The 57,169-nt window shown below is 36.5% G+C and carries 60 protein-coding genes (2 of these 60 cut by a window edge); 34 read left to right on the forward strand and 26 right to left on the reverse strand.

Annotated elements, in window-relative coordinates:
* From RA0C_RS07935 to RA0C_RS07945, 3 genes are all read left to right on the forward strand, one after another.
* Positions 1-360 carry the end of a glycine--tRNA ligase gene (locus tag RA0C_RS07935; RefSeq protein ID WP_013447069.1) on the forward strand. Its footprint begins 1,182 nt before the window's first position, so 360 of the gene's 1,542 nt are visible here — the last part of the coding sequence; its start codon lies off the left edge, out of view; its stop codon occupies positions 358-360.
* Positions 361-468: 108 nt separating this feature from the next.
* Positions 469-1,689 carry an aminotransferase class V-fold PLP-dependent enzyme gene (locus tag RA0C_RS07940; RefSeq protein ID WP_004916415.1) on the forward strand — a complete coding sequence of 407 codons (1,221 nt, stop codon included), beginning with the start codon at positions 469-471 and terminating at the stop codon, positions 1,687-1,689.
* A 27-nt stretch (positions 1,690-1,716) separates the two neighbouring features.
* Positions 1,717-2,673 carry a hypothetical protein gene (locus tag RA0C_RS07945; protein ID WP_004916416.1) on the forward strand — a complete coding sequence of 319 codons (957 nt, stop codon included), beginning with the start codon at positions 1,717-1,719 and terminating at the stop codon, positions 2,671-2,673.
* 84 nt (positions 2,674-2,757) lie between these two features.
* Here RA0C_RS07945 and RA0C_RS07950 read toward each other — a convergent pair whose 3' ends face one another.
* Both RA0C_RS07950 and katG read right to left on the reverse strand, forming a co-directional pair.
* A complete protein-coding gene (locus RA0C_RS07950; RefSeq protein WP_004916419.1) occupies positions 2,758-3,243 on the reverse strand; it encodes a YkgJ family cysteine cluster protein in 486 nt (161 codons plus the stop codon).
* A gap of 324 nt (positions 3,244-3,567) precedes the next feature.
* The gene (katG, locus tag RA0C_RS07955) at positions 3,568-5,790 is read right to left on the reverse strand and encodes a catalase/peroxidase HPI (protein ID WP_004916421.1); all 2,223 of its coding nucleotides are present in this window, start codon (positions 5,788-5,790) and stop codon (positions 3,568-3,570) included.
* 196 nt (positions 5,791-5,986) lie between these two features.
* Between katG and RA0C_RS07960 the strand changes: the two genes are divergently transcribed.
* Positions 5,987-6,505 carry a GNAT family N-acetyltransferase gene (locus RA0C_RS07960; protein WP_004916422.1) on the forward strand — a complete coding sequence of 173 codons (519 nt, stop codon included), beginning with the start codon at positions 5,987-5,989 and terminating at the stop codon, positions 6,503-6,505.
* Between the two features lie 3 nt (positions 6,506-6,508).
* On the opposite strand, the gene RA0C_RS07965 is transcribed toward RA0C_RS07960, so the two are convergent.
* From RA0C_RS07965 to RA0C_RS07980, 4 genes are all read right to left on the reverse strand, one after another.
* The gene (locus RA0C_RS07965) at positions 6,509-7,282 is read right to left on the reverse strand and encodes a TrmH family RNA methyltransferase (protein ID WP_004916425.1); all 774 of its coding nucleotides are present in this window, start codon (positions 7,280-7,282) and stop codon (positions 6,509-6,511) included.
* A 6-nt stretch (positions 7,283-7,288) separates the two neighbouring features.
* Positions 7,289-8,776: a DNA recombination protein RmuC gene (rmuC, locus tag RA0C_RS07970; RefSeq protein WP_004916428.1), complete on the reverse strand. Its 1,488-nt coding sequence runs from the start codon at positions 8,774-8,776 to the stop codon at positions 7,289-7,291.
* Positions 8,777-8,829: 53 nt separating this feature from the next.
* On the reverse strand, positions 8,830-9,999 hold the full coding sequence (pncB, locus tag RA0C_RS07975) for a nicotinate phosphoribosyltransferase (protein WP_004916430.1): 1,170 nt from the start codon (positions 9,997-9,999) through the stop codon (positions 8,830-8,832).
* 111 nt (positions 10,000-10,110) lie between these two features.
* The gene (locus RA0C_RS07980; RefSeq protein WP_004916434.1) at positions 10,111-10,587 is read right to left on the reverse strand and encodes a Dps family protein; all 477 of its coding nucleotides are present in this window, start codon (positions 10,585-10,587) and stop codon (positions 10,111-10,113) included.
* 541 nt (positions 10,588-11,128) lie between these two features.
* Between RA0C_RS07980 and RA0C_RS07985 the strand changes: the two genes are divergently transcribed.
* From RA0C_RS07985 to RA0C_RS08060, 17 genes are all read left to right on the forward strand, one after another.
* A complete protein-coding gene (locus RA0C_RS07985; RefSeq protein ID WP_004916436.1) occupies positions 11,129-11,617 on the forward strand; it encodes a hypothetical protein in 489 nt (162 codons plus the stop codon).
* Positions 11,618-11,872: 255 nt separating this feature from the next.
* Positions 11,873-13,474, forward strand: a complete 1,602-nt coding sequence (locus tag RA0C_RS07990) for a hypothetical protein (RefSeq protein ID WP_013447070.1) — start codon at positions 11,873-11,875, stop codon at positions 13,472-13,474.
* A gap of 13 nt (positions 13,475-13,487) precedes the next feature.
* Positions 13,488-13,973, forward strand: coding sequence for a hypothetical protein (locus RA0C_RS07995; RefSeq protein WP_004916441.1), 486 nt, complete (start codon positions 13,488-13,490; stop codon positions 13,971-13,973).
* 9 nt (positions 13,974-13,982) lie between these two features.
* On the forward strand, positions 13,983-14,861 hold the full coding sequence (locus RA0C_RS08000) for a DUF6175 family protein (RefSeq protein WP_013447071.1): 879 nt from the start codon (positions 13,983-13,985) through the stop codon (positions 14,859-14,861).
* 5 nt (positions 14,862-14,866) lie between these two features.
* A complete protein-coding gene (locus RA0C_RS08005; RefSeq protein ID WP_004916447.1) occupies positions 14,867-15,796 on the forward strand; it encodes a hypothetical protein in 930 nt (309 codons plus the stop codon).
* A gap of 167 nt (positions 15,797-15,963) precedes the next feature.
* Positions 15,964-16,347 (forward strand): 30S ribosomal protein S12, encoded by a 384-nt coding sequence (gene rpsL / locus RA0C_RS08010; protein WP_004916448.1) that lies wholly within the window; start codon positions 15,964-15,966, stop codon positions 16,345-16,347.
* Between the two features lie 25 nt (positions 16,348-16,372).
* Entirely contained in the window at positions 16,373-16,849 is a 477-nt protein-coding gene (rpsG, locus tag RA0C_RS08015) for a 30S ribosomal protein S7 (protein ID WP_004916451.1), read from the forward strand.
* A gap of 6 nt (positions 16,850-16,855) precedes the next feature.
* Complete coding sequence (gene fusA, locus RA0C_RS08020; RefSeq protein ID WP_013447072.1) at positions 16,856-18,973, forward strand: elongation factor G; 2,118 nt, start codon at positions 16,856-16,858, stop codon at positions 18,971-18,973.
* 22 nt (positions 18,974-18,995) lie between these two features.
* Positions 18,996-19,301, forward strand: a complete 306-nt coding sequence (gene rpsJ, locus RA0C_RS08025; protein ID WP_013447073.1) for a 30S ribosomal protein S10 — start codon at positions 18,996-18,998, stop codon at positions 19,299-19,301.
* 127 nt (positions 19,302-19,428) lie between these two features.
* The gene (locus RA0C_RS10630) at positions 19,429-19,560 is read left to right on the forward strand and encodes a hypothetical protein (protein WP_004916457.1); all 132 of its coding nucleotides are present in this window, start codon (positions 19,429-19,431) and stop codon (positions 19,558-19,560) included.
* 16 nt (positions 19,561-19,576) lie between these two features.
* A complete protein-coding gene (locus RA0C_RS08030; protein ID WP_231919853.1) occupies positions 19,577-20,911 on the forward strand; it encodes a GLUG motif-containing protein in 1,335 nt (444 codons plus the stop codon).
* 362 nt (positions 20,912-21,273) lie between these two features.
* Entirely contained in the window at positions 21,274-21,588 is a 315-nt protein-coding gene (locus RA0C_RS08035; RefSeq protein ID WP_013447075.1) for a hypothetical protein, read from the forward strand.
* A gap of 163 nt (positions 21,589-21,751) precedes the next feature.
* Positions 21,752-22,057, forward strand: a complete 306-nt coding sequence (locus tag RA0C_RS08040) for a hypothetical protein (RefSeq protein WP_013447076.1) — start codon at positions 21,752-21,754, stop codon at positions 22,055-22,057.
* A gap of 28 nt (positions 22,058-22,085) precedes the next feature.
* Positions 22,086-22,892: a GLPGLI family protein gene (locus RA0C_RS08045; protein ID WP_017686171.1), complete on the forward strand. Its 807-nt coding sequence runs from the start codon at positions 22,086-22,088 to the stop codon at positions 22,890-22,892.
* Positions 22,893-23,062: 170 nt separating this feature from the next.
* Complete coding sequence (locus RA0C_RS08050) at positions 23,063-23,884, forward strand: GLPGLI family protein (protein ID WP_013447078.1); 822 nt, start codon at positions 23,063-23,065, stop codon at positions 23,882-23,884.
* A gap of 112 nt (positions 23,885-23,996) precedes the next feature.
* Positions 23,997-24,785: a GLPGLI family protein gene (locus tag RA0C_RS08055; RefSeq protein WP_013447079.1), complete on the forward strand. Its 789-nt coding sequence runs from the start codon at positions 23,997-23,999 to the stop codon at positions 24,783-24,785.
* Positions 24,786-24,905: 120 nt separating this feature from the next.
* Complete coding sequence (locus tag RA0C_RS08060) at positions 24,906-26,111, forward strand: type IX secretion system plug protein (RefSeq protein WP_446238766.1); 1,206 nt, start codon at positions 24,906-24,908, stop codon at positions 26,109-26,111.
* Between the two features lie 8 nt (positions 26,112-26,119).
* Here RA0C_RS08060 and RA0C_RS08065 read toward each other — a convergent pair whose 3' ends face one another.
* The 3 genes from RA0C_RS08065 to RA0C_RS08075 are packed head-to-tail and all read right to left on the reverse strand — an operon-like array spanning position 26,120 to position 28,866.
* The gene (locus tag RA0C_RS08065) at positions 26,120-26,881 is read right to left on the reverse strand and encodes a Rossmann-fold NAD(P)-binding domain-containing protein (protein ID WP_013447081.1); all 762 of its coding nucleotides are present in this window, start codon (positions 26,879-26,881) and stop codon (positions 26,120-26,122) included.
* Positions 26,882-26,933: 52 nt separating this feature from the next.
* A complete protein-coding gene (gene hemH / locus RA0C_RS08070) occupies positions 26,934-27,962 on the reverse strand; it encodes a ferrochelatase (protein ID WP_013447082.1) in 1,029 nt (342 codons plus the stop codon).
* Between the two features lie 25 nt (positions 27,963-27,987).
* A complete protein-coding gene (locus RA0C_RS08075) occupies positions 27,988-28,866 on the reverse strand; it encodes a NifU family protein (RefSeq protein WP_013447083.1) in 879 nt (292 codons plus the stop codon).
* A gap of 133 nt (positions 28,867-28,999) precedes the next feature.
* Between RA0C_RS08075 and RA0C_RS08080 the strand changes: the two genes are divergently transcribed.
* From RA0C_RS08080 to RA0C_RS08090, 3 genes are read left to right on the forward strand one after another with little or no spacing between them, the layout of a single operon-like run.
* The gene (locus RA0C_RS08080; protein WP_004916495.1) at positions 29,000-29,527 is read left to right on the forward strand and encodes a gamma carbonic anhydrase family protein; all 528 of its coding nucleotides are present in this window, start codon (positions 29,000-29,002) and stop codon (positions 29,525-29,527) included.
* A complete protein-coding gene (locus tag RA0C_RS08085; RefSeq protein WP_004916502.1) occupies positions 29,511-30,056 on the forward strand; it encodes a GNAT family N-acetyltransferase in 546 nt (181 codons plus the stop codon). Before RA0C_RS08080 ends, RA0C_RS08085 begins: the two co-directional genes overlap by 17 nt.
* A gap of 27 nt (positions 30,057-30,083) precedes the next feature.
* Positions 30,084-32,213 carry a helix-turn-helix domain-containing protein gene (locus RA0C_RS08090; RefSeq protein WP_004916507.1) on the forward strand — a complete coding sequence of 710 codons (2,130 nt, stop codon included), beginning with the start codon at positions 30,084-30,086 and terminating at the stop codon, positions 32,211-32,213.
* A gap of 23 nt (positions 32,214-32,236) precedes the next feature.
* Here the strand turns inward: RA0C_RS08090 and RA0C_RS08095 are convergent, their stop codons facing one another.
* Both RA0C_RS08095 and lnt read right to left on the reverse strand, forming a co-directional pair.
* Entirely contained in the window at positions 32,237-33,235 is a 999-nt protein-coding gene (locus RA0C_RS08095) for an aminoglycoside phosphotransferase family protein (RefSeq protein WP_004916511.1), read from the reverse strand.
* Positions 33,236-33,268: 33 nt separating this feature from the next.
* Entirely contained in the window at positions 33,269-34,912 is a 1,644-nt protein-coding gene (gene lnt / locus RA0C_RS08100; protein ID WP_004916512.1) for an apolipoprotein N-acyltransferase, read from the reverse strand.
* A gap of 57 nt (positions 34,913-34,969) precedes the next feature.
* Between lnt and RA0C_RS08105 the strand changes: the two genes are divergently transcribed.
* Complete coding sequence (locus RA0C_RS08105; protein ID WP_004916514.1) at positions 34,970-35,380, forward strand: VanZ family protein; 411 nt, start codon at positions 34,970-34,972, stop codon at positions 35,378-35,380.
* Here RA0C_RS08105 and uvrC read toward each other — a convergent pair.
* From uvrC to RA0C_RS08165, 12 genes are all read right to left on the reverse strand, one after another.
* Entirely contained in the window at positions 35,370-37,160 is a 1,791-nt protein-coding gene (uvrC, locus tag RA0C_RS08110) for an excinuclease ABC subunit UvrC (RefSeq protein ID WP_015345294.1), read from the reverse strand. The two genes, RA0C_RS08105 and uvrC, sit on opposite strands and share 11 nt — an antisense overlap.
* A 19-nt stretch (positions 37,161-37,179) precedes the next feature.
* Positions 37,180-38,169 (reverse strand): cation diffusion facilitator family transporter, encoded by a 990-nt coding sequence (locus RA0C_RS08115; RefSeq protein WP_004916518.1) that lies wholly within the window; start codon positions 38,167-38,169, stop codon positions 37,180-37,182.
* Between the two features lie 12 nt (positions 38,170-38,181).
* Entirely contained in the window at positions 38,182-38,772 is a 591-nt protein-coding gene (coaE, locus tag RA0C_RS08120; protein WP_013447085.1) for a dephospho-CoA kinase, read from the reverse strand.
* Between the two features lie 15 nt (positions 38,773-38,787).
* Positions 38,788-39,654, reverse strand: coding sequence for an MBL fold metallo-hydrolase (locus RA0C_RS08125; protein ID WP_013447086.1), 867 nt, complete (start codon positions 39,652-39,654; stop codon positions 38,788-38,790).
* A gap of 36 nt (positions 39,655-39,690) precedes the next feature.
* Positions 39,691-40,713 (reverse strand): Holliday junction branch migration DNA helicase RuvB, encoded by a 1,023-nt coding sequence (gene ruvB, locus RA0C_RS08130; RefSeq protein WP_013447087.1) that lies wholly within the window; start codon positions 40,711-40,713, stop codon positions 39,691-39,693.
* A gap of 161 nt (positions 40,714-40,874) precedes the next feature.
* Positions 40,875-41,381, reverse strand: a complete 507-nt coding sequence (locus tag RA0C_RS08135) for a ferritin (protein WP_013447088.1) — start codon at positions 41,379-41,381, stop codon at positions 40,875-40,877.
* Positions 41,382-41,459: 78 nt separating this feature from the next.
* Positions 41,460-41,972, reverse strand: a complete 513-nt coding sequence (locus RA0C_RS08140) for an NUDIX hydrolase (protein ID WP_004916529.1) — start codon at positions 41,970-41,972, stop codon at positions 41,460-41,462.
* Between the two features lie 4 nt (positions 41,973-41,976).
* Positions 41,977-42,888, reverse strand: a complete 912-nt coding sequence (gene xerD / locus RA0C_RS08145) for a site-specific tyrosine recombinase XerD (RefSeq protein WP_013447089.1) — start codon at positions 42,886-42,888, stop codon at positions 41,977-41,979.
* A complete protein-coding gene (locus tag RA0C_RS08150) occupies positions 42,889-43,320 on the reverse strand; it encodes a deoxycytidylate deaminase (protein WP_013447090.1) in 432 nt (143 codons plus the stop codon). It lies immediately after the preceding gene.
* Positions 43,321-43,345: 25 nt separating this feature from the next.
* Complete coding sequence (locus RA0C_RS08155) at positions 43,346-44,110, reverse strand: enoyl-CoA hydratase/isomerase family protein (protein ID WP_004916537.1); 765 nt, start codon at positions 44,108-44,110, stop codon at positions 43,346-43,348.
* A gap of 12 nt (positions 44,111-44,122) precedes the next feature.
* Positions 44,123-45,274 (reverse strand): aldo/keto reductase, encoded by a 1,152-nt coding sequence (locus RA0C_RS08160; RefSeq protein ID WP_004916539.1) that lies wholly within the window; start codon positions 45,272-45,274, stop codon positions 44,123-44,125.
* A 49-nt stretch (positions 45,275-45,323) separates the two neighbouring features.
* On the reverse strand, positions 45,324-46,811 hold the full coding sequence (locus RA0C_RS08165) for a catalase (protein WP_013447091.1): 1,488 nt from the start codon (positions 46,809-46,811) through the stop codon (positions 45,324-45,326).
* 143 nt (positions 46,812-46,954) lie between these two features.
* Here RA0C_RS08165 and RA0C_RS08170 point away from each other — a divergent pair, with 143 nt between their 5' ends.
* From RA0C_RS08170 to RA0C_RS08210, 9 genes are all read left to right on the forward strand, one after another.
* Entirely contained in the window at positions 46,955-47,905 is a 951-nt protein-coding gene (locus RA0C_RS08170) for a LysR substrate-binding domain-containing protein (RefSeq protein ID WP_013447092.1), read from the forward strand.
* A 175-nt stretch (positions 47,906-48,080) separates the two neighbouring features.
* The gene (gene metK, locus RA0C_RS08175) at positions 48,081-49,361 is read left to right on the forward strand and encodes a methionine adenosyltransferase (protein ID WP_013447093.1); all 1,281 of its coding nucleotides are present in this window, start codon (positions 48,081-48,083) and stop codon (positions 49,359-49,361) included.
* A gap of 145 nt (positions 49,362-49,506) precedes the next feature.
* Positions 49,507-50,103, forward strand: a complete 597-nt coding sequence (locus tag RA0C_RS08180; RefSeq protein WP_013447094.1) for a superoxide dismutase — start codon at positions 49,507-49,509, stop codon at positions 50,101-50,103.
* Between the two features lie 119 nt (positions 50,104-50,222).
* The gene (gene nusB / locus RA0C_RS08185) at positions 50,223-51,128 is read left to right on the forward strand and encodes a transcription antitermination factor NusB (protein ID WP_013447095.1); all 906 of its coding nucleotides are present in this window, start codon (positions 50,223-50,225) and stop codon (positions 51,126-51,128) included.
* 11 nt (positions 51,129-51,139) lie between these two features.
* Positions 51,140-51,631, forward strand: a complete 492-nt coding sequence (locus RA0C_RS08190; RefSeq protein ID WP_013447096.1) for a DUF1573 domain-containing protein — start codon at positions 51,140-51,142, stop codon at positions 51,629-51,631.
* 36 nt (positions 51,632-51,667) lie between these two features.
* A complete protein-coding gene (gene yajC, locus RA0C_RS08195; RefSeq protein WP_013447097.1) occupies positions 51,668-52,000 on the forward strand; it encodes a preprotein translocase subunit YajC in 333 nt (110 codons plus the stop codon).
* A 46-nt stretch (positions 52,001-52,046) separates the two neighbouring features.
* Positions 52,047-52,835 (forward strand): threonine/serine exporter family protein, encoded by a 789-nt coding sequence (locus RA0C_RS08200; protein WP_013447098.1) that lies wholly within the window; start codon positions 52,047-52,049, stop codon positions 52,833-52,835.
* Positions 52,825-53,364, forward strand: coding sequence for a threonine/serine exporter family protein (locus tag RA0C_RS08205; RefSeq protein WP_004916564.1), 540 nt, complete (start codon positions 52,825-52,827; stop codon positions 53,362-53,364). The genes RA0C_RS08200 and RA0C_RS08205 overlap by 11 nt, the downstream gene beginning before the upstream one ends.
* A 7-nt stretch (positions 53,365-53,371) precedes the next feature.
* Entirely contained in the window at positions 53,372-54,121 is a 750-nt protein-coding gene (locus tag RA0C_RS08210) for an SDR family NAD(P)-dependent oxidoreductase (protein WP_004916565.1), read from the forward strand.
* A 55-nt stretch (positions 54,122-54,176) separates the two neighbouring features.
* On the opposite strand, the gene cysS is transcribed toward RA0C_RS08210, so the two are convergent.
* From cysS to glf, 3 genes are all read right to left on the reverse strand, one after another.
* Positions 54,177-55,637, reverse strand: coding sequence for a cysteine--tRNA ligase (cysS, locus tag RA0C_RS08215; protein ID WP_004916566.1), 1,461 nt, complete (start codon positions 55,635-55,637; stop codon positions 54,177-54,179).
* A 27-nt stretch (positions 55,638-55,664) separates the two neighbouring features.
* The gene (folE, locus tag RA0C_RS08220; protein WP_013447099.1) at positions 55,665-56,330 is read right to left on the reverse strand and encodes a GTP cyclohydrolase I FolE; all 666 of its coding nucleotides are present in this window, start codon (positions 56,328-56,330) and stop codon (positions 55,665-55,667) included.
* A 123-nt stretch (positions 56,331-56,453) separates the two neighbouring features.
* Positions 56,454-57,169 carry the 3' portion of a UDP-galactopyranose mutase gene (gene glf / locus RA0C_RS08225; protein ID WP_004916573.1) on the reverse strand. Its footprint extends 394 nt past the window's final position, so 716 of the gene's 1,110 nt are visible here — the last part of the coding sequence; the start codon falls outside the window, past its right edge; the stop codon is at positions 56,454-56,456.

Here is a 57,169-nt window from a genome sequence, read left to right on the forward strand (position 1 = left end):
GAAGATGGCTCTACAAGAACGGTGTTGTCTTTACCTCCAGCCCTAGCTCCTGTAAAAGCGGCTATTTTGCCATTGGTTAAAAAAGACGGGTTGCCTGAATTTGCAGAAAAAATCTTCAACGAATTAAAGTACGACTTTAATGTTATCTTTGAAGAAAAAGATAGTATTGGTAAGCGTTACAGAAGACAGGATGCTATAGGTACGCCTTTCTGTATTACTGTAGACCATGATTCACTTAATGATAATACAGTAACTCTTAGAGAAAGAGATACAATGAAACAAGAAAGAGTTTCCGTAGAAGACTTAAGAAAAATTATAGATGATAAAGTAAACTTTAGAACACTTTTATCTAAAATTTAAAATAAATAATTTTTGCAGAGAAGCCTTGCCTAAATAATTAGGCAAGGCTTTTTTGTTGTAAACTTAATTTACTACCTTTGAACTTTAATTTAATCTAAATTAGTTAAAATGCTAGACATTAAATATATAAGAAGTCAATTTCCTATTTTATCTCAAAAAGTTAATGGTAAAAATTTAGTTTATTTAGATAACGGAGCATCTTCGCAAAAGCCTATTTCTGTTCTACAGGCTTGGGAAAATTACTACAAAGAAATCAATGCCAATGTACATAGAGGTATACATACTTTAAGCCAATTGGCAACCGAAGCAATGGAAGACGCTCGTAAAAAAGTTCAAACTTTCATCAATGCCAAGCACGATTATGAAGTTATTTTTACTAGAGGAACTACGGAGTCCATCAACTTAGTCGCTTACGCACTTACACCTCATATCAAGCAAGGTGATGAAATCATTATTTCCTACCTAGAACACCATTCTAACATTGTGCCTTGGCAGATGCTGTGTCAAAGAACAGGGGCAATACTAAAGGTAATTCCTATAGATGAAAATGGCATACTACAAATAGAAGTTTTAGACGAATGGCTTTCTGAAAAAACAAAATTAGTATCGGTAAATCAAGTATCCAATGCCTTGGGAGTTATCAATCCAATAGAGGGAATTATAGCAAAAACGAGACGATTATCAGACGCTTTAATATTGATAGACGGAGCACAATCAGTGCCACATTTTAAAATAGATGTTCAAAAATTAGACTGTGATTTTTTCGTGTTTTCAGGACACAAAATGTACGCTCCTATGGGAACGGGTATTCTTTATGGTAAGGAAAAAGCTCTTAACTCTCTAGCTCCATTTCACGGCGGCGGTGAGATGATAGCAACTTGTTCCTTTGAAGAAACTACCTATGCCGAACTTCCGTTTAGGTTTGAAGCGGGCACGCCCAATGTAGGAGGTAATATTGCCCTAGGAGCTGCTGTAGATTTTATGACGACAATAGGTCATGACAATATACAAAATCACGAAAACCAACTGATGCAATACGCTCAAAACCAACTAAAACAAATGGAAGACGTACATATCTATGCAGAAAAAGCGCCTAGAGTTGGTGCTATTTCTTTCAATCTTGATGGTGTGGGTATAGCTTCTGATGTAGGTATGATTTTGGATAAAATGGGCATAGCTGTAAGAACGGGACACCATTGTACACAGCCTATTATGAAGTTTTTTGATATAGCGGGTACAGTAAGAGCTAGTTTTGCGGTTTATAATACCTTAGAAGAGATAGATATTTTTATAGAAGGATTAAAAAAAGCACAAAAGATGTTGCGTTAATTTAATAATAGTTAGCTGTAATTTTACATGAAAAAACTCTCAACTATAATTAAAGAAAAATTAGAAATTGATATAGATGAAGGAAGATTTCCTTTTAAGTATTCTTACGAACAATATTTAAAAGATAATTCGGAGTTTAATAATTTGATGGAGACTACTAAATTATTAAATGAAGAATTCAAAAAAGATTTAGAGTTTGATATAGAATATTTTGATTTTATTATTAATAAAAACACACAGTTAGTTCTTTCCTTGAGCGAATATTTTGATAAAACAGAAAAAGCTAAAAATGATTATTCAATTGAAAGCTATTCATATAACTCTTTAAATCATTTTTGGATGGTGTTTACTGTTATAACAAATAATTATATTGCATTAAAAGAATTGTTTACAAATGGAAAAGATTATCAAGGCAAAGTATTGTTTAGAAATACTATAGAGCTGACTGAACTATGTATTGGAATTCTTGGCGATGAAGAATTTTATAATTTTTTCAAAAAAGAAAACAATGTAAATCATCCAACTAAAAATTATCAAACTCTAAAATTTGATGTAATAAAGAAAGTTTCGAATAAAATAATCACTCAAATAAAAAATCTTCCCAATAACAATATGAATAACGAATTATGGGATGAATATTTAAAAATGAGAAATGAATATTATGATGATACATCAAAACACACTCATTCAAATTTCTTTAATTTAATGCTAAATAGTCATGTTCCTTTAAAAAATAATGAACAACTAGGTTTATCTGATTTGATAATTCATAATCTTAATGGAATAATTAGTGTAAAAACTGACGAAAATATTGATCAAGTTTTTTTGTACGATTCGATTTCTTATATGATTTTGGTAATTTTGATAATTGATAAACATAAATTAAATTTTAACAAATTAGATGTTAAAAAAGATTATCTAGCTATTTTAACAGGGAATAATTGGGAGTTATTGAGATATAGAGAAAGGAAAAACTACACCTAACATAGTATTTACAAAAGGCAGGATTCGGGAATAATAGAAATTTAGTAATATTTAATTACAAAAATACTTTTCTAGAATGATAAATCACTCTATTTTTTCTCGCATTTTTTCAATCCATTTAAAAGTGGCGGGGCAGATTTCTATGTTTTTAATTGTGAGATGGTTGATTTGGTAAATCTTCTTTCTGTCTGTATGGGGAAACTCTCGGCAGGCTTTGGGGCGTACTTCATAAATCATACAAGTATTATCAGAGAACAAAAACGGGCAAGGCAATTGCTGTAATACCCAATCATTATCTTCGTCTATCCTTAGATATTTTTCTTCAAACTGAGTAGGTTTTAGTTTTAAAAATTTGGAAATTCGCTCTATATCTTGTGTCGTAAAAAGAGGACCTGTGGTTTTACAACAGTTGGCACAAGACAGACAATCTATCTCATCAAATACTTCATCGTGAATTTCTTGAGTAAGATAATCTAAATTTTTAGGTGGTTTTTTCTTAAGTTTATCCAAGAATTTTTTATGTTCTTTATGTTTCTGTTGAGCATGTTGTCTGTTAAGTTCCAAATCCATAGTGCAAATTTAGTGAAATCTTATTGTTTGATTTTTTTGTATGGTTTATACCTTTTCAAGTTATTTAGATTTTTATATTGAATTGGTCGGATTACTAATAATAGCAGGGAATTTTTTTGGTGTTTTTATTGCGTGAGGGATAGAGGCGGTATCCTTTTTCTTTTTTAGGTTCGGGATTTGGTGTTGGAGAAAAAGATATAGCCGAAAGCCCGACGGCGAGGCACTAGCTTTGGGATTGGGGAGCCGGCACGCTCTAATCATCGCACAAAAAAATACCCCTTTATTCGTGATGAGTAAAGGGGTATTGCTGTTAAAAAAATTTTATTATTTCAAATCAAAGCGGTCGGCGTTCATTACTTTTGTCCATGCTTTTACGAAGTCTTTTACAAACTTTTCTTTGTTGTCGTCTTGGGCATAAACTTCTGCGTAAGCTCTCAAAATAGAGTTAGAACCAAATACTAAATCTACACGAGTGGCAGTAAACTTGGTAATACCTGTTTTTCTATTTACAATGTTGTAAAGATTGCTTCCTGCTGGCTTCCAAGCATAATTCATATCCGTAAGGTGTACAAAGAAATCGTTGGTCAATACGCCTACTTTGTCGGTAAACACACCGTGATTAGTACCTCCGTGGTTGGTTCCTAATACACGCATACCACCTACTAAAGCTGTCATTTCTGGTGCGGTAAGCCCCATGAGTTGAGCTCGGTCTAGTAACATTTCTTCTGGAGTTACGGCATATTCTTTTTTCACCCAGTTTCTGAAACCGTCATGTAGTGGTTCTAGTGGTTCAAAAGATTCTACATCGGTCATTTCTTGCGTAGCGTCTCCTCTTCCTGCATAGAATGGAACTTCTACTTCAACACCAGCTTCTTTTGCTGCTTGTTCTACGGCAGCACTTCCTCCTAGTACGATAAGGTCTGCTAAACTGATTTTTTTAGCTAAAGTTGATTGGAATTGCGTTAAAGCATCTAATACTTTATTTAATCTCTCTGGCTCGTTGCCTTCCCAGTTTCTTTGTGGTTCAAGGCGGATTCTTGCTCCGTTTGCACCTCCTCTAAAATCGGAGCCTCTGAAAGTTCTTGCAGAATCCCACGCCGTGTTGATAAGCTCGGTGCGAGTTAAACCTATTTGAAGGATTTTTTCTTTTAATTCTTTAACTTCTGCATCGGTAAGTGTGTAATCTACTGCTGGGATTGGGTCTTGCCAAATTAAATCTTCTTGCGGTACATCTGCTCCTAAATAACGACTCTTAGGTCCTAAATCTCTGTGTGTTAATTTAAACCACGCCCTTGCAAATACTTCTGAAAAATAAGCAGGGTCTTGGTGGAATTTTTCTGAAATCTTGCGGTATTCAGGGTCGATTTTAAGTGCCATATCCGCATCGGTCATCATTGGGTTTCTTTTTACGCTTGGGTTAGATGCATCTACAGGCATATCCTCCTCTGCGATATTGATAGGCTCCCATTGCCACGCTCCAGCTGGGCTTTTCTTGAGTTCCCATTCGTATTTGAAAAGTAAATCAAAGAATCCATTATCCCATTGTGTTGGGTGGGTCGTCCAAGCACCTTCTAAACCACTGGTTACCACGCTAGCTGCCTTTCCGTCCCAATGAGGATTGTTCCACCCGAAACCTTGCTCATCTATATTAGCTCCTTCTGGACTTTCACCTAAAAGAGCCGCGTTTCCGTTTCCGTGGGCTTTCCCTACGGTGTGTCCTCCAGCGGTAAGTGCAACCGTTTCCTCATCGTTCATTGCCATACGCTTGAAGGTAGTACGCATATCTCTTGCTGTTTTTAGAGGGTCTGGGTTGCCATCTACCCCCTCAGGGTTCACATAGATTAAGCCCATTTGTACTGCTGCCAACGGATTTTCTAAACTCTCACGGTTTTCATCGGATTCGTATCTGTTTTCTGTGGCTGCTAACCATTCTTTTTCAGAACCCCAATAGATGTCTTTTTCTGGGTGCCAAATGTCCTCTCTACCACCTGCAAAGCCGAATGTCTTTAAACCCATAGACTCGTAAGCCATATTTCCTGCTAAAATCATAAGGTCTGCCCAAGAAAGTTGGTTGCCGTATTTCTTTTTGATAGGCCAAAGTAAACGGCGGGCTTTATCTAAATTAGCATTGTCTGGCCAAGAGTTAAGCGGGGCAAATCTTTGGTTTCCGTTGTTTCCGCCACCTCTACCATCTGCAATTCTGTAAGTACCTGCGGCGTGCCACGCCATACGAATCATAAGTCCCCCATAGTGTCCCCAGTCTGCAGGCCACCAATCTTGGCTTTCGGTCATTAGATTTTTAAGGTCGGTTTTTACGGCTTCTAAATCTAATTTTTTAAATTCTTTGGCGTAATTAAATTCTTCTCCTAAAGGATTAGTTTTAGTATCGTGCTGATGTAGAATATCTAAATTAAGTGCTTTTGGCCACCACTCCATTACAGAGTCTCCCATTTCTGTATTTGCTCCGTGTGCTACGGGACATTTTCCTGTTGATTTTGGTTGTTCTTGTTGTCCGTGTGGAAACGGGCATTTTCCTGTGTTTTCCATATTTTTTTGTATTATTTTAATGAGTTATTGATGCAAAGGTAACGGAATATTTTAATTTGTAAAAACAATTAAATTTATAACGATGATAGATTTTATAAATTAAACTATAACTTCTATAGTAATACAAGAATTGAGCCTTTTTTGTGGTTTTCTAAACTTATTCTATATTTATCCATGATTAAAATAAAGAGATACAATGTTGGTAATTGCAATAAAAAAAGTAAAGACTAATGAGGTTGAGCTTCTGCAACAGATAAGTAAAACTACTTTCTATGAGACTTTTGCTGCGGATAATACTCCAGAGAATATGCAAAAGTATTTAGATGAGGCTTTTTCTGTAAAGTGCCTTAGAGAGGAGTTGCAAGATGAGTTTTCGGAGTTTTATTTTGCTAGAGTTGATGGGGTGTTAGCGGGGTATCTTAAGCTTAATTTTGGTGTTTCGCAAACGGAGTTGAAAGACCCTAAAGCTATTGAGATAGAGCGTATCTATGTACTGAAAGCCTTCCAAGGCAAAAGGGTAGGGCAAGCCCTCTACGAACATGCTCTCCAACTGGCTAGAGATAGAGGGGTAGATTATATTTGGCTAGGGGTATGGGAACAGAACCATAAAGCCATTCGTTTTTATGAGAAAAATGGCTTCGTGGCGTTTGACAAGCATCTATTTATGTTGGGAGATGACCCTCAAACAGATATTATGATGAAGCTGAAATTATAAAAGCTACAACCGCTGTCTTAAAATTTCGTAACAACTCACTGCTACGGCATTACTTAGGTTGAGGGAGTCTATTGTCCCTGCCATAGGCACGAGAATATTTTCTGCCTTGCCTTTCCAAAAATCACTAATCCCAGAGTGTTCTGTCCCGAAAATTAAAGCGGTTTTGGTTTTAAAATCTTTTTGATGGATTAGCTGGGCGTCTTCGCTCATAAAAGTGGTGTAAACCTTAAAATGGTGTTTCTTTAAAAATGCTAAAGTACTCTGGTTATCTGCTTGAAAAATATTCATACCAAATAAACAACCTACACTAGACCTGATGACATTTGGGTTGTAAAAATCTACCTTAGGGTCGGTAACAATAAGGGCGTCTATGCCAAACGCTTCACAGCTTCTAAGTATAGCCCCAAGGTTGCCTGGTTTTTCTATGCTTTCTACAATGATGACCGAAGCATTTTCGGACGGAATAAAATGGTCTAAGTGGTTTTGTGGTGTTTTGTAAACACCGATAATCCCTTCGGTAGTGCCTCTATAAGCGATTTTTTGGTATATCTTATCTGTAATGTAATAGATTTTTGCATTAGTGGGTAGTTCTGCAGAGAAAATACTCTCACAGATGTAAAACTCTAGGGCTTCGTTGCCAAAAGTTAAGGCTCTCTGATTTTCCTGCACACCTTCTACGATGAAAACGCCCTGCTTCTTTCTAAACCTATTATCGGTGGCTAATCGGTTGAGGTGTTTTATTTTATCGTTCTGTAAACTTTCTATGATTGTTTTCATTTTTGGCTAGTCTTTTTCGCTGTCGTCTATTAGACCTTGTGCAAGGGTCTTTTTGGTTTTTACGCCTAACTCTTTTAGTTTTTCGGTTTGTTTCACAAGGTTATCTCTGCCCGAAGTAAGTTGCCCAAAGGCATCGTTATAGGCAGATTTAGCATTGTCTATATTTTTGCCTACTTTCTCTAGATTTTCTACAAATCCTACAAACTTATCATAAAGTTTAGCCCCTCTCTCGGCGATAGCCATTGCGTTTTGGTTTTGATATTCTCGTTTCCAAAGGTCGGCAATCAGCTTTAGTGAGGTGATAAGGTTGCTTGGGTTGAGGAGTAATATTCGCCTATCGTAAGCAAAGCTCCAAAGGTTAGGGTCGGCTTGCATAGCGGCAATATAGGCGGGTTCGCTAGGGATAAACATCATGACAAAATCTAGCGATTTACCATAATCATCATAGGCTTTATGAGATAATTCTACAATGTGATTTTTAACCGAACTAAGGTGTTTGTTGAGGTTGATGTCGTAGAGGTCGGCATCGGTTTCGTCTATTAAATCTGTAAAGGCGGTAAGTGATACCTTAGAATCTATGATGACGGTACGCTGGTCAGGATATTTTACCACAGCGTCAGGACGCATTTTCTTACCCGAAAACTCGGAGTAAAGAGCTTTGTTATCCTCATTTTTAAGCTCGTGTTCTAGGAAGTATTCTCTGTTTTTTACCAAACCAGATTTCTCTAAGATGCTTTCTAGTATCATCTCGCCCCATCTGCCCTGTGTTTTAGCTTCACCCTTTAAAGCACGGGTTAGTTTTTTGGCGTCTTCGGAAATTTGTTGGTTGAGTTCTGCCAATTCTTTTACCTTTGCTCCTAGAGAAAAGCGTTCTTTAGCCTCTTTATCATAGGTTTCGTGTACGGTGTTTTTGAGTTCCGTAATTTTCTCTTGGAAAGGCTTTAATATATGTCCTAAATTTTCTTTGTTGAGGGAAGTGAATTTTTCGGTTTTCTCCTCTAAAATTTTATTAGCAATGTTTTCAAACTGAAGTTTTGTGGCTTCTTGTAGCTCTTGTATTTCCTTTTTCTGATTGACTAATGATTGTTCTAGGGTTTCATTTTTGGCAGAAAGTTCACTTATTTTAGCATAATAATGCTGATTTTTCTCCTGTAGTTGAGTGAGGTTGAGTGTTTGAGTTTGTAGTTGGGTTTTTAGTTCTTCCACTTGGCTATGAGCTGTTTCTAGCGTAGCCGAAGTTTTGGATAAAGAATCTTTAAGGCTTTCATTTTCTGTGGTTTTTGCTTTATAGTGTTCTTTTTCCAAATTCAGACTTTGCTCTAAATCTTTAGTTTTTGAAATCCAATTTTTAAGGTCGGTTTCATTAGCTATAAAATTACGGTTAAGCTCGTCATAGGTTGTTCTAGAAATGGTGTTTGATTTACCAAAAAAGTAAACCATAACCCCACCTATCACTCCTCCAAAAATAAAAATGATGATAAAGTATAAAGTCATCTAATTAATCTAAATTTTATATAATTTGTACTACAAACGGTCTTTTCTGAAAGTTATATTCTAAGTACTTCTTTTGCGAGTTCTATCATTTTAGGCTCTCCTGTGTATTTGCCTCTTTCATCGGAAAGTTTTACTGTAGGAATCCAGTCGCCGTTAGGGGCTTGTACGCCTATGAGCTTCATCACGATGTTCATTGGTTTGAGTCCGACATCATTAGTAAGATTGGTGCCTATACCAAAAGAGATGCCTATAGTGCCGCGAGTTGCTTTGGTTATTTCTTCTACTTTTTCAAGGTTTAAACCATCGGAGAAAATGATGTATTTAAAGTTAGGATTGATGCCAAAACCTTCGTAATGCTCTATGGTTTTTTTTGCAAATTCTATTGGGTCTCCGCTGTCGTGGCGAACGCCGTCAAAAAGTTTAGCGAACTTCTTATCAAATTGGCGGAAGAAAACTTCTGTAGTATAAGTGTCCGAAAGGGCAACTCCTAAATCACCACGATAAACATCTACCCAATGTTCTAATGCGAGTTGGTTTGCCATTTTGAAACCATATTCTGCGGCGTGGAACATAAACCATTCGTGGGCGTGGGTGCCGATAGGTTTTACACCATATTTCATAGCAAAATGAACATTAGAAGTTCCGATAAACTGACCTTTTTCTTCCATAAGAGCCTCCATTACTAATTGGTGGACTTTGTAAGAGTGGCGTCTTCTGGTTCCAAATTCAGCAAAGGTAACGCCTAGTTCGTTAAGTTTTTTAGACTTTTCTACGGTATTTTGCACAACGGTTTCATTGGAATCTCGCTCCATTTTGTTCATTCGGTAATGGAGTTCAGAAATGAGTGCCAAAAGTGGAACTTCCCATAATATGGTACGATACCAAAGCCCTTCTACACTTACTTTAATATCATTGCCTTCTTGTACGATTTTAACTTCGGAGGGGTCGTAATGGTAGCCTTCTAAAAAGTCTAGGTAAGGTAAGGCTAAGTAAGGACAGGTTTCTTGTAAGTATAGTTTTTCTTCTTTGGTGAGTTTTAGCTCTGCCATAGAATTTACCGCTTTTCTAAGCTCGTCAGCAAAGCCTTCAGGGAAAAAATGTTTCCCACGGTTGATAAATTCGTATTTTACTCTGGCGGTAGGAAATAATTTCACTACGGCGTTTTGCATGGTTATTTTATAGAAATCGTTGTCTATGATAGACTTTAGACGTACTTCTGGCATAATACTTCTGGTTTATATGCAACAAAAATAGGGTTTTTTGTGAGAATGGAGATAAAAAAGAGGCTACCCTGTAAAGGATAGCCTCTTTTTAGTTTGTTTTGAGTGATGGTATTACTTGTCTAAGAAAGCATTATACATCCAAACTTCTTTTTCTTGCTCTTTGATGTAGTCGCTCATTTGAGAATTAGTGCCTTCATCACCCGCCTCTCCTGCAATTTCTAAGATTTCTCTTTGTAGGTCAATTACTATCTTGAAGGCTTCTAGAATTTGTTCTACGCATTTGTTTCCGTCGGTTACTTCTTTGCTTTCCTTTATAGAAGAAACCTTTAAATAATCCGAATAATTATGGTTAGGGGTAGCACCTAGTGTTAAAATTCTTTCCGCAATTTCGTCTATTTTAAGAACTAAAGAATCGTAGAGTTCTTCAAATTTAGGATGGAGCGTGAAGAAGTCAGCTCCTTTGATATTCCAATGAGCTCCTCTCGTATTTTGATAAAAAATAGAGTAGTTAGCTAATAGTATATTTAGTTTTTCAGTGATGTTTTGGCAATCAGATTCTTTTAAGCCTATAATTTTAGAATTTTTCATAATTAATTTTATTAAATGTTGATGGTGCAAAGGTAAGCTATATTACTATTTATCTTATGAATACTATGATAGTAAAAAACTATTGAGGTAATAGAGGGGGATTGTGGTTTGAATGTGATTTACAAAAAGCACTTGATAAATATGGCGTTCAAGTAGTTGTATTAAAATAATTTTGCTAATTGAAAAATACTTGTTACATTTGTGCCATTCTTTGTAATGGAGCGAAATAAAGATGGAAAATGATAAATATCAGGTCAAAATATTTGTTTATGTGGGGTATATTTTGTACTTCCTTCCTTCCTTCCTTCCTTCCTTCCTTCCTTCCTTCCTTTAAATAAAGGTTTAAATTCTGAAGATAAAAAAGGCTGGTTGTCCCGTGGTAGTGGGACGACCAGCCTTTTTTATAATTTTCATCATTACTCTCATTTCGTTTTTAGCAAATATTTTGTGGCGTTTGGAGGCTTCTTGTGGCTTATAATGGGGCAAGGAGAGAGGTTTCTTTTCCTATCCAAAAATTTTAAATGTATAAAAATATAATCCTATGGTTTCTAACTTGAATAACAAACACCTTACTGATGAACAAATGAAAGCCATAAACGATGAAATGGCGGCTTTAGAACAAGTTCTATCACCAATAAATATTAACCTTACTTCCGAAGACCGTAATAGATACGGAAGAGTGAATGAACAAAATAAACTGTTCATCAATAAAGTGGCAGATTTTGCACAGGCTCAGCCCAATTTGAGAGTACCAGATGTGGACTGGGAAGAGTTTTTCAGAGATATGAAAACTCGTAGTTTCCTTGAGACACTTTATAATAGGCTTACGGCTTTACAACAAAAAGTGCAGAATACTAAAATCTTGCACGATTATGATAACTACCAAGATGCTTTAGCAGATTATGCTTACACCAATTATAAAGCAGGGTCTAAATCCGTAGGTTACGAAACAAAACAAAAAGAATTAAAGCAGTTTTTTTCTCGTTCTCGTAGAAAACAAAACGAAGATGGGGAAACAAAGAGTGAGTGATGTTATCTGGAAGACCTTTTTGATGAAATCTATCACCTAAATGATAATACAGAAGACTATTTTGATAAAAAATATAACCTAAATGGTATTATGAAATCCGAAAAAACAGATACGAATAACTAAAAAGGTAGAAAATATAGGTAATTAAGTTAAATAAGGTATCTCGGGGGTAAAATATGGATACCGCAATTTAAGACCTCTATCCGAAGAGAGGCGTCAAATAGTTAAATAATTGTAAAAATTAAAAATAGAATTATGAAGAAAAATTTATTGACATTATGCGTCGTGGCGGCAACAATGCTTCCAGCTACCGCACTAGCACAACAAGAGGTAGAGAACCTTACTGTAAGAAAAGGGAATGAGCTAAGTCGTGAGTATTTGCGTCCATCTATGAGTTCGCTCTATTTTACAGACGGGAGTTATGAGGCTAACCAAATCGTTAAATATTTACAGCAGATAAATTCTGAACAATATGATGTAAATAGGTTAGAAAAAACGATTTCTGAAGGAGATTTATCAAGCAGGGAGTTAGTAGATGTAGTTTTGGATAGTTGGAAAGTAGGAAACCAAATAATGGGTAATTGGTTTCCAGAATTTATCAATGAGCAAGAAGGTTACTCTCTAAAAGTATTGGAGGGAAGAGGTAAATATGCTGCTACTGATGCCGATGTTCTAAGAAGCGAAGCGAGTCACAGAAAATCGGTTCTTAATAACTTAGGAGAAAAATTGATAGACCGTTCTTATGTAAAAGTATGTTATCTATACAAGGGTAAACAGAATGAAACTAGATTAAAAACTTATATATATAAGTTGAATTTTAATGACGAAGTAAGAACCAACTTCTATGATAATTATTTTAATCGACCTGACGGAGTACAAAAAGCGACTTTTCCATTGGTTTTTGTAATGGAAGACGATTCATCACTTACAGTCTTTAAAGACCGTGAAGGTAACATAGATTATGGCTCTACTGCAATGTCTGCTTTTGAATATATAGACAGAAAGCTATCTAGTAAAGTGAATGATTTCAAGGTTCAGACGGCAGTAATAGAAACTTCTCCTATTAGAGCGAAAATAGGGTATAAAGAAGGGTTGAGGATTGATGACCGCTATGATGTGATGGAACTTGTCTTAGACTCTGAAGGTAAAGAAGTAGCTAAGAGAAAAGCGGTAGTGAGAGTGGATAGCTACATTGCAGATAATCGTTCAGAAGCTACAGGAGAAACTACGGATATGACCAAGTTTTATAAATTACTAGGAGGAAGGGTGCAGGAGGGAATGACCCTTGTGAAAAAAGGAGAAGTGGGGACTAGTGTTATTCCGTATGCTTCATTATCAGGAGTAGGGTTAATGTTGGATTATAGAACAAAATGGTATCCTGGACTTTTTGTGTATCTAAAAGGAGATTTACCCGTAGGAAAAGACTATGTTACTGGAAAGCAAGAGATAAATAAAGCTTATTCAAAATTCACTATTTCTGGCGATAATATAACTGTGGACAAGAAAGATGCTCACACAATATTTAGGCTAGGGTTAGGCGTAATGAAAGAGTTTTATTTTGCTCGTAACTTAGTTGTAGGAGCAGGAGTAGGAGCAGGTAGGTTATTCGCAACGGAATCCGAAAATAAACAAAAACTTGATTTTAAAGTGCTATATGGTGAAGCTATTGGGCGTTTTGGTATCCAGTTCTCTCCAAATTTCCAATTATTTGCACAAGCAGACTACAACTATTACTTTGGTGATGGGGTAGAGTACAGTATTGGTTATGGTAAAACCGTTAAACTCTATGATGGTGAATATTTTAATAAACAGCTAAACAAGCTGGGTATAGGAGTAGGAGCTAAAATATCATTCTAAAAATAAATATATAATGAAAAAAACAATCATTATATCAGGGTTGGTAATGCTTTCAGTAGCATTCCAATCCTGCTCTACCACTCAAGTTTCATATGATTACGAAATAGTATGTCAAGGAGTAGGTTCGCAGGGGTCTAATTTGGTGAAAGTTTATTCCTATGCTTCCACAATGGATGAAGCCACCAGGCAGGTAAAGCGAGATGCAGTACACGGGATTTTATTTAAGGGGATATTAGGAGGAAATCGTTGTTCGTCTCAACCTCCTATCGTAAGTCCTGCGGAATTAGAGAGTCATAAAGAGTTTTTTGATAACTTCTTTAAAGGAGATTATGAAAGATTCGTTAATCTATCTTCCGATGGAAATATCCCAGCAAAAGATAGGCTGAGAGTTGGAAGTAAATATAAAATAGGTGTAACCGTTTCTGTTAATAAAAATGAACTTCGCAAGTACCTAGAAAATAAAGGGGTTATAAAGAAGTTAGGACATTTATTTGAATAAAATAATAATATGATGAAAAAAATAAGTACATTATTTATTTTCATAATGTTGGGAATTAGCACCTTGTATAGTCAAGGTGCTAAAAAGCCCAAAATTATGGTAGTTCCATCAGACGCACTCCTTAACCAAAAAGGTTTATTATCAGGAGGAGACGATATGGGAGAAGAAGTTTTTGTTCAAAACTATAGTAAAGCATTTCTAGATATTGAATTAAAAGCAATGATTTCAAAATTCGGTGAAATGATGAAAGAAAGAGGTTTTGAGACGGTAATGCTTGAACAAGAGTTAAAAAGAAATCAGGGTAAAGGTCTATCAGTAAACTATGATATAAAAATAGATTTAACTTATAAAGTAACATCACAGGGACCGAGGAAAAAAGTTTATGCCGAATTTTCGGGTATAGATGTGTATAGCAGTAAACAAATTGCAGCATCTAGCGGAGAAAGTGAATATGCTATTGGTGAATCTAATGAGAATCTTCTTCAAGAAGCGGTTTTAGATAAGATAGACCAATTTAATAATCAACTGATGACAACCTTTAATGAAATGGCACAAAATGGTAGAGAATCTCGCCTTATCATTATTTCAGAAGGTCTATCATTAGATGAAGAAATGGACGGTAAAAACATTTTAGATTTTGTAGAAGATTGGCTGTCCGCTAGATGTGTAAGAGGGAACTTTACCACAGATGATGCCAACGAAAGTAGGATAGAGGTTTCGCAAGCGATGATGCCTTTGTTTGGAGAGAATGGAAAGTCTTTAGATGCAAGGAACTTTTACAGGGATTTAGAAAAAATGTTAGGAAATATTGCGGCATCTAAAGGGTTTAAACTAAGTAGAACCAAATCAAAATTGGGTGAGGTAGAGTACACAATAAAACAAAATTAGAAAATATGAAATCAAAACAAACTCTAAATTATCTATTATTTTTTATAGGGATTATATTTGGAACGGCTCAAGAAGTTACGATAGCTCCAGCTCGGATAAAAAGTGATTATACTCTATCAGAAAAAGCAGATACTCAGATTATAGCTAAGATGCAGAAGGTGCTTAATAAAAGTGGTATAATTGACTATGAAAACGCCGTTTTTGCACTAGTTCCCGAAATATCTATATTATCGGAACATACATCTTCTGGTATTCCGTCAATTGCAGAAGTAGAATATGAACTTTCATTTAGTGTGATGAATATTTTTGATGGAAAGGCTTTTGCTACTCATTCATTTAAAACCAAAGGGAGAGGGAGTAATAAAGGAAATGCTATTGCAATGGGATTGAAAAATATTGATTTAAATACCCCAATATTTTCTGAATTTTTAGAAAGAACTAAATCAAAAATAATCTCCCATTATGAGAGAGAATTACCTAAAATGATACAAAGAATTAACATTCAAGTAGGTGCTAAAAATTATGAAGAAGCCCTATTCATTTTATCACAAATTCCAGAAGCAATTCCTTCTTACGCTTCAAAAATTTTACCCTTAACAGAGAAGGTTTATAAGTCTTATGAAGAAAATTTAGGTAAGGAGTTTTTACAAAGAGCAAAATCTAAGTGGGCGATTAGCAAAGATGAATACACCGCCTCGGAGGTGGCAGAGCTATTGTCTCAAATTCCGGTAGAAACCTCTGCTTATAAAGAATCTCAAGTGTTGTTAAAAAATATTGATAAATATATAGCAAATAAAGATGTTTTTTATAGAAAACTTCGTGAAAAGGAGATAAATAATGCTCATCTAGAACGTAAAGCTGCCATAGAAGCAATAAGAGCTATAGGAGTAGCTTATGGTAAAAATGCAGGGACGAAAGTTGTTCTATGGAAGTAAATCAAAAATAATTTGGTTTTCGTAAAAAAGAGGTCAGACAACTTTATCCATTTATAAAACTACATCAATTAAAAGGTAAAGAAGGACAAAATAGATGAATAATTGTGTATTTTAGAAAAAAAAGTTATCTTTGCACCTTGAAACTAAAAATAAATAAAAGCAATTAAATGCCTACTATTCAACAATTAGTAAGAAAAGGAAGAGCCACACTTGCCAAGAAGAGCAAATCGGCTGCTTTGGATTCTTGTCCACAAAAGAGAGGTGTATGTACAAGAGTATATACAACTACACCTAAGAAACCTAACTCTGCACTTAGAAAAGTAGCAAGGGTAAGACTTTCTAACGGTAAAGAAGTAAACGCTTATATCCCGGGCGAAGGACACAATCTCCAAGAGCACTCGATAGTATTGGTAAGAGGCGGAAGGGTGAAAGACCTACCGGGAGTTCGTTATCACATTGTTCGTGGTGCTTTAGATACCGCTGGAGTTAACGGAAGACTTCAGAGAAGATCTAAGTACGGTGCTAAGCGTCCTAAAGATGCTAAAAAGTAATCATTAAATTTTAAGAAACAGAACAATGAGAAAAACAAAAGCGAAAAAAAGACCGTTGTTACCAGATCCAAAATTTAATGATCAGTTGGTAACTAGATTTGTGAATAACCTAATGCTAGACGGTAAGAAGTCTATCGCATTCAGAATTTTCTATGATGCACTAGACATCGTAGAAGCTAAAAAAGGAGAAAACGAAAAAACTTCATTAGAAATTTGGAAAGATGCTCTAACTAATGTAATGCCTCACGTAGAAGTGCGTTCAAGAAGAGTTGGTGGTGCTAACTTCCAAATTCCGATGCCTATTAGAGCAGATAGAAAAATCTCTATGGCAATGAAGTGGCTTATTAAGTACGCTAAAGCGAGAAATGATAAGTCTATGGCTCAGAAATTAGCTGCTGAAATTATTGCTGCTGCTAAGGAGGAAGGTGCTGCCTTCAAAAAGAAAACTGATACTCACAAAATGGCTGAGGCTAACAAAGCATTCTCACACTTTAGATTCTAATAGGAAATGGGAAGAGATCTTAAATACACTAGAAATATTGGTATTGCAGCTCACATTGATGCTGGTAAAACCACTACTACTGAAAGAATTCTATTCTATACAGGTAAAACCCACAAAATAGGTGAGGTACACGATGGTGCTTCTACTATGGACTGGATGGAGCAAGAAGCTGAAAGGGGGATTACAATTACTTCTGCAGCTACAACTTGTAACTGGGTATTTCCTAGACATGATGGGAAGCCTACAGCAGACGCTAAAGATTATCACTTTAACATCATCGATACACCGGGACACGTAGACTTTACCGTAGAGGTAAACCGTTCTCTTAGAGTATTAGATGGTTTAGTATTCTTATTCTCTGCAGTAGACGGAGTAGAGCCTCAGTCTGAAACAAACTGGAGACTAGCAGATAACTACAAAGTGGCTAGAATGGGGTTTGTAAACAAAATGGATAGACAGGGTGCAGACTTTCTTAATGTAGTAAACCAAGTTAAGGAAATGTTAGGTTCTAACGCAGTTCCTATCGTACTTCCTATTGGTGCAGAAGAAGACTTTAAAGGAGTGGTAGACCTTATTAAGAATAGAGCTATCATTTGGCATGAGGAAACTCAAGGAGCTACTTTTGATGTAGTGCCTATTCCTGATGATATGAAGGATGATGTATTAGCTTACAGACAAAACTTAGTAGAAGCTGTAGCTGAGTACGATGAGTCTTTATTAGAGAAGTTCTTTGAAGATCCAGATTCTATTACAGAAGAAGAAATTAACGAAGCACTTAGAAAAGCTACTATCGATTTATCTATTATCCCAATGACTTGTGGTTCTTCATTTAAGAACAAAGGGGTGCAGTTTATGCTAGATGCGGTTTGTAGATACTTACCTTCTCCATTAGACAAAGATGATATCAACGGTACAGATCCTAATACAGATGCTGAAATCAGTAGAAAACCAGATGTAAACGAGCCTTTCTCTGCATTAGCATTTAAAATTGCTACAGACCCATTCGTGGGAAGATTAGCATTCTTTAGAGCTTATTCAGGAAGACTAGATGCTGGTTCTTATGTACTTAATACAAGATCTGGAAACAAAGAAAGAATTTCTAGAATTTACCAAATGCACGCTAATAAGCAAAATCCTGTAGAGTATATCGAAGCGGGAGATATTGGTGCAGCGGTAGGTTTCAAAGATATTAAAACTGGGGATACACTTTCTGATGAGAAGAACCCTATCGTTTTAGAATCTATGATTTTCCCAGATCCAGTAATCGGTATTGCAGTAGAACCTAAAACTAAAGCAGACCAAGATAAATTGGGTAATGCTCTTGCTAAATTAGCAGAAGAAGACCCAACTTTCCAAGTGAAAACTGATGAGGCTTCTGGACAAACTATTATCTCTGGTATGGGTGAACTTCATTTAGATATCATTGTAGATCGTTTGAAGAGAGAATTCAAAGTAGAGGTTAACCAGGGTCAGCCGCAAGTAGAGTACAAAGAAGCTCTTACTGCTACTGCTAACCATAGAGAAGTTTATAAGAAACAATCTGGTGGTAGAGGTAAGTTTGCGGATATCGTATTCGAAATCGGTCCAGCTGATGAAGGTAAGACAGGTCTTGAATTCATTAACGAAATTAAAGGTGGTAATATTCCTAAAGAATTTATCCCTTCTGTAGAAAAAGGATTCAAGGAAGCTATGAGGAATGGTCCTTTAGCAGGATTCGAAGTTGAAGCAATGAAGATTACCCTTAAAGATGGATCTTTCCACGCGGTAGACTCTGACCAACTTTCTTTCGAATTAGCAGCTAAGTTAGGTTTCAAAGCGGCTGGTAAAGCAGCGAAGGCTGTAATTATGGAGCCTATTATGAAGCTTGAAGTAGTTACTCCGGAAGAATATATGGGGGATATCGTAGGGGACCTTAACAGAAGAAGAGGTACTATTAACGGTATGGACGATAGAAACAACGCTAAGGTTATCAAGGCATTTGTTCCTCTTTCTGAAATGTTCGGGTATGTAACATCTCTTAGAACGCTTTCTTCTGGTAGAGCAACATCTTCTATGGAGTTTGAAAAGTACGAACCAGCTCCTCAGAACGTGGCTGACGAAGTAATAGAAAAAGCAAAAGGTTAATCTTTTAAAATTTAGAATTAAAATGTCACAAAGAATCAGAATAAAACTAAAATCTTACGATTACAATTTGGTAGATAAGTCTGCTGAGAAAATCGTAAAAACAGTAAAATCTACTGGTGCTGTAGTGAATGGTCCTATACCATTGCCTACTCACAAAAGAATCTTTACGGTTCTTAGATCTCCGCACGTTAATAAGAAGGCGAGAGAGCAGTTCCAACTTTCAGCTCACAAGAGATTGATGGACATTTACTCTTCTTCTTCTAAAACGGTAGATGCTTTAATGAAGTTAGAGCTTTCTAGCGGTGTAGATGTAGAAATCAAAGTTTGATAAATAAACTTTGCTATGATATCAAACTCCTCCCTTAGATATAAGGGAGGAGTTTTTTTTATGAAAAATAGATTGCCAATAAAAAAATAGTTTTATATTCGTAGCATGACAATAAAAGTAAAAAGCTATGAAAAGAAATTTATTAAAAACAGCAATTGCATTTTGTGTGGTAGGGGCTGGCTTGGGTTCTCTTTATGGACAAGAGGGCTATAAAGCTCCATTGGCCGAGAAAGTGAGTCCGGTTTACGATGGCGGATGATGCCGAACTGGATAATATGGTGTTTCCGACTTCGGAATGGCAGGCTTTTGCCGATGTGTCTTGGTATTCGGATGCGGTGAACGAGTTTACCTTAACCACCGAGGCGCAACTCGCTGGTCTGTCCAAATTGGTGAAGGAAGGCAACAGTTTTTCGGGAAAAACCATTAGTCTTGGGAACGATTTGGACTTGGGCGAACACCTTTGGACAGCGATTGGCTACACTTACAGAACGCCGTTTTCTGGTAATTTTGACGGGAAGCATCACACCATTAAAAATCTAAAAGTGTACCGAGGCGATAGTGGGGATTTCCTGGGGTTGTTTGGTTATTATGCTTCGGGGAATTTAAAAGACCTGACGATTGATGGAGGGATGGTCAGGAAGGACACGGCGGGAGTGCTGGTAGGGAATTTCACCTCGGGGGCTACAATGAGCAACTGCCATATCAAGAACGGAAAACTGTTGGGGGGTTACGACCCTAATTATACCACGAGTGCCTTTAATGTGGGGTTGTTGTGCGGTTCGGTAACTTCTTCCAGCGTAGTGGATTATTGTTCGGCGGAAGGGGTGATTAAAGGCTTCCAGCAGGTGGGCGGTTTGGTAGGCTCGCCTTGGAACAAAGCCGTGATAAAAAACTCTTATTTCAAAGGAAAAGTGATAGGTGCTTATTTCGTGGGCGGTTTAGTAGGGTTCAGTACCTTTGCCTTCAGTCCTAATTCCGAGGTTTTAATAGAGGATTGCTATGCGATGGCGGAAGTGATGGGGGCTGAACACGTGGGCGGTTTTTACGGCGGTTTGCAGGTAGGGAAAATTAAAAATTCGTATTCTGTGAGTACCGTTGATGGCGCTTCGGGAACGGTAGGGGGATTTGTGGGAAGTATCGGAGGCGGAGGCATTCTTGAAAATGCTCATTTTAACAAGACCGTGGCTCCGATGTCGGGGTATGGCGATGCTCCAGCTCCGGGAGTGGGCCTTATGGGGCATACCACCGAAGCGATGAAAGTGCAGTCGTTCTTAGATTTACTGAATAATAACCGAACACCTGAAAAATGGAAATTCGAGAGCGGTGTAAATGAGGGGTATCCCGTGATTTACGATGCGGCAACGATGGGCGTTTCCGAAATTAAGAAACCCGACCAAGTTTCCATCTATCCAACGGTGGCGAAGGATAAGCTGTACCTGTCGGATAAGGCTCAAACCTACACTTACCAAGTGCTTGATGTTACGGGGAGAGTGCTAAAAAGTGGCAAAACCAACGCTTCCGTAGAGGTGGGCGACTTGAACCGAGGCGTGTACTTGCTGAAACTGGAAAACGGACAAGGCTACACGGTGCATAAGTTTATGAAAGATTAGTTTTATTTGTTTAGACTAAAGCCTCCCTATCTAAGGGGGGCTTTTTTTAGGATAAAAAATAAAAATTTTGGGGTTGGGGAACTGCCGCCCCATCTTGGGGAATATTTTTTTTAGCTAAAGAATAGATTTTGTTTTATAGGAAAAGGCTTCCCCATTGTTGAAAATAAGCTCCCCAAGATAGGGGGACGGTTTTTTAAGTTGGGGGAAGGTTGCCCCAAAGAGGGGAGGGTTTTCCCCGAGTTATTTAATGAAAATTTCATTTTGATAGGTGGAAAATAATATTAAATTTGTATCAGCAGACCCTAACTATTGATAAGTTTCAAAAAGTGAAGTTTGGAGTATTAACTTAAAACCGTTTCATTATGCCAAAAAAAGGACTTGCAGAAGTAATACACGCTGCAGAGCTTATGTTGAGCGGGCTAAAAGCCCATCAGTCGGAGTTGTCGTCAAGAGGATTAGATGCCGCTTTCATAAAGACGATGGAAGATTTGATGAAAAACTTGGTACAGGCAAACAATCTCCAAGAGAAATTGAAAGCCGACTTAAAAACGCAAACCACCAAAGTAGAAGAGCTGATGAGTAACCTGCAGAAAACGGCTTCCGAAGCCAAGAAGAGGGTAAAATTAGATGTCCAAAGCTCCCAATGGAAAGCGTTTGGAATTGAGGACAAACGCTAACGATGAGAATGGTAAAGCCGCCAATAGAGGGCGGCTTTATTTTGTTAAGGTATTATTTGAAATTTAAGAAATAAATTAAATATGATTTTTATCATATAAAAATTTTTGTTTTTGAAAAATTCATTTATATTTGTGATATGTTAAACCAATAAATTATTATGTTATGAAAAAATTATTTTTTGTGGCTACATTGTTGGTCGCTGGTGTAATGAGTGCAAAAGTAGGTACTCCTAACAGAAAATGCATTAAAGATGATGCGAGAAAAAGTATTGAGTATCTACCAATAAAAAAGTTAGGAGGAGTGGAAAAGGTAAATATACCTTCTTTTATAACGGCAGGAGCTTGTTCGAATTGGATTACAGTGGACGCTTCTTGTGGAGCACGATATTATTTGTGTTCGGATCACTATGAGAATATGGAAGAATTAATGGACGATGTAGATTATTTTGATGATGCGAAGTGTAATTAAATTTTGTGTTATTTTTTTTGGGCTGTTGATGGTTAATATTGCTTACAGTCAAGTTACGGCTTCTGGTAACTTAAATTTTTCGCCGGAACCGTTTGTACAGAAAGAAATTGACCGTGTGAGGTATCAGGTATTTTATGAACTAAAATTTTTGCCTAATGCAGACCAACCATCGTCCTTTAGGGAAGCCGTAACTATTTTGCAGATAGGGGATAATTTCGTAAAGTTTGCAGATGCTAATACCTATAAATCAGATTCGCTTAGGAATGAGTTTCAGTATCTAAAATCTATAAGAACTAAGGAGTTTAACCAACTTTTGGCCCTTAGACCAAAGTTTCCTTATACGATTTACTCCAATCCGAAAGAGAATGTCTATACGCTTAATAATAGGCTGTCTCATGCTTATACTTATACGGCTCCTATCCCAAAGTTAGAGTGGAACATAAGTTCTACAACTAAAAAAATAGGCGATTATTTGGCTGTAAAAGCAACCACCCGCTATTCGGGCAGAAATTATGAGGCTTGGTTTACTCAAGAAATACCGTTTTCTTACGGACCTTATTTGTTTCAAGGTTTGCCGGGTCTGATTTTGGAGATTAGAGATACCGCAAATCATTATGCCTTTACGCTGTTTAAAATTGAGAAATCTGATACAGCGATGACCAAAGGAAGCGGGAAAGAGGTGCTTGAGGTTACGCGTGAGAAATACAAAAAGCTGGAGCGGGTGTATCACGAAAATCCTGGACAATTCATTAAAGGAATGGCTTATGATGCAGGAGGAAATCCCATCAATCTTAGGAATAAACCTCGCCCGTACAATCCCATAGAGTTGGAGTAAGGGAGAAGTTATGATAGAAAACTATTAAGTTTTTTATTTTCTCAAGGTTTGTTTTTATTAAACTAATAGAATTTTTATCTTCGCCTTCATCTATAAGGAAGTTAGATGAAGGCGTTTTTTGTGTAGAATATTTTTTGTAATATTGTTTTGAATTAAATCTTATAAATGCTATGATGAAAAAACTAATTGGAGTCTTTTTATTCTTTTGTGGTTTCGTTGGGCTTTCGGCTCAAGAGTTAATGGTGTATTATAATGTGAGTTTTAAATTGGATTCTCTGCAAGAACACTTCAATAAGGAAGAAGCCGTATTGGATATATCTAAAAATGAGGTGAAATTTTATTCCACAGAATATCTGAAAGCCGACTCTATCCAAAAGCAAACGAATAAAGCAAATTTTGCTTATCCCAAATTAAAGTATAAAGTTAAAAGGGCTCTTAATACTTCTGAAAATACAGAGTATGTTACGATTTATATGGATTATTATGCGTTATCGTCTAACGATACCCAAAATTGGACGATACTAGATGAGACCAAAACCGTTAACGGTATTGTATTGAGAAAAGCCGTAACCCGATTTGGTAAAAGAGATTGGGAGGCTTGGTTTTCGGATAAATACCCAGTTTTAGAGGGACCATATAAATTTAGAGGGTTGCCTGGGCTTATCTTTGAATTACGAGATACAAAGGATAATTTTATATTTTCCGTTAATCGGATTGTGCCTAAAAAAGAAAAAATAGAAACCGATAATTTTTTAGAAACCAATTATGGCAAAAAAGCACTTCCTATTAAATTGGGCGTTTATCAGAAATTAAAGTTAGATGATTATCATAATCCGTTAAAGGGTCAAGAAAACTTGATAGTAATGGGTAAAGATGGTAAACCAGCAAAAATTGATAAAAGAGAACAAATCTTAAAATATCAAAATCATCTAAGAAAATATAATAATCCGATAGACTTAAATTTAGCGGTTACTTACCCTGATAATAAATAACATTGTTATTGTATACAAATTCCTTCTATTTATATAGGAGGAATTTTTTGTATTAAGAAAAAACACTTACTTTTCATTTTTGTTTAGTGATAGAATAATCTGTTTAGTTGAGATGAAAATAGTTGTTAAAATAGGTTGTATATTGTTATTTTGCCATTCTTGTAATGTGTTTGCTCAATCATTTTTAGCGAAGTATCAGGTGACTTTTGTCAAAGATACTTTAAGTTTCAATCCGTTAGAGGAAGTAATGGATTTGCAAATTGTGGGAGAGCAGTCTGTTTTTAGGAGTGCTGTAAAATCATTGTCGGACTCCCTTTCTAAAAAGGAGATTAGGAATGCTTTAAGCACCGTAAAAGATGGGCAGGTAGTGCTAGATATTACAAATGTCCCAAAACCCAAATTAAGACAAGAAGTTATTCGGCAGAGAGATGAAGTGTTGGTGTATGATAGGATTTTTACAGATGATTTTTACTTCCCATTAACGGATAAGGTCGTTTGGAACATAACTAATGAGAAGGAAGTTATCAACTCTTATCGGTGTATAAAGGCGGTATCTCATTATAGAGGTAGAGATTATGAGGCTTGGTTTACAGAAGAGATACCCATTTCAGAAGGTCCTTATATATTTAAAGGTTTGCCAGGATTGGTAGTTAAGGTTTATGACAAGAAGAAATATTACACTTACGAACTTACCTATTTTGCTAAGAAAGATAAGTTGGAACTTGCTAAACCCAGTTCTAACGCCGCTAAGGTGAATATGGAACAATTTTCGCAAATGAGAAAAGCTCTGCCAGAAACCATAATCCAAAGATTTGAACAGAGGTTGAATAAACCTTTGCCAGAGGAAAGGAGAAAATTGGTTAGGCAGAATGCTTTGAAAGATAACAATCATATATTCTAAACGGATAAATAATAATAGGTTAAAACTTCTCTTTTACTTAGGGTAGGAGAGAAGTATTTTGGTTTGTGGTTTTAAAAAAATAAAATCTACAATATTCAAAAAATGTTTATCTTCGTGGGTATGAATAAAATACTGATGTTTCTGCTATTAGGGCAGATGATTTTTGGGCAGAATATAAAAAGCATTCAATTATTTAACCCTAAAACTAACGATGGTACACCTGTCATCAATATTGGGGAGCAGTTGGTTTTAAGGTTTGATGATTTGTCGGGAGGGAGTTCAATCTATCGTTATACGCTGAAACATTATGATAGGAATTGGCAGGAAGATGGTCTATTTTTTACCGAGTATGCCAGTGGCGATTTGAATGGGATTATCAACAACTTTCAATACTCTTTTAATACTTTACAAAGATATACGCATTACGAGCTAGTATTTCCTAACGAGCAGATAAAGCCTAAGATTTCGGGGAATTTTGAAATTGTAATTTACAAAGATTCTCCCTCTAAGCCTTTGTTTAAAAGGAGGTTTTGTGTGGTTGAAAATAAGGCTTCTTTAGCACTTAATCTTAGCCGATTTTCGGATAGCAAAAGGCAAGAGCTTAATCAAAGGGTAGAGGTAAAGGCTATGGGAGACCAAACTTTGCTTAATAATGTTAATTCTGTTTCCTTGAATGTAATTCAAAATAATAATTGGGAAATTGGAATTTACAATCAGAAGCCTAGCAGTACTTTGGGTAGTGGGCTAATGTTTCAGCAACTGAATTTAGCTTTTGAAGGGAATAACGAATTTTATTACTTTGATAATAAGAATATGGGTAGAGCTTTTGATATGGTAGCAGGGGCTGAAACGATGGAAGGTACTAATTATACTTACTTGCATCCTGTTTGGGCATATCCACTCAATTATCAGTATCAGCCAGATGTTAATGGAGCGTTTTATTTCAGAAGAAATGATTTAGGTTTGGAAAGAGATGCTCATAGAGAAGCGGATTATTCTTGGGTATATTTTTATTTAGACTCAGAACCAGTGCAGGGTAAAATTTATGTTTTGGGACAGTTTAATGATTATACTGCTAATGAGGAAAGCCAAATGTACTATGATGAAAATAGGCATCAGTATGTAGCAAAAATTTACCTAAAGCAAGGTTTTTACAACTATATTTTAGCGACACAAAAAGAGGGAGAAACGCTAAACTATGGAGAAATAAATGGTAATTTTTGGCAAACCGAAAATCTTTATCAAGCATTCTTGTATTACAGACCTTTCGGAGCTAACTATGATGGACTTTTAGGCTATGGAGAGCTAAGAGCTCCTGTTCAGTAGAAAAGGTTTTACATAAATTTCGTAGGGTCTGGATAGCGGTAATTATAAGGGATTTCTATTTCGGAGAGGCGAGAAGAAATAATTCTCCCAAATGTTTCTTGTGGGGTTGTTGGGACAGCTTTCCCTATTTGTTGGTTTAGGATTTCTAACTTGGTAGGGTGTAGAGGAGCTACAATATTGTATATTTTTGAGGTTAAATTTCGGTTCAGCATTTTCTCTATAACAAGGCAAACATCTTTATAATGAATATGATTAACCACTTGATTCAGGTTGGTTACTTTGTAGTTGCTTAGCATTCGGTTGCCGCCCATAAGTCCACCCAATCGTAAAATGTTAAGGTGAGGGAAACTAGATTTCATTTGCTTTTCAATGGATAGAATGTGTTGGTCTAAATCAGTTTCGTCTAGTGTGTTTTCGTTGATGATTCCTTCAATTTGTGGATAAATTCCTATAGAACTCATTAAAAAAATAGGCTTCTCAAATCCGAAAATAAAGCGACTGATATTATGAAACCTCGTTTTAAGAAGGTGTAAATCTGTGCGTTTTGAAAACGGAACCGTAATAATAATAGCATCTAATTTTGAGAGAATTTCCCAAGGAGTATCAATGGGATTATCAAAATTGATGATACTCGTTTGACAACCTTTAATTTTCAGTAGGGTGGCTTTACTTTCGGAAGTATTAGTTGTGTGGATAGAGTAAGTAGGAGCAAAATGCTCTACCAAATGTTTGCCTAGCCAGCCGCAACCTATAATACCGAGATGTTTCATAACTAATGGATATAAAAAGCCCCACGCTTTATCAGCAGACGTGGGGAATATTTTAGCTTAAATAGAAATTTTTTAATTCTTCCTCACAAAGCGTTTTAATGACTTCTATCCAGCGGTCTTCATCGTTAAGACAAGAGATGTAATGGAATTGCTCTCCTCCTGCGTGCAAAAATTCCTCCTTGCCCTCTTCGGATATTTCTTCTAAGGTTTCTAAACAGTCCGATACAAAGGCAGGGCAACAGATAGCTAATTTTTTAACTCCTTTTTTAGGTAGATTTTCTAAAGTTTCGTCTGTGTAAGGCTCAATCCATTTGTCTTTTCCTAAACGAGATTGAAAGGAAACGATGGTTTTCTCTTTTGGTAAATTAAGTTGTTGAATTACCAATTCTGTGGTTTTAAAACATTGATGACGGTAACAAAACGAATGACTTGGATTGTTCTCACGAGAGCAACAATCATTAAGGTTGCACGTTTTGGTAGGGTCTGTTTTGTAGATGTGTCTTTCTGGTACACCGTGGTAAGAAAACTGTAAAGCATCAAAATCTTGAGGTAGTTTTTCTCGGATACTATCAGCTAAACATTTAATATAAATATCTCGGTTGTAGAAAGGCTGAACATAATTAACTCTCACATTAGGAAAGTGTTTTTTTCTTACCTCTTCTGCCTTGTCTATTACGGTTTCTGTGGTACTCATAGCGTATTGCGGATACAACGGAAACAGAACAATATCTGTAACGCCTTGTTCTATGAGTTTTCTCATACCGTTTTCTATGCTAGGTTGGGCGTACCTCATACCTATTTCCACAGGGATATCTACTAATTTTTGTAGTTTGGTTTTTATTTTTTCTGTGATTACGATAAGGGGAGAGCCTTCTGGAGTCCACACCGTTTCGTAAGCTGCTGCGGACTTTGGAGGTCTAGTTTTGAGAATAATACCTCTCACCAATAATGCACGGAAAAACCAACGATAATCAATGACCTTTTCGTCCATCAAAAATTCGTCTAGATATTCTTTAACATCAGACACCTTGGTGGATTTGGGCGAACCTAAATTAACTAATAATATCCCTTTTTTTGACATAGTTTTGTTTTAGCGTGATTAAATTTTAGCCGTTTACAGCCTCCACTTTTTCTACCAAATCGGGCAGAAATTGTTTGAGTACATTCTCTATACCGCCTTTCAGGGTAGCTGTAGAACTTGGGCAACCGCTACAAGCACCTTGTAGTAGCATTTTGGCAGTTTTGGTGCTTTCGTCGTATTCCATTAGAGAAATTTTACCGCCATCGTTTTCTACGGCAGGAGCCACATATTCGTTAAGTATGTCGCTTATCTTTTGTTCCGTATCGGTATATTCTCTGTTAATGATTTTCTCTACTGGATTTTCGTGTTTTTGGGGTTCTTTATGAGAAACCTCGCCACCATTTTGGAGATATTCAGCGATAAAAGCTCTAGTAACCACCATCACTTCGTGCCACTGTACAGAATCATCTTTGGTAACCGCAACAAAGTTATCCGAAATAAAGACCTCTTGGGCAAAATCAAACTCTTTGAAAATAGCTTGAGCCAAAGGCACTTCTGCAGCTTCCTCACGAGATTTAACCTCTACAAACCCCTCTAATAATAGTCTTGAGGCTACAAATTTCATCACCGAAGGGTTGGGCGTCATTTCGGCATAAATTTGATACACTTCTTTCCTTTGTTGGCGATAAATTCTAGGGTTAGCAAGAAGCTCGTCTTCGATAACGTTTTTAAGGCTTTGCACCACGTGCTCCCATTCTACGGTATCTTGCTTAGCAACAGCAATAAAATTAGCCGTAATGAATATCTTATCCACAAAAGGATAATTAAAAAGTTCTTGGGCTAGTGGTATCTCCGAAATATCCGAATTTCTATCGAGTTCCAATGAGCCTGGGATTAAGTTGTAATCCGCAACGAACTTCATTACTCTAGGATTTTCTGTGGCTTCTATGATGATTTGTCGCATTTTTAAATTAAATTTGGAACTGCAAAAATACGGAAACCAACTTAGACGATAGAATACTAGGTTTAGTTTTTTTCAATGATTGCAATTTATAGAAAGAAACCAGTTTTAATAGAATTAAAATAAAACCGAAAATATGGCACTTATAAGACCTCTTTTAGGAAAAACTCCACAGATAGGAGAAAACACTTTTTTAGCAGAAACCGCTACTATTATAGGCGATGTAACTATGGGGGCAGAATGTAGCATTTGGTATAATGCCGTTATTCGTGGAGATGTGCATTATATCAAAATGGGGAACAGGGTTAATGTTCAGGACAATGCTATGCTGCATTGCACTTACGAGAAATATCCACTCGTTATAGGTAATAATGTGTCTATTGGGCATAATGCCATTGTGCACGGCTGTACCTTGCACGATAATGTACTTATAGGTATGGGAGCTATTGTTATGGATAACTGCGTGGTGGAATCCAACTCTATTGTGGGGGCAGGCTCTGTGGTTACACAAGGCACACATATTAAATCTGGCGAAGTATGGGGCGGAATCCCAGCTAGAAAAATTAAAGATATGTCCGCTGAACTTTTAGAAGGCGAAGTAAATAGAATTGCTAATAGCTATGTAAAATATTCTAGTTGGTATAAAGATGATGAGCAAAAATAAACCCACCTTAGAGACGGAGCGACTAGTACTTGATGATATTATTAGAGATGATCTTGATAGAATAGTTACGCTTCTTAATCAGACAGAGGATTTTTCTAAAAATACATCAAATATAGCTTATCCATATGAAAAACATCACGCTGAGTTTTTCTATGAAATAGCCAATAATAATGATAACAATAGCTATACTTTTGCAATAAGAGAAAAAGAAACAAGACTAATGATAGGAGCAATGGGTATTCATAATGTAGATGCCCATAATAAAGGAGAAATTGGTTATTGGATAGGTCTTGATTATTGGAATAAAGGTTACGCTAAAGAGGCATTAGCTCGTATTATTTCATTTGCATTTAATAATTTAAAACTAAATAAATTATACGCTTCTCACTTTTCTCATAATCTTGCATCGGGTAAGGTTATGGAGTCGTGTGGTATGCAGTTTGAGGGTATTCTAAAACAAGAAATCTTAAAACAAGGGGTTTATTTAGATTTGTGTAGATATAGCATATTAAATTCTCACAAAATTTAATCCTCCAAAAATTTGTACTTTTGGGGAATGAATAGCGAGGTCTTTCAACTTATAGAGCATACCAACAGAAATATATTCCTTACAGGTAAGGCAGGGACTGGTAAAACTACCTTCCTTAATCATTTTGTGAAAAATACTAGAAAAAGCCATATTGTGGTTGCTCCTACAGGGATAGCAGCTATCAATGCGGGTGGGGTTACCATTCATTCGATGTTTGGGCTTCCTTTAAGACCTTTTTTTCCTACTACCGAAAGGATAGACAGCTATTTAGGAAACAATATACCAGACCTCGTAAAACATTTTAAATACCGAAGTTCTAAACTAAAGCTACTTAGGGAGGTTGAAATCATTATTATAGATGAGGTTTCAATGCTACGAGCTGATGTTTTGGATATGATGGACTTTTCCCTTAGGCATATTCGTAGAAATGGGTTGCCGTTTGGTGGAGTTCAGATGCTTTTTATTGGAGATTTGTACCAGTTGCCACCAGTGGTAAGAGATGAACACAGCTTGCAAAGGTATTATACCTCGCCGTTTTTCTTTAGTGCTCACGCCCTTCGTGGGATAGATTTAGTAACGGTGGAACTTACTAAAGTTTACCGTCAGCAGGACGAAACTTTCCTTAATATCCTCAATGAGATAAGGGAAGGCAATCTTGGCGAGGATAATTATGAAAAACTCAACTCAAGATATATCAGCGATTTTGACCCTAAAGATGAGACTTATGTTTATTTAACCTCCCACAATCGTATGGCGGACAGCATCAATAAGGAGCGATTGGAGGCTTTGGGAGGGCGGTCTTATTTTTATAGAGCGGAAGTACGAGATGATTTTAATGAACACCAATATCCCAATGAGGAAATTCTAGAACTGAAAGTAGGGGCTCAAGTGATGTTTATTAGGAATGATGCTAGTCCAGAGAAGCGTTATTTTAATGGTAAATTGGCAGAGGTTACAGCATTAGACCAAGACGAAATCAGAGTGACTATAGACGGCGAAGACGAAGAGTTTACTATAAAACATGAGCTTTGGGAACAAAAACGCTACTTCCTAGATAAAGACAAAAACATTAGGGAGGAAGTGTTGGGCAGTTTTAAACAATACCCTATCCGTTTGGCGTGGGCGGTTACCATACATAAAAGTCAAGGGCTTACTTTTGATAGGTTGATTGTAGATGCGGGGCAGTCCTTTGCATCGGGGCAGGTATATGTGGCCTTGTCTAGGTGTCGTACTTTGGAGGGCATTGTTCTTAAATCTCAAATATCCAAAACGGTTATTTTTAATGACCAAAGGGTTGCCGAGTTTCAAAAAGAAACCAATGCTAACGACCGCATCAGCGAAATTATAAAATCAGAAAAGCACGATTATAGCGTAGGCAAGGTACTTAGACGGATTGATTGTAATTGGTTTACTAAGGCTTTGGAGGAGTGGTATAATCAGGCCTTGGTTACTAGGGATTTAGATAAGAATAAAGCGAAGAAAATTTATCTATCAGTAAAACCTCAAATAGAAAATTGGGTAAAGATATTTGAGAAACTAGAACGAGTGTTAAAGCAAAAAACGCAAAAGTTTATAAAAGGCGATGAGCAGTGGGACGAAATAGAAGCTAAAGCCAAGGGAGCGGTTAATTATTTTTTTACTCAAACTTTGGAGCATTTTTTCACTCCTTTTAAAGATTTTTATGCTGAAACCAAAGGTGTTAAAGGGCTTAAAACTTACAACGCTGAAATCAAACTATTGCTAGACGATTTAGAAGATTATCTTAATGATTTAAAATCGGTATTCTTGATAGATACACCTCTTTTTGACGAAACTAATGAGAAGAGCATTACTACAGAGATTAAAAAAGTGCCTACCCACGTACTGACCTATCAACTATTTGAAGACGGTAAAACTATTGGCGAAATTGCCAAGGAGAGAGGTTTGGTAATATCTACAGTTTACGGACATTTAGCGAAATTTGCAGAGCAAGGGCTATTAGATTTGTCCAGATTGATAAGTGCTGAAAAAATAAAAACCTTTGAAGAAACCTTTAAACAAGCACCACAAGGCACTCTCTCCGAATGGAAAAAAGTCCTCCCAGATGATTTTGAATATCACGAAATAAGATTGCTAGACAATCATTATCGCTATTTGGAACACAAAGAGGAAGACTAAGTTGCGGAACTTTACCCAAAAATTTAAAGTTGAAAATCTGCGGTTTTCAGTTGTTTAATCACTTGTTTTAGTTCTGGGAAGTTTGGCATTTCGTCCCATTGTTCGGAGAATTGGTAGAGATTGTCTATGCCTTGATGAAGACTTTCTATAAAATGAGCCTTTCTTTGTATTAGTCCTCTAAAGCCATAAGCTCCCAAAACTTGCATAAATCTAATGAGTTGTATTACTTCTACCCCATTTTTAAGTTGGGTTTGAGTTTCTTTGTCGGTATATAGATTGAAATAAAAATCTAGCATTTCTTGTCTAAAGTCTTCAGGGAAGTTGGCTTTTGCTTGGTAAAGCATAGAAATAACATCATAAATTAGAGGTCCTTCCATTGCGGACTGGTAATCTATGAAAAACACCTTATCCGATGCGTTTACCATAATGTTTCTAGATTGAAAATCCCTTATCATTAGTCCACGAGGCTCTATGCGTTCTATACGCTTTACAATTTCTTTAAACTCTTTGAGAAGGGTAGATTTATGGTAATGAAGTTCTAAAGTATCTACCAAAAAGTTTTTGAAATAATATAAATCGTGGGTGATGGGCAAATCGTCATAGACTTCGTATTCAAAAGTTTTGGAGTAGTCTATTTGGTTGAGAGTGCTTTGCTGAAAATGATACAGAGCCGCTAGGGTTTCTTTTACCAAAAATTTCACTCTGTCGCTTAGTCCTTCTTTACTGATGATTTCCGATAAAGTATGGTCGCCTAAGTGAGTTTGGATATAAGTCGTTCTATCTTCGGAGATTTTGAGAAGCTGGGGTGTGTTCAGTTTTAAATCAAAAAATAAAGAAGAAAAATAAAAGAACGCTTCATTTTCTCTTAAGTTTTCGTTGTAGGTGATGATGTACTTTTCTCCCGTATGGCTTATGCCTACATAGTTTACCCGAGCGGAACCACTAGCAGGTAAGGCTTCAAAATGTTGGGCAGGATTGCCAAGATAGGTTTCAAAGAATTGTTTTACCGATTGAAAACTCATAAAGTATTATTTTTTGATTTAATGGAATTAAAACTATTTTTGGCGTTGAGGTGTTTTACTCATCAATTTTTCTATCACAAGGTAACATACCAAAAATCCTAAAACAAAAATGGAAATTCTAGATAATAAATCTCCTGTTCTGGTGTAGAAAGTAGTGCCGTCGTATAAGTTAATGTCGGCAACCAAAGCGGTTTGGTCTCCGTAGAAAGTATCGGCTACAATCTCTCCTTTGGCATCTATGTGGGCGGATATACCACTGTTTGCCGAACGAGCAACCTCTCGTCTAGTTTCTATGGCTCTTAGTTTTGCATAAGCGAGTAACTGGCGATGACCTTGTGTAACACCCCACCAAGAGTCGTTGGTGAGAATTCCTAAAAAGTTAGCTCCTTTCTTTACATAATCGGTAACAAACTCACCATAAATGCTTTCGTAACAGATAATTGGTGCTATTTTACCTTTATTGTAAGGGTTGGTAAATACCGCTCGTTCTTTATCCATTCCTAATGACGAAATTGTGCCTCCAAAATTAAGCATAGCCTCTCCCAATAAAGGTTTTAATACAGAAATATAAGGGAATATCTCTACACCTGGAACGAGCTTGGCTTTATGATAAAGTTGATAGGGCAGAGAAGGAGCAATCTGTATAGCAGAGTTATAGTTCTCCACCCAAATCCCTTGGGACGGATAATAGCTTGCTGTTTTGGGAGCTTCATTCTCGTTATAGAATACATTATAAGTAGAAACGCCACCTACAAAAACCGATTTAGGCTGGTGGCTAAGGTAGTCTTCTACCTTTTTAATGAGGGTGCTTTGCTTCAATCCTTTTTCTGATAATCCTCCGTATCCTGGGAACGCTGTTTCTGGAGCAAGATAGAAATCTATATTAGAGGTCTGATGTTCTTTAGCGAGATGGAGCAGTTCATCTACGATTTGTAGACTGTCTTTTTGGTATTTCTCGGTATAAGGGTTAAGGTCTGGTTGTAGCATCACAGCTCTAACTTTCCCAATAGGTTTTTCATTAAAGTTGTGATATTTAACTAAAGAGATAAGCATAGGCACAACAATAACAGCAGAAACGATACTGATGTTTTTTATTAAATCTTTTCGTACTCTTCCTGCTTCCCAAATTCTTAAAGCATAAAATGCAAGAACATTGATGATTAAAATCCAAAAACTGCCACCAGTAGCACCTAATGTGTCGTACCACTGTATGAGTTTAGGATAGTCGGCAAAGACATTGCCTAGATGAAGCCAAGGCCAAGAAAATTCCCATTCAAGGTGGAATTTCTCAAAAGACATCCATATCACAATGAAAAAAGCCAATCCCCAATAGGTACTTTTAACATTTTTGTACCAGTGGTAACATTGGAACGCTAAACTCATCAAAAGTGAATTAACCAACACTGGAAATAATACAGCGAAAATGGCGTGAGAGCCATCGGGATTTCTGGCTTCGTATAGCCAGCCTGTGGTAATGCTATTCCATACTAAAAAGGCGATATAAGAACTGCCAAAAACCGCCCAGCCTCTTCTTTTAATACTACTGAATTTAGAAATATCATGCTCTACCATAAGTAGAGGCACAAAGGCAAAAAATATAAAAAACGGCACACCGTAAGTGGGCCAAGAAACACTAAATAAAAGTCCTGATATAAGGGCTAGAATAATATATTTCATTCTATTATTTTTGGAGAAACAAATTTAGTGTTTTAAAATTGAATATTTTTGCAACCTATGTTAAAAAAGCTGTATCAAATTTTAATACTACCATACGCTTTGTTGCTTTTGTACTTTATGTTTGTAGGATTTGGGCGAACGCCTTACGATTATAATATAGTACGCCTAACGCCATTGGTCTCTACATTAGAATTTGTGCAGAAATCGGTGCTGTGGCAAAATGTAGTTATTAACATTTTTGGGAATATCATTATGTTTATTCCGTTTGGATTTTTAGGGTGGTGCGATCCTAAATATCAAAACCTAAGGATACTCTTACTAGATTTTATCGTTGCCATTATCATCGTTGAAAGTATGCAATATTTCACACGGCTAGGTGTGTTTGATATAGATGATATTTTGCTAAATACCTTTGGGGTGCTATTAGGCTATTTAGGTTGTCGTAAAATATCAACCGCTATCCATTAAAATACTGCCATACTATACTGCCTTTAGACTTGCCCAAAATTTCCTCTAAAGTTTCCTGTGAGGCTTCTTTAATACGCTTTACTGATTTTAGTTTACTTAGCAATAGCTCTATGGATTTAGCACCAACACCTGGGATTTCTTCTAGTTCTGATTTTATGGTGCTGTTGGTTCTTCTAGTACGGTGGTGCTTTACTCCAAAACGGTGGGCTTCGTCTCTCACTCTTTGTAAGACCTTAAGTGTTTCTGAAGTTTTGTCTAAATATAAAGGAATAGGGTCGTTAGGGAAAAATAGCTCTTCCAACCTTTTGGCAATACCTATGATGGAGATTTTACCATATAAATCTAACTTTTTTAAACTTTTAACGGCAGAGCTTAGCTGCCCCTTACCGCCGTCTATCAAAATCAGTTGAGGTAGAGACTCGCCTTCATCTAAATATCTTTTATATCTTCGGTAAATCACTTCTTCCATAGAAGCAAAGTCGTTAGGACCTTCTACGGTCTTGATATGGAAAATACGATAATCCTTCTTGCTTGGTTTACCGTCTTTAAAGACGACACAGGCAGATACAGGGTTAGTCCCCTGAATATTAGAATTATCAAAGCCTTCAATGTGTCTTGGCTCTTCTGGAAGCCTAAGAAGTGTTTTCATTTCTGCCATAATGCGGTTGGTATGGCGGTCAGGGTCTACAATTTGGATTTGCTTTAGTTTTTCTAGACGATATTCTCTCGCATTTTTTTCGGAAAGTTCTACAATTCTCTTTTTGTCGCCCACCTTTGGAACGATGAGTTTCACTTGAGGAATTTCGGTGCCTAAATGGAATGGTAGTAATATTTCCTTAGATTCAGACTGAAATTTATCTCTAATTGCAACTACAGCTTCTTCTAGTATTTCTTCGTCGCTTTCTTCTAGTTTTTTTCTGAATTCGGAAGTATAACTTTGAACGATATTTCCATTTCTGATTTTAAAATAATTGATGTAAGCCGCCGTTTCATCACTCACCATACCAAATACATCTACATCATCTATACTAGGATTAACCACAGTGTGTTTAACCTGATAATCTTCCAAAAACTCCAATTTTTCCTTTACCATTTGAGCTTTTTCAAACTCTAGGTTGGAGGCGTGTTTTAGCATCTCCTCTTCTAAGTAGGCTTTTGCCAAACGGAAATCTCCTTTTATAATTCCTCTTACAGCATTGATTTTCTTTTCGTAATCTTCCTCACTTTCCAGACCTTCGCAAGGACCTTCGCAGTTTTTAATGTGGTATTCTAAACAGACTTTATAATTGGCTTTCTCTATCCTATCTTCAGAAAGATTAAGTGTACAAGTCCTGATTTTATAGAGGTTTTTAATGGTTTCTAAAAGTACTCTAGCGGGTTTTACTTTAGCGTAAGGACCATAATATTCGGAGCCATCTTTAATGCGTTTTCTGGTAAGAAATAGCCTAGGGAAAGGTTCATTTTTGATGCACAGCCAAGGGAAACTTTTGTCGTCTTTCATCATAATATTGTAGAAAGGCTGATGTTCCTTAATGAGGTTGTTTTCTAAAAGGAGGGCGTCGTATTCACTAGGAACTATGGTAATCTCCAAGCGATGGATTTTTTTAACCATAATTTTGGTCTTATAACCCACTTGACTTTTATTGAAGTAAGATAGCACCCTATTTCTAAGGTTTTTGGCTTTCCCTACATAGAGCAGTTGCCCCGCTTCGTCATAATAACGGTAAACGCCAGGCTCTTTTGGTAAAGTTTTTAGCTGAAGTTCTAAAGTTTCATTCACCTCACAAAAGTACAAAATTTTACTTTTGGCTTAGTTGATGCTTCTCTACCTGCGTAGTGGTATGTATATCCCAATGGATTTGTTTCTGAAAAGGAGCCGAACGAAATGGACAATCTAACTGACAAATTTCGCAGGAGAATGGTTTGCAATCGTCCATATGGAAGTTAAACTCTACTGTCCGTTCCGTGTGTGCTAGGAGTAGTCTTATGGCTTTTTCCATTTCTTGGTGAGCTTCTCTTAGGGTATAGTAGTAGGGGAGTGTAATGTGGGCGTCTATATGCAGATGAGCACCAAACTGTTGCACTTTTACATTATGTATGTCTATCCATTCGTTGCGGCGGAAATCTTGCAGTACTTTTACAATTTCGGAGAGTAGGGCTTCGTCTTTTTCGTCCATAATGCCGCTTAGGGCTTTTCTTACAATTTTGTACCCTACGACAATAATGTATCCTCCAAAAAATAAAGCCACTACGGCATCTAGCCAATACACTTTAGTAATGTAAACCAGAATTAAACTCAATACAACGCCTAGAGTAGTTAGCGTATCAGACTGGAGATGTTTTCCTGAGCTCATAAGCACTAGAGAATTTTCTCTTTTTCCCTTTTGGTGAGAGATATATCCCATGATGTAATTGATGAGTGCTGTAATAGCCACAATAGCAATTCCCCAATCTAGCTTTTGAAGGGTGTTTTGATTAAGGAGTGAGTTGGCAGACTGTACAATAATCAGTATCCCTGCGAAGATAATTAGGACACCTTCCGCTCCAGCGGTTAGAAATTCTATCTTACCGTGTCCATAAGGGTGGTCGTGGTCTTTGGGTTTTGCCGCAAGGTAGAGAGAGTAAAGCCCCATAAAAGCAGAAATAATGTTCACAATACTCTCCATAGCATCAGAGAAGATGGCGTCGGAGTTGGTAAGATGCCACGCAATAAGCTTTCCTATGAATAAAGCTACACCTATAAAGGCAATGCTCCTTTGGAAGGTGAATTTATTTTTCTCTGGTGTCATATTTATAAAGGGTTAAGCGGAGGTGAGTTGTGTGATAACGGTGATGGTATTTTGCTCTAGTTCTTCTAATGTCCCATTATTATAGATGATAAAGTCGGCTAACTTTATTTTGTCTTTTTCGGGCATTTGTTGTTTAATGATGTTTTCAACCTCTCGGTAGGTCTTTTGGTCTCTATCCATCACTGTTTTAATACGGAGATTGTCCTCACTAGTTACCAAAACCGATTGATGACAGGATTGATGCAACCCTAACTCAAATAAAAGAGCCGTTTCTTTAAATACAAATTCGGTGTTCTGCTGATTGACCCATGTTTCAAAGTCTTGCTTTACTGCTGGATGGATAATTTGGTTTAATTTCTCCAATAAGTCTTTATTATCAAATACTTGCTCTGCAACCCATTTTCTATTATAAGTGCCATCGGTAGTATAGGCATCTTTACCAAGTAGATTGATAATCGCATTTTTCAAAGTTAGGTTATCATTAACAATAGCTTTAGCTCTAGCATCTGAATAATAAACAGGATAGCCCATTTTCTCTATGAAATGGGCTGCCGTAGATTTTCCAGAACCAATACCGCCTGTGAGTCCAATTATTTTTTTCATTTATTGGTTTAATGATTAGTAGCCAAATACTTCGTTGAAGCTAAAGGTTTCGTCTAGTCTTACGCCTTTTTCGGTCATTTTTAGAGAAGCGAGTTCGTGGTAGGCGTCGTGTTCAAAGAATAGTAAATACTCATTATCTACACATTGTTTTAAAAACTTTTCTTTCTCTTCCATTGTTAGAAGAGGACGAGTGTCGTATCCCATAACATAAACCAAGGGAATATGCCCCACGGTAGGGATTAAATCCGCCGCAAAAACAATGGTTTTATCTTGATACTTGATGACTGGGAGCATCTGTTTTTCGGTATGCCCATCTACGAAGATAATGTCCATTTTTAACTCCGGAGCAAAACCGTAATTTCCTGTTTTAGGAAGCGGCAAAAAATCTAACTGTCCACTTTCTTGTATAGGCAAAATGTTTTCTTTTAAGAAAGAAGCCTTTTCTCTAGGGTTAGGATTAACCGCCCAATCCCAATGATTTTCGTTAGACCAAAATTTAGCATTTTTGAATGCGGGGCGATAGCCAGACTTGTCGTCATTCCACTCTATGGCACCACCACAATGGTCAAAATGAAGGTGAGTTAAAAAAACATCGGTAATATCCTCCCTTACGAAGCCATATTTTCTAAGGTTTTTATCCAAAGAATCATCACCCCAAAGAGAGTAGTGTCCAAAGAATTTATCATCTTGTTTGTCTCCCAAACCACAATCTACTAAGATGAGTTTTTTGCCGTCCTCTATCAGTAGCGAACGCATACCTAGCTCTATGAGGTTTTTCTCATCAGCAGGATTAGTTTTTTGCCAAAGCGATTTAGGCACAACTCCAAACATGGCACCGCCGTCTAGTTTAAATTTTCCGCATTGGATAGGATATAGTTTCATATAGTTATGTTTTTTAGTGTTTAAATTAAAATAGGGTTAGAAAAGTTCTCCCATATTTTTAGTTCTATTGATGTTAAGGTGTTTATAAGCCTTATCGGTAACTTCTCGACCTCTTGGCGTTCTGATGATAAATCCTTCTTGAATTAAAAAAGGCTCATAAACTTCTTCCAAAGTTTCTGGATTTTCTCCGATGGAAGTGGCTAATGCAGAAATTCCCACAGGTTTCCCTTTGAAGTTTTCTATCATCACTCTCATGATTTTGTTGTCCATATCATCAAGCCCAAACTCATCTACATTGAGAGAATCTAGTGCGAATTTGGTTATCTTTATTTCTATCTCGCCATTGCCTTTTATTTCCGCAAAATCTCGCACACGGCGAAGTAGAGCGTTAGCAATTCTAGGAGTACCTCGGCTTCTTCTAGCTATCTCTAGTGCGGCATCTTCATAAATAGGAATGCCAAGCACTCTAGCACTTCTTTCGATAATCATACCTAAAAGTTCTACCGTGTAGTACTCTAACCTAGATTGTATCCCAAACCTTGCTAGCATTGGTTTGGTAAGCATACCACTTCTTGTAGTGGCTCCAACTAAAGTAAACGGATTAAGATTGATTTGTACTGAACGGGCATTAGGTCCTGTTTCCAGCATAATATCTATCTTGTAATCTTCCATAGCGGAATAAAGGTATTCTTCTACTACGGGAGATAAACGGTGTATTTCGTCTATGAAAAGAACATCGTTTTCTTCTAAATTGGTAAGGAGTCCAGCCAAACTTCCAGGTTTGTCTAAAACGGGACCAGAGGTTACTTTAAAACCTACGCCCAATTCATTAGCAATAATGTGGGCTAGAGTGGTTTTTCCTAACCCTGGAGGACCATGCAAAAGTGTGTGGTCTAGTGCAGAACCTCGTTTTTTGGCAGCTGCTACAAAAACTTCTAAATTATCCAAGGTACGCCTTTGCCCCGCAAAATCTTTGAATGATTGAGGGCGTATTTGCTCTTCTAATAAAAGCTCTTCGGCTGAATAATTTTCTTTATCTGGATGTAAGAAGTCTGGCATAGCTTACTAATATCTGAGGTCAAAGATAAGGTTTTGTTATAAATTAAACTAAAGAATAAATGTGAAATTGAGTTTGGGAGAAATACAATTGGTTAATATAAAAAATCCTCACAGTTCTCATTCTGTAAGGATTTTTATGTTTAGATTTTAATTTAATAAAACTATTCAGCTCCTTCTTGGAAAGTACGCTGCCCTAATTCTTGGTCAAAAAGATAAAGTGCAGAGTTGTTATCTTTTACCATTTTTATCTTAGCAACCAGCTGAGATGCAGATGCTTCTTCCTCTACTTGCTCATTGATGAACCATTGTAGAAAAGATGCCGTAGCATAACTTCCTTCCTCATTAGCGATTTTATAGATGTTGAAGATACTTTTGGTCACTTCTTTCTCGTGGGCTAAAGCTCTTTCAAATATATCTAAAGCGTCATTAAATTCATAAGGCGGAGCATCTACTTGTCCTAAAATTACTCTTCCACCAACATCATTAAGGAAATCAAACATCTTATCCGCGTGCATCAATTCTTCCTTAGCTTGTACACGAAAATAGTTAGCAATACCATCTAAATCTTGGTTATGGAACCATGCTGCCATAGATAGATAATATTGTGCAGCGTATTGCTCTTTTGTAATTTGTTCGTTAATGAGTTGTTCTATTGTTGTACTTATCATAATTTAAGATTTTCTACAAATTTAAGGAAAATATTGTAACTTATTTTAAGAGAGTAATATGTAATTTCTATAGAGTGTTTAGACTAAATGTATTGATTCCTGAAAAAATCTTTTTTGTGAGTCAAAGGCTAGATTATTAAGGTTTAAATCATTTTTATTTATCCAAATGATTTCATTTACTTCATCTAGTTCTAGCTCTAGTTTAGGCTTTTCAGTGAGTTCGTATTGAAAGAATAAATCCATAGTGTTATAATCTATACCTTTATAGTGGTAAATGTTATCTTGGCTAGAAAGGTAGCGGAGTTTATTTGAATCTATATTAAGTTTTAATTCTTCGTAGAGTTCCCTTTTGCAGGTGTTTTCTGTGGTTTCTTTTGGGTCGCAAAAACCACCAGGGAGGTCTAGCATTCCTTTTTTAGGGTCTTGATTTCTGCGAGTGAACAAAATTTCATCTCCGCAAGTAACGAGTACCGCTACGGCAGCGGCACAATTGTGATAAAGTACAAAAGAACATTTGTTACAGGAGAATTTTCTAAGGTCGGTAAAAACTAATGTTTCTTTTCCGCATTTGGGGCAATATTTTAGTGTCATATGTTTAAAAATTAGTATTGTTTCTTGGGTGATATTTCATAATGGTTTCTCGGAGGTCTTCGTTGTCTAGATGGGTATAAATTTCTGTGGTTGTAATGCTAGAGTGTCCCAGCATTTCCTGAATGTATCTAAGGTCAGCACCGTTTTTTAGTAGATGCGTAGCGAAAGAATGTCTAAAGGTATGTGGAGAAATATTTTTTTTGATGTTGGCTTGTAGTGCTAAATCTTTAATGATGATAAATACCATCACACGAGTAAGCTTAGAGCCTCGTCTATTCAAAAATAAAATATCAGAATGCTTTGGGTTGATTTTTATTTCTGACCTAACTTCTAAAAGATAATCCTTGATAAGTTCCGCTGTATATTGAGCTAAAGGAACAAGGCGAGTTTTGCCACCCTTTCCGTCCACAATTATAAATTCTTCTTCAAAGTTGAGGTTAGAAATTTTTAGTTCTACCAATTCGGAAACCCTCAGTCCACAACCATAGAGAGTTTCTATAATGGTATGGTTTCTTTTACCTAAAGAGGTTGTTTTATCTATAGCCTCTATAAGACTTTCTATTTCCTCAAAACTTAAAGTATCAGGGAGGTATAAACCTAGCTTTGGAGTTTCGAGTAGTCTTGCAGGGTTATCAGCCCTTAATTCGTCTTCGTGTAGAAATTTAAAAAAAGCTTTTATAGAAGAAATCCATCTAGATTGACTTCTTTCATTGGTGTAGTTTTTAGATATTTGGTAAAGATATTCTTGTATTTGTTCGTAAGAAATATCTAAGGCGGAAGTATCGTTTAGTTTATTTTCAGCGAAATATTGCAGTTTTTTTATATCTCTAGTATAGGCATCAATGGTGTTGTTTGAAAGGTTTTTTTCAAACTTTAGAGCATTTGCAAAGTCTTGTATTCGCTCGTTCCAATCCATTTAATTTTCTAGCAAATCTTGCGGGATTTGAGTTACCTCCACTCCTGCATTTTTAAGGAAAGTAAGTCCTTCTTCGTCAGAATAATGGTCTATATAAACTAATCTTTTAATTCCTGATTGGTAGATGAGTTTGCTACATTCTTTGCAAGGCGAAAGTGTAAGGTAAAGTGTAGCACCTTCTGCAGTTTGTGTGGTTCTCGCGAGTTTTAGAATGGCGTTGGCTTCGGCGTGTAATACATACCATTTGGTTTGCCCTTGCTCATCTTCACAGCAATTTTCTAGTCCAGAAGGCGTGCCGTTGTAGCCGTCTGAAATAATGGTGCGGTCTTTTACAATAAGAGCTCCTACTTGCTTTCTTTTGCAGTAGGAAAGCTTGGCCCATTCTTGAGCCATTTTAAGGTAAGCGATGTCAAATTTGTTATGTGATTCCATTAAAGATGTTTTTGGAATTTTTTGTTTAAAAGTTAGGTTTTCTTTTTTCTAAAAAAGCAGAGACTCCTTCCTTTTTATCTTCCATTTCAAATAGCTCTCCAAAAGCTTTTATTTCCACTTCGTAGCCGTTGTTACTATCTGATGCATTAACGGCTTCTATTGCTTTGCTAATGCCTTGTGGTGAGTTTTTAGCAATAGTTTCGGCTAGTAGTTTAGTTTGAGGTAGAAGTTCTTCTTGAGAGAAAACCTCGTTTACTAAACCAATTTCTTTAGCTTTTTCTGCCGAAATCATTTTTGCGGAAAATATCATCTCGTTAGCAATGCCTTTACCTACTAATTTAGGAAGCCTTTGAGTGCCGCCATAGCCAGGAATAAGCCCTAAAGTAACTTCTGGTAAACCCAATTTTGCATTATCCGAAGCGTAGCGGATATGACACGCCATCGCTAATTCTAGTCCACCTCCAAGAGCAAATCCGTTTACAGCGGCTATGACAGGTTTTTTGAGTTGTTCAATTTTGTTGAATAATGTATTTTGCCCTGTTCTTGCTAATTCTTCTGCTTTTGGTGTATTGAAATCGCTGAACTCTTTAATGTCAGCTCCAGCGACAAAAGATTTAGCTCCACTTCCTGTGAGAATAATAATTCTGATATTTTGGTCAGCCTCTAACTCGTCTAAAGCGGAGCTTAGTTCTTTTATAGTAATAGCATTAAGGGTGTTAAGGCTCTCAGGTCTATTGATAGTGATAGTCGCAATTTTACCTTCTTTTTCTGTGATAAGATATTGATACATAATTTTCTGTTTTTAAACAGTTGGGGTAGGAGCATTTTTTTCAATTAGTCCTAAAGTTTTCAATTCACTCCAAAAAGCTTTGTTGATGATTTCGTTTCCGTGTAACGAAATAAAATTCTTGTAAATTTGTTCTGCATTTCTACAACCAGTGAGTACAGAAACTACAGCAGGGTGTGCCATTGCAAATTGCAGAGCAGCCGTTCTTAGGTCAACACCGTACTTAGTAGCTACAGCTTGTAATTGCTTTCTCTTTTCTGCAATTTCTTTAGGAGCAGGATTAGGAGAGTAGTTCCAAGTTTCATTTCCTGCAAGATAACCACAGTTTAACGGAGAACCGAGTACTATTTTTACCTTGTTTTTTTGCAAGGTAGGGAAGGTTTCATTTAGAGCCTGTTTATGATCTAGTAGAGAGTATTGTGTAGCCATTAGACAAATATCTGGTTGCGAAAAATTCAGTGCTTCTAGAACCGCATCGGGCTGATTGATACCAAAGCCCCAACCTTTGATGATGCCTTCTTCTTTCATTTTGGCAAGCTCAGGGATAGCTCCTTTTTTAGCTTCTTCAAAGTATTTTTGATACTCTTCTTTAGAACCAAAATTAGCAGGGTTTAAATCGTGAATAAAAACAAAGTCTAACTTCTGAACGCCCATTCTTAATAAGCTATCTTCTATTGATTTTCTAGCTCCACTTGCTGTGTAATCGTAATTGAAAACGGCATTCATTGGGTTTTTCCAAAGATGTTTAATTTGTTCCTTTGGAGCGATGCCAGGTTTTAAAATTCTGCCTACTTTACTGGACAAAATATATTTATCCGAAGGTTTGCCGTCTAAAAACACTCCAAATCTCCTCTCACTAATCCCATTGCCGTATCTAGGAGATGTATCATAATAACGAATGCCTAATTCCCATGCTTTTTCCAGAGTTTTTAGTGCGTCCTCTTCTGAGGTAAGCTTCCAAGCTCCTGCTAACGGAACGCCTCCAAGCCCTAATACTTTATTAAGGTTATTGCCGTCGTTTAGAGGTGGCATTTCTTCATTATATTCATCAATGGGCTCGTGGTCTTCACTGTTTACAACAGTACTTTGACCTAACAAAGTAGTAGGTACTGCTGCTGCCGATAATACACCTAAACCTAAATTCTGCAAAAACTCTTTTCTTTTCATATTACTATACTTTTGTTTGGTGTCTAATATACGAAAAAAAAATAAAGTTTTACTTTTGCTGATGCATATCATTAAAATTGATGCTGATGCCAAGTCCAGAAGCTACTTTCATTCCTAAATCCAAATTAGCACGGAAGAAATGACATAGCTGTCTATTGATGATTTCTTCTCTTCTTTCACCATCAATTTTTTGCATATGGTTTATAATATTTTTCACAAGGTTGGCTCTAGCTTGGTCGTCCATCGCTTTGGAATAAAGTAATCCAGGTTGTGTAAAATGGTCATCATCATTTTCATTTCGGTTGAAAAAAGCCACTTTATTATTATCTAAATGATATTCGTGGGCTTTGTAGGAAGAGTCAGGTTTTATATCATCAAAGCTATTTGGATAATAGTTTGGACTATCTTTATAGTTTGAAGCATCTGCCATTGCACCATCTCTATGATAATGATTTACCGAGAATGGGCAACGATTAACCTGCAACTGATAAGCATTAACGCCCACTCTATAACGATGTGCATCTGGATAGGAGAAGATGCGTCCTTGTAGCATTTTGTCAGGGGAAAGTCCAATGCCATCAATAATATTACTAGGAGCAAAAACAGATTGTTCTACTTCGGCAAAATAATTATTAGGAATTTTGTTGAGTTCCATTTCTCCAACTTCTATTAAAGGAAACTCGCTATGAGGCCAAACTTTGGTTATATCAAAAGGATTCCAACGAAACTCATTAGCCTGTTCTTCGGTCATTACCTGTATGTAGAGTGTCCATTTAGGGAAGTTGCCACTTTCTATTGCATTTACAAGGTCTTCTTGAGCAAAGTCTGGATTTTCACCTTTCATTTTCACAGCTTCCTCATCGGTAAAGTTTTTAATACCTTGTTGAGTTTTAAAATTGAATTTCACCCAAACCCTTTCATTATTAGCGTTAATCATAGAAAAGGTGTGAGAGCCAAAGCCGTGCATATGGCGATAGCCGTAAGGTGTACCTCTATCTGACATCAGGATAAGCACTTGATGAAGAGATTCAGGGTTAAGAGACCAAAAATCCCACATCATGGTGTGGCTTTTGAGGTTAGTTTTTGGGTGTCTTTTCTGTGTATGAATGAAATCGGAGAATTTTTTGGCATCTTTAATGAAGAATACAGGTGTATTATTGCCCACCAAATCCCAATTTCCGTCTTCTGTATAAAATTTAAGAGCGAAGCCTCTTGGGTCTCTTTCGGTATCGGCACTACCTTTCTCACCACCAACTGTTGAGAAACGAGCAAACATCTTGCAGGTGTTGCCTACTTTAGAGAAGAGCTTAGCTTTAGTATATTTGGTAATATCATTGGTTACGGTAAATGTTCCGTAAGCTCCTGTCCCTTTTGCATGTACTACTCTTTCTGGTATTCTTTCTCTTACGAAATGTGCCAGTTTTTCCTGTAAAACAAAATCTTGTAATAGGACAGGACCTCTAGAGCCTACAGTCTGTGAGTCTTCGTATTCGTAGTAAGGACTTCCAGAGACGGTGGTGAGTTTTTTATGAGACATATTGTTATTTTATCTTTATTTTAGGTTAAAACTACACTATTGTAGATTCGTAAAATTAAACAAATTTAGGTATAAAATGAATAAACATTAGTATATTTGCGTAGAAAAATTTTAGGGAAGCCTTATTTACAATTCTATAAATAATGAATGTTCAGCAATTAGAATACCTCATTTCTGTGGATAAACACAAGCATTTTGGTAAAGCAGCTCAGGCTTGTTTTATCACTCAGCCTACCCTTAGTGCGATGATACAGAAATTGGAAGAAGAGCTAGATGTTAAAATATTTGACCGCTCGACACATCCAATAAGAACCACAGATGCAGGTAAGGAAATCCTGCAACATGCTTATAGAATTATTGATGAAATTAATGAGATGAAAAATAAGGCGAATAGTCTCAATAATATTTTGGCGGGTAAAGTGGTGCTAGGTATTATCCCTACTGTGTCTCCGTTTATACTTCCTGTGGAAATTTTTGATTTTCTATCACAGAATCCCAATATAGAAATGGAAGTAAAGGAACTCAATACGGATAGTGTGATAAAGGCATTGAAATCAGGCGAGATAGATGCAGGTATCATTGCGACACCTCACCACGATGCAGATGAGTTTTTTAAAGATGTTTTATTTAATGAAGAGTTGATGCTGTATTCTACTGAGTATGGTGGGGAAAATGAGAGTAAATATGTGCTTCCTCAAGATATAAAAGCAGATAAAATATGGCTTTTGGAAGAGGGGAATTGCCTGACAACTCAATTTGAGAATATATGTAATCTTAAAGAGAATAGATTAAAGCCTAATAATCTTGATTTTAAAGCAACTAGCATTAGTTCTTTACTTCAAATCGTGGATAGAGTGGGAGGAATTACATTGTTGCCTGAACTTGCGGCTAACCAGTTGGAGAATACTCAAAAGGCTAAAATATCAAGATTTAGAAAGCCTTTTCCTTATAGGGAAATTAGCTTAATCTATTATAAACCTACCTATAAACAGAAAATTTTAGATGAGTTTGTAAAAGTAGTGAGAGAGTCGGTTCAGCCGATGCTTAACTACACGCAAGCTCCAAAAGATTATGTTAATATTAGACCAGATTAAATAGTTTTTGCTATAAATAAAAACTTTTATAACTTTGCAAACTCAAAGTAAAGAGGAAAAATTTGACTGATTGCAACCTCACTAAAAAATGCTAAAACAGATTTCTATTTTAGTTTCTTTTTGATGTTCTTCGGTCTTATTTTTAGTATTAAATTTTAATTAAATAATAAAAAATATGCCGTATTTATTCACATCTGAATCTGTTTCAGAAGGACATCCTGATAAAATTGCAGATCAAATTTCTGATGCTTTAATAGACCATTTTCTTGCCTACGATGAGAAGGCAAAGGTGGCTTGTGAAACTTTAGTAACCACAGGACAGGTTATTTTGGCGGGAGAGGTTAAATCTTCGGCTTACTTAGACGTGCAAACCATTGCTAGAGAGGTCATCAACGAGATAGGCTATACCAAAGGCGAGTATATGTTTAATGGAGATTCTTGTGGGGTTTTGTCTGCCATCCATGAGCAGTCGCCAGAAATTAATCAAGGGGTGGATAGAGTGGTAGCCGAAGATAACTTTGAAGCAAAAGCTCAAGCTCAAGGGGCAGGCGACCAAGGAATGATGTTCGGTTATGCAACCAATGAAACCGACAATTATATGCCTTTGGCTTTAGATTTGGCACACGCTATTTTGAGGGAGCTATCTGCAATCAGAAGAGAAGGAACGGAAATAAAATACCTTCGCCCTGATGCTAAAAGTCAGGTAACCATAGAGTATTCTGATGATCATAAGCCTATCCGAATTGATAGTATTGTAATATCCACCCAGCACGATGAGTTTTCTGATGATGATACTATGTTAGCCCAGATTAGAAAAGACTTAACAGAAATTCTCATTCCCAGAGTGGTTGCTAAGCAAAAACCAGAGATACAGAAGTTGTTTAATAATGATATTAAATATCACATCAACCCTACAGGGAAGTTTGTAATTGGAGGACCACACGGTGATACAGGGCTTACGGGTAGGAAAATCATTGTAGATACTTACGGTGGTAAAGGAGCTCACGGTGGCGGTGCTTTTTCGGGTAAAGACCCTTCTAAAGTAGACCGTAGTGCGGCGTATGCTACAAGACATATTGCTAAAAATTTAGTGGCTGCTGGGGTGGCAGATGAGGTGCTGGTTCAGGTATCTTACGCTATTGGTGTGGCAGAGCCTTGTGGGCTTTACATCAATACCTACGGAACCTCTAAGGTGCCTTATAGCGATGGGGAAATAGCGGAAAAATTAAAAGGTATTTTTGATTTGAGACCTTACGCCATAGAAACTAATTTAAAATTAAGAAACCCTATCTACAGAGAAACGGCGGCTTATGGGCATATGGGTAGGGAGTCTTATATTGCGGATAAGGTATTTAATGAAGGGAAAGAAAATGAACTTGTGGTAAAAGATTTAGAGTTCTTTACCTGGGAGAAATTGGATAGAGTAGAGGATATTAAGAAAGTCTTTAATCTCTAAAAGTAAATTACATTTATTACTAAATGATAGATTTTATCTATGTTAAAGTTTTGTAAAATTTTAAATAATTATTCCTAAATAGAAGAATAATTACTTAAATTTGGAGGCAAACATTGATAAAGTTAAATTAAAAAACAAAATTATTATGTCATTTGAATTACCAAAACTAGGATACGCTTACGATGCTCTAGAGCCGCACATTGATGCAAGAACGATGGAAATACACCATACTAAACACCATCAAGCCTATATAGATAACCTTAATAAAGCAATTGCGGGAACGGAGTTAGAAGGCAAGTCTATAGAGGAAGTTTGCCAACAGGGAAGCGATAAGCCAGCCGTAAGAAACAATGGTGGTGGGCACTTTAACCATACTCTTTTTTGGCAAGTTTTAACTCCAGGAGGAAGCAAAGAGCCAGTAGGAAAAGTGAAAGAAGAGATTGAGAAAATGGGTGGTTTTGATAAGTTTAAAACAGATTTCTCTGAAGCGGCAAAAACAAGATTTGGTTCTGGTTGGGCGTGGCTTTGCAAAATGCCAGATGGGTCTTTAGAAGTGTGTTCTTCGGCTAATCAAGATAACCCATTGATGCCAAATGTAGGCTGCGGTGGTACGCCTATCTTGGGATTAGATGTGTGGGAGCACGCTTATTACCTTAATTACCAAAACAGAAGGCCAGACTATGTAACGGCTTTCTTTGAAGTGATTAACTGGGATAAAGTAGAAGAAAACTACAATAAATAATCCTTTTTAGAATTAAAAATAAAGAAGCATCATCTGACTAAGGTGGTGCTTTTTTTGATTTCAAGTTTTCGTTGGTTGGGCATTTATCCGTATCTTTGCCACCGAAAAAGACCTTTGAAATGTTAGGAAGAAGACAAATACGAGAAAAAGTAGTACAAACCCTTTATGCTTACCAGCAAAATCCACTTAGCCAAGATGCGTTGCAGAGAAAAATGTTCTCGGAAATAGAGAAGATTTATCATTTGTATGTTTATCAGCTTAATTTTTTGGTTGGTCTAAAGCATTTGGCAGAACACCAAATGGAAATAAGCAAAGGTAAGTTTTTAAAGACCGAGGAAGACCTTAATCCTAATCAGAAGTTCATTAGAAACCAAGTCTTAGAAAATATAGAGAATAATCAGGAGCGACTTTCGTTTACCTCAAAACATCAAAACCTAAAGTGGGACTTAGATGATGATTTGTTGGTAAAGACTTTCCAAAGAATGAAGGCGGGGAAGCGTTACCAAGACTTTATGCAGAATGAAGAAGTGTCTTTTGAAGACGACCAAAAATTCCTCGGAAAATTGTTTTTGAGATATGTGGCAGAGAATGAGGCGTTCCACGAGCTGATGGAAGAGAAAGAAATTAGCTGGGCAGATGACCTACATATTTCTAATACGATGATACAAAAGACCATTGGTTTTATAAGAGAAGGTGAGCCGAGCCATACACTTATCAAGATTATTAAAGATGAGGAAGACAGAAGTTTTGCACAAAAGCTATTACAATATAGCTTAAACCATTGGGAAGATACGGAAGTAAAGCTAAAAGAACGCCTTAAAAATTGGGAGCTAGACCGAGTTTCTCTTATGGATAGAGTGATTTTGATAGCGGCTATCACAGAATTAGACCATTTCCCATTAACGCCTTCTAAAGTGATTATCAACGAATATATAGAAATTTCTAAGGCGTTTTCTACGGATAAAAGTCAGGTGTTTATCAATGGACTTTTAGGTAAATATGCAGAAGACATCAATCGTTTTTAAAATAATATACAATGAGAAAAATTACAAAAATAACTGCCCTTTTGGGATTTAGTGTATTATCTCTAACGGCTTGTAATAAAAATGAAAAGCCAGAAGTGCTTAATCCAGAAACGGAAGTTGCAGAACAAATTTCTGTTGAGGAGCAACTACAAGCAGAACAATCTGATATGGTAAAGCAGGCACAATCTTCACCATTAACATCGGTGGCTTTATCGGCTCCAAGTTTTGATTTTGGTGTGGTTAAATCGGGTTCTATAGTAGAGCATACTTACGAAATTACAAATACAGGTAAAAATCCACTAATTATTTCTAATGTTAAGCCTACTTGTGGTTGTACAGTTCCTGATTATACTAAAGAGCCTATATTACCAGGTAAAGTGGCAAAGGTAACTCTTAAATTTGATTCAGGTAGTTTCCAAGGAATGCAACAAAAATTCGTAGAAGTCTATGCTAACACAGAAAAAACACCTATTGTATTGAGCTTCACAGCAGATGTACAGTAGTCGTCTATCACTAAAAATAAAACTAAATAAAAAACAATGAATTTACTTATTTTACTTCAAGCACAAGCACAACCATCTATAATGCCAACTTTTATCATGATAGGAGGTATGATAGTTTTCTTTTACTTTTTTATGATTCGTCCACAGATGAAAAAACAGAAGCAAGAGAAAAACTTCCAAGAATCTCTAAAACCAGGTAGAATGGTGGTTACCACATCTGGTATACACGGTAGAGTTTCACAAGTAACAGAAGATGGCGTGATACTAGAAACTATGGCAGGTAAACTTAAATTTGAGAAAGCAGCCATATCTCGAGACTTTACACAAAACAGATTTCCAGATACTAAAGAAGTAGTGGACAAAAAATAATTATAAGACAGATTGGTAGCTATATCAATCTGTTTTTTTTCATAATATGGAGCATGGTTTAGAACATAACAAGCAGTCTATAACTACACTAGCAAAGCTTTTAACGGAAGTAGCTACACTTCTCATTTCTAATGGTGCTAACTCTACCAGAACAAAACGAAATGTAGTGCGTATTGCGGAAGCCTATGGCTACGATGTGGAAGTGTTTTTCTCTTTTTCGGGGATATTTCTGTCCCTGTATGATAAAGATGGAAATAATACAGAAACTTTGGTTAAAACCATTGGTAAATATGGTATCAACTTTAATCTTATTTCGGATATTAGCGTTCTTAGTTGGGATATAGCAGCACACAAACTTCCTTATGATGAAGTAGAAAAAAGATTAGATGAAATAAGAAGTAAGCCTCATTACTCTGTATGGATTAAAATGCTGTGGATTGGTATCGCAACAGCGGCGCTTAGTCAGTTGTTTTCAGGAACTTATTTAGAGTTTTTGGTGGTGTTCTTAGCGAGTATCATTGGCTTTTGGGTAAGATTATTTTTAATTAAAAAAGAATATAATCTGTTTATGCAGAGTTTGGTTGCGGCGTTTGTGTCTGTATCAGTAGTAAAAATGGCATTGGTTTTTGGTTTGCCAGAAGGTCATGCGGCACTCACTGCGTGTGTGCTTTGGTTGATACCAGGAGTGCCTTTAATCAATGGTTTTTTAGATTTATTGGAAGGACATATTGTTTCGGGGTGGGCTAAAGCTGCTTTGGGAACAATGATTGTTTTTATGATAGCGGTAGGCTATTATTTATCAGTATTTATATTCAGATTGTTTTATGGCGTATGATGTTTTAGAAAAGATATTTTGGGCGGTGTTTGTATCGTTGGGCTTTGCGGTGCTTTTCAATACTCCAAGGCGGGCATTATGGGCGGTAGCACTATTAGCCGCTTTAGGCTTCGGTATAAAAACAATAATATTAGTTTATGTGTTAAATGGGCAAGTGGTAATGGCAACACTTTTGGGAGCATCTGCCGTCGGGCTATCAGGTTTGTATTTTGCCCACCGAGTACACACACCACCTATTGTATTTACGATACCTGCGGTTATCAATATGATACCAGGAACATTAGGTTATAATTTTATGGTAGGGATTATACGTATTGTGTCGTCTAGGAAGGAAAACCCAATCACAGTGGAAAATCTGATAGAGATTATCAATAATGGACTCAATGCAGGGTTTACCGTTTTGGTACTAGCGTTTGGAGTTGTTTTTCCAATTTTGATATTTAACACTAGAACGGTAAAGAATAAAGACTTAAACAGATATCTTAAATATAAGATGCTTAGACTTAAAAGAAAAAGGCTTAAACAATAATTTTATTATGGGAAGAACGGCATTTATAACAGGAGCTACGTCGGGCATAGGGAAGGCTACGGCAGAGCTTTTGGCTCAACAAGGATATAGGCTTATCATTTGTGGACGAAGAGCAGAAGTTTTAGAAGAGCTTAAAGAGAAATTATCTTCGAAAACAGAGGTATATGCTTTGGTTTTTGATGTTAGAAACGCTGGTGAGGTAGAACGCTCCATAGCATCTTTGCCTGAAAGTTTCAAGGATATAGATATACTCATCAATAATGCAGGGAATGCTCACGGATTAGAGCCTCTGTCAGACGGTAATATTTCTGATTGGGATATGATGATGGACGCTAATGTGAAAGGTTTACTTTATGTCTCAAAGCCGATTATCTCTAGAATGAAAGAGGTAAAGAGAGGGCATATTATCAACATTTCTTCCGTTGCGGCTCGCCAAACTTATGCTAACGGGGTGGTCTATTGTGCTTCTAAAAGAGCGGTAGATGTGATTTCGGAAGGTATGAGGATAGAGCTTACTAGTTTTGGTATTAAAGTAACCAATATTCAGCCTGGAGCGGTAGAAACCGATTTCTCTAAAGTGAGATTTAAAGGAGATGAAGCAAGGGCTAAAGCCGTTTATGAAGGTTACGAAGCCCTGAAAGCCGAAGATATTGCAGATGCAGTAGCGTATTGTATCAACGCTCCAGAGCGTGTTTCTATAGCGGAACTCTGTATTTATCCTAAAGCACAAGCGGAGCCTAGAACCATTTGTAGATAAATGAAATTAAAAGAAAAAGGGACACTTTATAAAATGTCCCTTTTTTATTATTGAGTTAGCTCAAACTATAAGTCGTCCCTTCTTTACCATCTTTTAGTTCAATGCCTTTTTCTAGCAGTTGGTCTCTAATCTGGTCGCTTAATTCCCAATTTTTAGCTTTTCTAGCTTCGTTTCTAAGGTTGATTAGGATTTGAAGGGCTTGGTCTAGCTTTTCATTATTATTTTCTTCTATTTTCTGAAGTCCTAAAACATCAAATACTAGACGATTTAAAGTTTCTTTTAATAAAATTAAATCGGTTTCACTTATACTTTCTTTGCCATCTTTTAATGCAAAAATAAATTTAACAGCTTCAAATAAATGAGCAATAAGTATAGGAGCATTAAAATCATCTAATAATGCGGTGTGGCATTTAGACTTCCAATCCTCAATATTGAATGTGGTATTGTTACCATTGGCGGATAAAAGTTCTAAAACATTCATAGCTTCCATAAGTCTTTGGAAGCCTTTTTCGCTGGCAATCATCGCTTCGTTAGAAATGTCTAACACGCTACGATAATGGGCTTGCATAAAGCAAAAACGAACTACTGATGGATGAAATGGTTTTTCAAAAAAATCATTTTCGCCAGAAATGAGTTGCATTGGGAGGATATAGTTTCCTGTGGACTTGCTCATTCGCTGTCCGTTCATCGTCAGCATATTGGCGTGCATCCAATAGTTTACGGGTGATGTTCCATTACACGCCTTACCTTGAGCAATCTCACATTCGTGGTGAGGGAATTTTAAATCCATTCCGCCTCCGTGTATATCAAATTTTTCGCCTAAATATTTAGTGCTCATAGCGGTACATTCTAGGTGCCAACCAGGGAAACCTTCTCCCCAAGGAGAGTTCCATCTCATAATATGGGCTGGAGAGGCTTTCTTCCACAGTGCAAAATCTTGTGGATTTTTCTTTTCACCCTGTCCGTCCAAATCTCTAGTGTTGGCAAAAAGTTCTTCTATGTTTCTTTTGGAAAGTTCGCCGTAGTTTAATCCTTTTTCGTTGTAAGCCTTTACATCAAAATAAACTGAACCATTACTTTCATAAGCGAAGCCTTTGTCTATTAGTTTTTGTGTGAGTTCTATTTGCTCCATAATATGCCCTATGGCGGTAGGCTCGATGGTTGGGGGAAGTAGATTAAAAAGTTCTAAAACTTTATGGAAATCTACGGTGTATTTTTGTACAATTTCCATAGGTTCTAGCTTTTCTAACCTTGACTGTTTTACGAAACGGTCGTTGTTTACATCGCCATCATCAGTAAGGTGTCCGGCATCAGTAATATTTCTTACATAACGCACTTTGTAGCCTAAATAAGTTAAAGTACGGTAAATAAAATCAAAGGACATAAAAGTACGCACATTACCTAAGTGTACATTGCTATATACCGTAGGACCACACACATACATACCTACATTACGGTCTAAAATAGGTTTAAAAACTTCTTTTTCTCCCGTGAGAGAGTTGTATATTTTAAGCATATCTTTTTCGTTTTGAAAAGATTAGATTTAATCTAGTTTTGCATGACTACCAACATAGTGCAGAAACTCTTGTCTAGTGATAGGGTTAGTTCTAAAGATGCCGCTAAGTTCCGCTGTAATGGTAGAACTAGCCGTGTCTTTGATGCCTCTACAATTAACACAAAGGTGCTTAGCATCAATAATACAAGCCACATCATTAGTGCCGAGAGCCTCTTTTAGAGCGTCTACTATTTGCATAGTGAGTCTTTCTTGCACTTGTGGGCGTTTGGCATAGTAATCTACAATTCTATTGATTTTGGATAACCCAATCACCTCTCCGTTAGAGATATAAGCCACATGGGCTCTGCCAATGATAGGCAAAAAATGATGCTCACAAAAAGAATAAACTGTAATGTCTTTTTCAACGAGCATTTGTCTGTATTTATACTTGTTGCTAAAAGTAGAGATACCTGGTTTGTTTTCAGGAAGTAGTCCTCCAAAAATCTCATTTACATACATTTTGGCTACTCGCTTAGGAGAGTCTTTTAGGGAATCATCCGTCATATCTAGCCCTAAAGTTTGCATGATTTCGGCAAAATGCTTCTCTATAATGGCAATTTTTTCTTCAGGTGTTTTCTCAAAGGCATCAGCTCTTAAGGGTGTGTGCTCTTTGCCTGTAAACACATCGTCATCATTATCAAAATGGTTGTTCATGATATATTGCTATAATGGGAGCAAAGTTAAGAAAATCTTTGGAGTAATAAATTTTCGATATTATATTAACGACTGATCAGCTAATATGTAGATTTTAATTTGAAATAGGAGGAAAATGTATTTCTAGCTATTTTTTGGTGGTATTTTTTCTACTCTTGATAATGCCGAGCCTATGATTTGATGCATGTCATAATATCTGTACTCTGCCATTCTTCCTCCAAAGATTACATTTGGTAACTCATCAGCTTGTTTTCTATATTCATTGTAAATTTTCATATTTTTATCGTCGTTAATTGGATAATAGGGTTCTTTGCTTTCATCCCAAGTATCGGGATATTCCTTAGTTATGTAGGTCTTTTCTTGAGTGCCAAACTCAAAATGTTTGTGCTCAATAATCCTAGTGTATGATTGTTCTAAGGAGGTGTAGTTTACAACGGCATTCCCTTGGAAGTTATCGGTATCTAGAATTTCATTCTCAAATCTCAGACTTCTATATTCTAGCCTTCCTTTATTGTAGTTAAAGAATAGATCTATAGGTCCTGTATAAATAATATTATCTGATATTTTTTCAAAATACTCTCGTTTTTCAAAGAAATCTGTATTTAGCTTTAAATCTGTATTTTCTAATAGTTTCTCAAATATCTTAGTGTAACCACCTATTGGTATTCCTTGATACTTATCATTAAAATAGTTATTGTCGTAAGTAAATCTTAGGGGAAGTCTTTTTATTATAAAGGAAGGTAATTCTTTGGCTGATTTGCCCCATTGCTTTTCAGTATAATCTTTTATTAAAAGGTTATAAATGTCTTCACCAACTAGTTTAAGCGCTTGTTCTTCTA

The sequence above is a fragment of the Riemerella anatipestifer ATCC 11845 = DSM 15868 genome (assembly GCF_000252855.1).
In the GTDB taxonomy this organism is placed as follows: Bacteria; Bacteroidota; Bacteroidia; order Flavobacteriales; family Weeksellaceae; genus Riemerella; species Riemerella anatipestifera.

Bases quoted from the DNA above. Each gene is read 5' to 3' on its own strand.
- RA0C_RS08165 (WP_013447091.1), bottom strand. From the start codon at position 46,811: ATGTCTCATAAAAAACTCACCACCGTCTCTGGAAGTCCTTACTACGAA.
- rmuC (WP_004916428.1), bottom strand. From the start codon at position 8,776: ATGACTTTATACTTTATCATCATTTTTATTTTTGGAGGAGTGATAGGT.
- RA0C_RS08190 (WP_013447096.1), top strand. From the start codon at position 51,140: ATGAGAAAAATTACAAAAATAACTGCCCTTTTGGGATTTAGTGTATTA.
- coaE (WP_013447085.1), bottom strand. From the start codon at position 38,772: ATGAAAAAAATAATTGGACTCACAGGCGGTATTGGTTCTGGAAAATCT.
- rpsL (WP_004916448.1), top strand. From the start codon at position 15,964: ATGCCTACTATTCAACAATTAGTAAGAAAAGGAAGAGCCACACTTGCC.
- folE (WP_013447099.1), bottom strand. From the start codon at position 56,330: ATGAACAACCATTTTGATAATGATGACGATGTGTTTACAGGCAAAGAG.
- RA0C_RS08065 (WP_013447081.1), bottom strand. From the start codon at position 26,881: ATGAAACATCTCGGTATTATAGGTTGCGGCTGGCTAGGCAAACATTTG.
- nusB (WP_013447095.1), top strand. From the start codon at position 50,223: ATGTTAGGAAGAAGACAAATACGAGAAAAAGTAGTACAAACCCTTTAT.
- RA0C_RS08075 (WP_013447083.1), bottom strand. From the start codon at position 28,866: ATGCGACAAATCATCATAGAAGCCACAGAAAATCCTAGAGTAATGAAG.
- RA0C_RS08115 (WP_004916518.1), bottom strand. From the start codon at position 38,169: ATGACACCAGAGAAAAATAAATTCACCTTCCAAAGGAGCATTGCCTTT.
- RA0C_RS07945 (WP_004916416.1), top strand. From the start codon at position 1,717: ATGAAAAAACTCTCAACTATAATTAAAGAAAAATTAGAAATTGATATA.
- ruvB (WP_013447087.1), bottom strand. From the start codon at position 40,713: ATGCCAGACTTCTTACATCCAGATAAAGAAAATTATTCAGCCGAAGAG.
- RA0C_RS08060 (WP_446238766.1), top strand. From the start codon at position 24,906: ATGAATAAAATACTGATGTTTCTGCTATTAGGGCAGATGATTTTTGGG.
- katG (WP_004916421.1), bottom strand. From the start codon at position 5,790: ATGGAAAACACAGGAAAATGCCCGTTTCCACACGGACAACAAGAACAA.
- RA0C_RS08125 (WP_013447086.1), bottom strand. From the start codon at position 39,654: ATGAAACTATATCCTATCCAATGCGGAAAATTTAAACTAGACGGCGGT.
- RA0C_RS08205 (WP_004916564.1), top strand. From the start codon at position 52,825: ATGGCGTATGATGTTTTAGAAAAGATATTTTGGGCGGTGTTTGTATCG.
- RA0C_RS08150 (WP_013447090.1), bottom strand. From the start codon at position 43,320: ATGGAATCACATAACAAATTTGACATCGCTTACCTTAAAATGGCTCAA.
- RA0C_RS08105 (WP_004916514.1), top strand. From the start codon at position 34,970: ATGTTAAAAAAGCTGTATCAAATTTTAATACTACCATACGCTTTGTTG.
- RA0C_RS08180 (WP_013447094.1), top strand. From the start codon at position 49,507: ATGTCATTTGAATTACCAAAACTAGGATACGCTTACGATGCTCTAGAG.
- RA0C_RS08040 (WP_013447076.1), top strand. From the start codon at position 21,752: ATGAAAAAATTATTTTTTGTGGCTACATTGTTGGTCGCTGGTGTAATG.
- RA0C_RS08170 (WP_013447092.1), top strand. From the start codon at position 46,955: ATGAATGTTCAGCAATTAGAATACCTCATTTCTGTGGATAAACACAAG.
- RA0C_RS07965 (WP_004916425.1), bottom strand. From the start codon at position 7,282: ATGAAAACAATCATAGAAAGTTTACAGAACGATAAAATAAAACACCTC.
- fusA (WP_013447072.1), top strand. From the start codon at position 16,856: ATGGGAAGAGATCTTAAATACACTAGAAATATTGGTATTGCAGCTCAC.
- metK (WP_013447093.1), top strand. From the start codon at position 48,081: ATGCCGTATTTATTCACATCTGAATCTGTTTCAGAAGGACATCCTGAT.
- RA0C_RS08035 (WP_013447075.1), top strand. From the start codon at position 21,274: ATGCCAAAAAAAGGACTTGCAGAAGTAATACACGCTGCAGAGCTTATG.
- cysS (WP_004916566.1), bottom strand. From the start codon at position 55,637: ATGCTTAAAATATACAACTCTCTCACGGGAGAAAAAGAAGTTTTTAAA.
- RA0C_RS08055 (WP_013447079.1), top strand. From the start codon at position 23,997: ATGAAAATAGTTGTTAAAATAGGTTGTATATTGTTATTTTGCCATTCT.
- RA0C_RS08160 (WP_004916539.1), bottom strand. From the start codon at position 45,274: ATGAAAAGAAAAGAGTTTTTGCAGAATTTAGGTTTAGGTGTATTATCG.
- RA0C_RS07980 (WP_004916434.1), bottom strand. From the start codon at position 10,587: ATGAAAAATTCTAAAATTATAGGCTTAAAAGAATCTGATTGCCAAAAC.
- RA0C_RS07995 (WP_004916441.1), top strand. From the start codon at position 13,488: ATGAAAAAAACAATCATTATATCAGGGTTGGTAATGCTTTCAGTAGCA.
- RA0C_RS08095 (WP_004916511.1), bottom strand. From the start codon at position 33,235: ATGAGTTTTCAATCGGTAAAACAATTCTTTGAAACCTATCTTGGCAAT.
- RA0C_RS08200 (WP_013447098.1), top strand. From the start codon at position 52,047: ATGGAGCATGGTTTAGAACATAACAAGCAGTCTATAACTACACTAGCA.
- RA0C_RS08050 (WP_013447078.1), top strand. From the start codon at position 23,063: ATGATGAAAAAACTAATTGGAGTCTTTTTATTCTTTTGTGGTTTCGTT.
- lnt (WP_004916512.1), bottom strand. From the start codon at position 34,912: ATGAAATATATTATTCTAGCCCTTATATCAGGACTTTTATTTAGTGTT.
- RA0C_RS07950 (WP_004916419.1), bottom strand. From the start codon at position 3,243: ATGGATTTGGAACTTAACAGACAACATGCTCAACAGAAACATAAAGAA.
- RA0C_RS07960 (WP_004916422.1), top strand. From the start codon at position 5,987: ATGTTGGTAATTGCAATAAAAAAAGTAAAGACTAATGAGGTTGAGCTT.
- RA0C_RS08005 (WP_004916447.1), top strand. From the start codon at position 14,867: ATGAAATCAAAACAAACTCTAAATTATCTATTATTTTTTATAGGGATT.
- rpsG (WP_004916451.1), top strand. From the start codon at position 16,373: ATGAGAAAAACAAAAGCGAAAAAAAGACCGTTGTTACCAGATCCAAAA.
- RA0C_RS08085 (WP_004916502.1), top strand. From the start codon at position 29,511: ATGATGAGCAAAAATAAACCCACCTTAGAGACGGAGCGACTAGTACTT.
- RA0C_RS08210 (WP_004916565.1), top strand. From the start codon at position 53,372: ATGGGAAGAACGGCATTTATAACAGGAGCTACGTCGGGCATAGGGAAG.
- pncB (WP_004916430.1), bottom strand. From the start codon at position 9,999: ATGCCAGAAGTACGTCTAAAGTCTATCATAGACAACGATTTCTATAAA.
- RA0C_RS08155 (WP_004916537.1), bottom strand. From the start codon at position 44,110: ATGTATCAATATCTTATCACAGAAAAAGAAGGTAAAATTGCGACTATC.
- RA0C_RS07990 (WP_013447070.1), top strand. From the start codon at position 11,873: ATGAAGAAAAATTTATTGACATTATGCGTCGTGGCGGCAACAATGCTT.
- yajC (WP_013447097.1), top strand. From the start codon at position 51,668: ATGAATTTACTTATTTTACTTCAAGCACAAGCACAACCATCTATAATG.
- RA0C_RS07985 (WP_004916436.1), top strand. From the start codon at position 11,129: ATGGTTTCTAACTTGAATAACAAACACCTTACTGATGAACAAATGAAA.
- RA0C_RS08030 (WP_231919853.1), top strand. From the start codon at position 19,577: ATGGTGTTTCCGACTTCGGAATGGCAGGCTTTTGCCGATGTGTCTTGG.
- RA0C_RS10630 (WP_004916457.1), top strand. From the start codon at position 19,429: ATGAAAAGAAATTTATTAAAAACAGCAATTGCATTTTGTGTGGTAGGG.
- rpsJ (WP_013447073.1), top strand. From the start codon at position 18,996: ATGTCACAAAGAATCAGAATAAAACTAAAATCTTACGATTACAATTTG.
- RA0C_RS08140 (WP_004916529.1), bottom strand. From the start codon at position 41,972: ATGACACTAAAATATTGCCCCAAATGCGGAAAAGAAACATTAGTTTTT.
- RA0C_RS08090 (WP_004916507.1), top strand. From the start codon at position 30,084: ATGAATAGCGAGGTCTTTCAACTTATAGAGCATACCAACAGAAATATA.
- RA0C_RS08135 (WP_013447088.1), bottom strand. From the start codon at position 41,381: ATGATAAGTACAACAATAGAACAACTCATTAACGAACAAATTACAAAA.
- RA0C_RS07940 (WP_004916415.1), top strand. From the start codon at position 469: ATGCTAGACATTAAATATATAAGAAGTCAATTTCCTATTTTATCTCAA.
- RA0C_RS08080 (WP_004916495.1), top strand. From the start codon at position 29,000: ATGGCACTTATAAGACCTCTTTTAGGAAAAACTCCACAGATAGGAGAA.
- RA0C_RS08045 (WP_017686171.1), top strand. From the start codon at position 22,086: ATGGTTAATATTGCTTACAGTCAAGTTACGGCTTCTGGTAACTTAAAT.
- xerD (WP_013447089.1), bottom strand. From the start codon at position 42,888: ATGGATTGGAACGAGCGAATACAAGACTTTGCAAATGCTCTAAAGTTT.
- RA0C_RS08000 (WP_013447071.1), top strand. From the start codon at position 13,983: ATGATGAAAAAAATAAGTACATTATTTATTTTCATAATGTTGGGAATT.
- hemH (WP_013447082.1), bottom strand. From the start codon at position 27,962: ATGTCAAAAAAAGGGATATTATTAGTTAATTTAGGTTCGCCCAAATCC.